Annotated in this window: 43 protein-coding genes and 2 pseudogenes (1 of these 45 running past the window's edge); 20 read left to right on the forward strand and 25 right to left on the reverse strand. The window is 62.4% G+C overall.

The features are described from left to right. Positions 1-41 precede the first annotated feature (41 nt). Positions 42-1,193, reverse strand: coding sequence for an MFS transporter (locus ACYZUM_RS06190; protein WP_108182222.1), 1,152 nt, complete (start codon positions 1,191-1,193; stop codon positions 42-44). A 239-nt stretch (positions 1,194-1,432) separates the two neighbouring features. Between ACYZUM_RS06190 and ACYZUM_RS06195 the strand changes: the two genes are divergently transcribed. Beyond that, positions 1,433-2,413, forward strand: a complete 981-nt coding sequence (locus tag ACYZUM_RS06195; protein ID WP_108182223.1) for a diaminopimelate epimerase — start codon at positions 1,433-1,435, stop codon at positions 2,411-2,413. 166 nt (positions 2,414-2,579) lie between these two features. Here ACYZUM_RS06195 and codA read toward each other — a convergent pair whose 3' ends face one another. The 5 genes from codA to ACYZUM_RS06220 form a co-directional block, all read right to left on the reverse strand. Next, positions 2,580-3,827 (reverse strand): cytosine deaminase, encoded by a 1,248-nt coding sequence (gene codA / locus ACYZUM_RS06200; RefSeq protein WP_108182224.1) that lies wholly within the window; start codon positions 3,825-3,827, stop codon positions 2,580-2,582. A gap of 18 nt (positions 3,828-3,845) precedes the next feature. Beyond that, positions 3,846-5,117 (reverse strand): cytosine permease, encoded by a 1,272-nt coding sequence (gene codB / locus ACYZUM_RS06205; protein WP_108182225.1) that lies wholly within the window; start codon positions 5,115-5,117, stop codon positions 3,846-3,848. A gap of 242 nt (positions 5,118-5,359) precedes the next feature. Continuing rightward, entirely contained in the window at positions 5,360-6,172 is an 813-nt protein-coding gene (locus ACYZUM_RS06210) for an alpha/beta fold hydrolase (protein WP_108182226.1), read from the reverse strand. 199 nt (positions 6,173-6,371) lie between these two features. Further along, positions 6,372-6,728 carry a 6-carboxytetrahydropterin synthase QueD gene (gene queD, locus ACYZUM_RS06215; RefSeq protein ID WP_003223505.1) on the reverse strand — a complete coding sequence of 119 codons (357 nt, stop codon included), beginning with the start codon at positions 6,726-6,728 and terminating at the stop codon, positions 6,372-6,374. A gap of 95 nt (positions 6,729-6,823) precedes the next feature. After that, on the reverse strand, positions 6,824-7,903 hold the full coding sequence (locus tag ACYZUM_RS06220; protein WP_108182227.1) for a patatin-like phospholipase family protein: 1,080 nt from the start codon (positions 7,901-7,903) through the stop codon (positions 6,824-6,826). A gap of 217 nt (positions 7,904-8,120) precedes the next feature. On the opposite strand from ACYZUM_RS06220, the gene ACYZUM_RS06225 reads away from it, so the two are divergent. From ACYZUM_RS06225 to ACYZUM_RS06240, 4 genes are read left to right on the forward strand one after another with little or no spacing between them, the layout of a single operon-like run. After that, positions 8,121-8,429 (forward strand): PepSY domain-containing protein, encoded by a 309-nt coding sequence (locus ACYZUM_RS06225; protein ID WP_108182228.1) that lies wholly within the window; start codon positions 8,121-8,123, stop codon positions 8,427-8,429. Further along, positions 8,429-8,740 (forward strand): PepSY domain-containing protein, encoded by a 312-nt coding sequence (locus ACYZUM_RS06230; protein WP_007915591.1) that lies wholly within the window; start codon positions 8,429-8,431, stop codon positions 8,738-8,740. Before ACYZUM_RS06225 ends, ACYZUM_RS06230 begins: the two co-directional genes overlap by 1 nt. 3 nt (positions 8,741-8,743) lie before the next feature. Then, on the forward strand, positions 8,744-9,412 hold the full coding sequence (locus ACYZUM_RS06235) for a response regulator transcription factor (protein WP_108182229.1): 669 nt from the start codon (positions 8,744-8,746) through the stop codon (positions 9,410-9,412). Further along, positions 9,409-10,722 carry a sensor histidine kinase gene (locus ACYZUM_RS06240; protein ID WP_108182230.1) on the forward strand — a complete coding sequence of 438 codons (1,314 nt, stop codon included), beginning with the start codon at positions 9,409-9,411 and terminating at the stop codon, positions 10,720-10,722. The genes ACYZUM_RS06235 and ACYZUM_RS06240 overlap by 4 nt, the downstream gene beginning before the upstream one ends. Positions 10,723-10,848: 126 nt before the next feature. On the opposite strand, the gene ACYZUM_RS06245 is transcribed toward ACYZUM_RS06240, so the two are convergent. Beyond that, positions 10,849-11,604 carry a methyl-accepting chemotaxis protein gene (locus ACYZUM_RS06245; RefSeq protein WP_371262551.1) on the reverse strand — a complete coding sequence of 252 codons (756 nt, stop codon included), beginning with the start codon at positions 11,602-11,604 and terminating at the stop codon, positions 10,849-10,851. A 102-nt stretch (positions 11,605-11,706) separates the two neighbouring features. After that, positions 11,707-13,098: pseudogene (locus ACYZUM_RS06250) on the reverse strand (methyl-accepting chemotaxis protein); the annotation flags it as partial. Between the two features lie 354 nt (positions 13,099-13,452). Between ACYZUM_RS06250 and ACYZUM_RS06255 the strand changes: the two are divergent. The 3 genes and pseudogenes from ACYZUM_RS06255 to ACYZUM_RS06265 all read left to right on the forward strand — a co-directional run bounded on the left by ACYZUM_RS06255 (position 13,453) and on the right by ACYZUM_RS06265 (position 16,613). Beyond that, positions 13,453-14,769 (forward strand): Na+/H+ antiporter family protein, encoded by a 1,317-nt coding sequence (locus ACYZUM_RS06255; protein WP_041070854.1) that lies wholly within the window; start codon positions 13,453-13,455, stop codon positions 14,767-14,769. Between the two features lie 161 nt (positions 14,770-14,930). Beyond that, positions 14,931-15,755 (forward strand): annotated as a pseudogene (locus ACYZUM_RS06260) (cache domain-containing protein); the annotation flags it as partial. A 102-nt stretch (positions 15,756-15,857) separates the two neighbouring features. Further along, positions 15,858-16,613, forward strand: coding sequence for a methyl-accepting chemotaxis protein (locus tag ACYZUM_RS06265; RefSeq protein ID WP_371260415.1), 756 nt, complete (start codon positions 15,858-15,860; stop codon positions 16,611-16,613). A gap of 119 nt (positions 16,614-16,732) precedes the next feature. On the opposite strand, the gene ACYZUM_RS06270 is transcribed toward ACYZUM_RS06265, so the two are convergent. Continuing rightward, positions 16,733-17,668, reverse strand: a complete 936-nt coding sequence (locus ACYZUM_RS06270) for a LysR family transcriptional regulator (protein WP_108182233.1) — start codon at positions 17,666-17,668, stop codon at positions 16,733-16,735. 114 nt (positions 17,669-17,782) lie between these two features. Between ACYZUM_RS06270 and ACYZUM_RS06275 the strand changes: the two genes are divergently transcribed. From ACYZUM_RS06275 to ACYZUM_RS06285, 3 genes are all read left to right on the forward strand, one after another. Next, a complete protein-coding gene (locus tag ACYZUM_RS06275; protein WP_108182234.1) occupies positions 17,783-18,268 on the forward strand; it encodes a DMT family transporter in 486 nt (161 codons plus the stop codon). A 4-nt stretch (positions 18,269-18,272) separates the two neighbouring features. Beyond that, positions 18,273-18,728 (forward strand): DMT family transporter, encoded by a 456-nt coding sequence (locus tag ACYZUM_RS06280; protein ID WP_041070865.1) that lies wholly within the window; start codon positions 18,273-18,275, stop codon positions 18,726-18,728. Positions 18,729-19,927: 1,199 nt separating this feature from the next. Further along, positions 19,928-20,095 (forward strand): metallothionein, encoded by a 168-nt coding sequence (locus ACYZUM_RS06285; RefSeq protein ID WP_080963240.1) that lies wholly within the window; start codon positions 19,928-19,930, stop codon positions 20,093-20,095. Positions 20,096-20,118: 23 nt separating this feature from the next. On the opposite strand, the gene ACYZUM_RS06290 is transcribed toward ACYZUM_RS06285, so the two are convergent. Together ACYZUM_RS06290 and ACYZUM_RS06295 are read right to left on the reverse strand one after the other, a co-directional pair. Next, complete coding sequence (locus tag ACYZUM_RS06290; protein WP_041074175.1) at positions 20,119-20,391, reverse strand: hypothetical protein; 273 nt, start codon at positions 20,389-20,391, stop codon at positions 20,119-20,121. A gap of 40 nt (positions 20,392-20,431) precedes the next feature. Continuing rightward, positions 20,432-20,659, reverse strand: a complete 228-nt coding sequence (locus ACYZUM_RS06295) for a DUF6555 family protein (protein ID WP_003223528.1) — start codon at positions 20,657-20,659, stop codon at positions 20,432-20,434. A 145-nt stretch (positions 20,660-20,804) separates the two neighbouring features. Here ACYZUM_RS06295 and ACYZUM_RS06300 point away from each other — a divergent pair, with 145 nt between their 5' ends. The 3 genes from ACYZUM_RS06300 (at position 20,805) to ACYZUM_RS06310 (ending at position 22,930) form a co-directional block, all read left to right on the forward strand. Then, a complete protein-coding gene (locus ACYZUM_RS06300) occupies positions 20,805-21,572 on the forward strand; it encodes an AraC family transcriptional regulator (protein WP_198760098.1) in 768 nt (255 codons plus the stop codon). Positions 21,573-21,768: 196 nt separating this feature from the next. Continuing rightward, complete coding sequence (locus ACYZUM_RS06305) at positions 21,769-21,942, forward strand: DUF1427 family protein (RefSeq protein WP_073471384.1); 174 nt, start codon at positions 21,769-21,771, stop codon at positions 21,940-21,942. A gap of 31 nt (positions 21,943-21,973) precedes the next feature. After that, positions 21,974-22,930, forward strand: coding sequence for a quinone oxidoreductase family protein (locus tag ACYZUM_RS06310; protein ID WP_108182236.1), 957 nt, complete (start codon positions 21,974-21,976; stop codon positions 22,928-22,930). A gap of 127 nt (positions 22,931-23,057) precedes the next feature. Here ACYZUM_RS06310 and ACYZUM_RS06315 read toward each other — a convergent pair whose 3' ends face one another. After that, positions 23,058-24,080 carry a purine-nucleoside phosphorylase gene (locus ACYZUM_RS06315; RefSeq protein WP_108182237.1) on the reverse strand — a complete coding sequence of 341 codons (1,023 nt, stop codon included), beginning with the start codon at positions 24,078-24,080 and terminating at the stop codon, positions 23,058-23,060. Positions 24,081-24,095: 15 nt separating this feature from the next. Then, positions 24,096-25,055: a nucleoside-specific channel-forming protein Tsx gene (locus ACYZUM_RS06320; RefSeq protein WP_108182238.1), complete on the reverse strand. Its 960-nt coding sequence runs from the start codon at positions 25,053-25,055 to the stop codon at positions 24,096-24,098. A gap of 385 nt (positions 25,056-25,440) precedes the next feature. On the opposite strand from ACYZUM_RS06320, the gene ACYZUM_RS06325 reads away from it, so the two are divergent. The 3 genes from ACYZUM_RS06325 (at position 25,441) to mnmH (ending at position 38,380) form a co-directional block, all read left to right on the forward strand. Next, complete coding sequence (locus ACYZUM_RS06325; RefSeq protein WP_262949103.1) at positions 25,441-35,961, forward strand: autotransporter-associated beta strand repeat-containing protein; 10,521 nt, start codon at positions 25,441-25,443, stop codon at positions 35,959-35,961. A gap of 281 nt (positions 35,962-36,242) precedes the next feature. After that, on the forward strand, positions 36,243-37,277 hold the full coding sequence (gene selD, locus ACYZUM_RS06330; protein WP_108182240.1) for a selenide, water dikinase SelD: 1,035 nt from the start codon (positions 36,243-36,245) through the stop codon (positions 37,275-37,277). Further along, complete coding sequence (mnmH, locus tag ACYZUM_RS06335; protein ID WP_108182241.1) at positions 37,277-38,380, forward strand: tRNA 2-selenouridine(34) synthase MnmH; 1,104 nt, start codon at positions 37,277-37,279, stop codon at positions 38,378-38,380. The genes selD and mnmH overlap by 1 nt, the downstream gene beginning before the upstream one ends. 133 nt (positions 38,381-38,513) lie before the next feature. Here mnmH and ACYZUM_RS06340 read toward each other — a convergent pair whose 3' ends face one another. Beyond that, positions 38,514-39,188 carry a histidine phosphatase family protein gene (locus ACYZUM_RS06340; RefSeq protein WP_108182242.1) on the reverse strand — a complete coding sequence of 225 codons (675 nt, stop codon included), beginning with the start codon at positions 39,186-39,188 and terminating at the stop codon, positions 38,514-38,516. Positions 39,189-39,413: 225 nt separating this feature from the next. Here ACYZUM_RS06340 and ACYZUM_RS06345 point away from each other — a divergent pair, with 225 nt between their 5' ends. Continuing rightward, positions 39,414-40,112, forward strand: coding sequence for a glutathione S-transferase family protein (locus ACYZUM_RS06345; protein WP_047291489.1), 699 nt, complete (start codon positions 39,414-39,416; stop codon positions 40,110-40,112). Positions 40,113-40,341: 229 nt separating this feature from the next. After that, positions 40,342-41,316 carry a porphobilinogen synthase gene (gene hemB, locus ACYZUM_RS06350; protein WP_041074196.1) on the forward strand — a complete coding sequence of 325 codons (975 nt, stop codon included), beginning with the start codon at positions 40,342-40,344 and terminating at the stop codon, positions 41,314-41,316. 124 nt (positions 41,317-41,440) lie between these two features. Here the strand turns inward: hemB and ACYZUM_RS06355 are convergent, their stop codons facing one another. After that, positions 41,441-42,976 carry an FAD-dependent oxidoreductase gene (locus tag ACYZUM_RS06355; RefSeq protein ID WP_108182243.1) on the reverse strand — a complete coding sequence of 512 codons (1,536 nt, stop codon included), beginning with the start codon at positions 42,974-42,976 and terminating at the stop codon, positions 41,441-41,443. Between the two features lie 213 nt (positions 42,977-43,189). Further along, positions 43,190-45,394, reverse strand: a complete 2,205-nt coding sequence (locus ACYZUM_RS06360; RefSeq protein ID WP_108182244.1) for a TonB-dependent receptor — start codon at positions 45,392-45,394, stop codon at positions 43,190-43,192. Positions 45,395-45,689: 295 nt separating this feature from the next. On the opposite strand from ACYZUM_RS06360, the gene ACYZUM_RS06365 reads away from it, so the two are divergent. Further along, on the forward strand, positions 45,690-46,772 hold the full coding sequence (locus ACYZUM_RS06365; RefSeq protein WP_108182245.1) for a DUF1615 domain-containing protein: 1,083 nt from the start codon (positions 45,690-45,692) through the stop codon (positions 46,770-46,772). Positions 46,773-46,779: 7 nt separating this feature from the next. On the opposite strand, the gene ACYZUM_RS06370 is transcribed toward ACYZUM_RS06365, so the two are convergent. From ACYZUM_RS06370 to ACYZUM_RS06410, 9 genes are all read right to left on the reverse strand, one after another. Continuing rightward, positions 46,780-47,481, reverse strand: a complete 702-nt coding sequence (locus ACYZUM_RS06370; RefSeq protein ID WP_108182246.1) for an anti-sigma factor — start codon at positions 47,479-47,481, stop codon at positions 46,780-46,782. Further along, a complete protein-coding gene (locus ACYZUM_RS06375; RefSeq protein WP_108182247.1) occupies positions 47,478-48,014 on the reverse strand; it encodes a sigma-70 family RNA polymerase sigma factor in 537 nt (178 codons plus the stop codon). Before ACYZUM_RS06375 ends, ACYZUM_RS06370 begins: the two co-directional genes overlap by 4 nt. A gap of 226 nt (positions 48,015-48,240) precedes the next feature. Next, positions 48,241-48,762 (reverse strand): DUF3455 domain-containing protein, encoded by a 522-nt coding sequence (locus ACYZUM_RS06380; RefSeq protein WP_108182248.1) that lies wholly within the window; start codon positions 48,760-48,762, stop codon positions 48,241-48,243. Positions 48,763-48,958: 196 nt separating this feature from the next. Next, on the reverse strand, positions 48,959-50,563 hold the full coding sequence (locus ACYZUM_RS06385; protein WP_108182249.1) for an ABC transporter ATP-binding protein: 1,605 nt from the start codon (positions 50,561-50,563) through the stop codon (positions 48,959-48,961). A gap of 1 nt (position 50,564) precedes the next feature. After that, entirely contained in the window at positions 50,565-51,587 is a 1,023-nt protein-coding gene (locus ACYZUM_RS06390; protein ID WP_108182250.1) for an ABC transporter permease, read from the reverse strand. After that, the gene (locus tag ACYZUM_RS06395) at positions 51,587-52,651 is read right to left on the reverse strand and encodes a microcin C ABC transporter permease YejB (protein WP_108182251.1); all 1,065 of its coding nucleotides are present in this window, start codon (positions 52,649-52,651) and stop codon (positions 51,587-51,589) included. The genes ACYZUM_RS06390 and ACYZUM_RS06395 overlap by 1 nt, the downstream gene beginning before the upstream one ends. A gap of 1 nt (position 52,652) precedes the next feature. Beyond that, positions 52,653-54,518, reverse strand: a complete 1,866-nt coding sequence (locus ACYZUM_RS06400) for an extracellular solute-binding protein (RefSeq protein WP_108182252.1) — start codon at positions 54,516-54,518, stop codon at positions 52,653-52,655. A gap of 229 nt (positions 54,519-54,747) precedes the next feature. Continuing rightward, a complete protein-coding gene (locus ACYZUM_RS06405) occupies positions 54,748-57,459 on the reverse strand; it encodes a TonB-dependent receptor (protein WP_440829033.1) in 2,712 nt (903 codons plus the stop codon). A gap of 207 nt (positions 57,460-57,666) precedes the next feature. After that, a protein-coding gene (locus ACYZUM_RS06410) for an ExbD/TolR family protein (RefSeq protein ID WP_003223575.1) crosses the window boundary here: on the reverse strand, positions 57,667-57,671 show its 3' portion. Its footprint extends 397 nt past the window's final position; only the last 5 of its 402 coding nucleotides appear in the window; its start codon lies beyond the right edge, outside the window; the stop codon is at positions 57,667-57,669.

The raw sequence follows: 57,671 nt of genomic DNA on the forward strand, positions 1-57,671 counted from the left end.
TTCTTGTCTACTGTCAAAGCTGACAGGTATCGCACCCGTGTTCAGACTTTCAAGGTCTTGCCGCCGATAGCCACCGCCACCAGTAACACCGCCATCAAGCCAAAGGCAAAACTCAAACTGCTGGCATGTGCCACAAAGCCAATCACCGCCGGACCGGCCAGAATTCCTGCATAACCGAGCGTGGTGATTGCCGGTACCGCGATGCTCTCCGGCATCACCGTCTGCTTGCCCACCGCCGTGTACAGCACCGGCACGATGTTCGAACAACCCGCACCCACCAGTGCGTAACCGACCAATGCCGCTTCCCAGCTCGGCGCGAATGTCGCCAGAAACAGACCTGCAGCTGCCAACAGACCGCCAAACAGAATGATCCGCGTTGCACCGACAATCCGCACGATCCGGTCACCCATCAAACGTCCGGCCGTCATGGTCAATGCAAACGCCGCATAACCCAATCCCGCGTACGCCGTGTTGATCCCGCGCTCCTGCGCAAGAAACACCGCACTCCAGTCCAGCGCCGCGCCTTCGGTGAGGAACACGATGAAGCACATGCCGCCGATGAACAGCACAATGCCGTGGGGTATGGCGAAGGCGGGTCCCGAGCTTTCACTGCCGTACGGCAACATGTGCGGTACACACTTGAACAGCGCGCCGGCCAACACCGCCACCACTACCAGCATCGCTGCCAGCGGCGTCAGGCCGAGGCCGAGCAGGGCGCTGACACCGGCCGCGCCGACAATCCCGCCGAGGCTGAACAGGCCATGAAACCCCGACATCATATGCTTGCCGCTGGCCCTTTCGACGATCACCGCTTGCAGGTTGACGGTCGAATCCACCGTGCCCAGACCGGCACCGAACATGAACAGCGTGGCGATCAGCGCCGGAATCGACGATACCGTCGCCAGCAACGGCAGCGCCGCGCAGATCAGCAGGGTGCCGCCGGTGGCGACTTTGCGGCAGCCGAATCGCGTGGCGAGAATCCCCGCCAGCGGCATTGCGAGAATCGAGCCGACGCCGAGGCACAACAGCAGCAGGCCCAACGTGCCTTCGTCGAGCCCGGCGCGAGCCTTGGCGTATGGCACCAATGGCGCCCACGCGGCAATGCCCAGGCCGGCGATGAAGAAAGCGATGCGCGTCGACATCTGCTGCAGGCGTCCGGGGACGAAGGTGTCTTGGGGGGTGAGGCTGGTCATATCGATCCTTGGCAAAAAACGTCGCGTCCCCCGAATGACAGTCATCGCGCGGCGAGGTTCGATCGCAGGTCTCGGGGCGGGGCAGCCGACATCCTAACCTGTAGGCATGAGATTGCTCTCGATAACGGTGGATCAGGCAATGAAAAGGATGCCTGAAAGCCCGCTATCGCGAGCAGGCTCACGCCTACCGGGGATCGCGGTTTAAAGTGCGTGCTTCCACAAGACGAGCAGGGACGGTGATGACGCAGTTCTACGATGCGCGAGGCAATATTTACGGGGTGATTTCGCCCCAGGTACTTCGTGAGGCAGGGATCGATCTGCCGATCAGTGCCGCGCAGTGTGCTGTGTCGAGAGCGACCTGGAGCCGCGCAGCCATTGCGCTGTGCTGCGACTGGCCCGAGGGCCAGCGGCCGGCGGGGAGCAAATCGCACCGCAGCGACGGACTGCTGATCGGTCCGTTTCAGTCTGCACCGCCGTTCGACGTGCTGATCGTCAACACCGACGGCACCTTGGCCGAGCGCAGTGGCAATGGCTTGACGATTTTTTCCCAGTCGTTGCTGGAGCAAGGGCTGATGCCGGCGCAAGGGGCGTCGCTGCGAGTGCATCACGACAAGGGTGATGCCGTGGAAACCTCGGTGAAACCGGCCGTAGTCGAAGGCGTGAATGGTTTCTGGCTGGACCTTGGTCAACCGGGCTTCGGGCCTTCAGCGGTGGGTGCGCAGCAGGTTGAACAGCGCGGGTTCAATGGTCATGAGGTGAGCCACGTAGCGCCATTGGCACAACTCGATTCCGCGTGGCAGCACAGTCAATTCGTGCGCATCGGCAATCCGCATTGCGTAACGTTGTTGACCGACATCGCCGAGTTGCCGAGCAACTCACAAATGCGCCAGTCGCCATGGGCCGAAGGCCTGACCCGAATCGCCTACGCGATGCCGACGGGCGCCGGCCAGCCATGCCCGGCGGGCGTCAATCTGCAATGGGCCGCGCTTGAGTCAGCGCAGCGCATCATCGCCCGAGTGTTCGAACGTGGTGAAGGACCGACGGCGTCTTCCGGTACCAGCGCCAGTGCAGTGGCCTGTGCCGCATGGGCGGTGGATTGGGTGGCGAGTGGGGAGGTTCACGTCGTCATGCCGGGCGGGACGGCGCCGGTGTTGCTTGAAGAAGAGCAGGGCGGATTGATGCGGGTCAGGTTGTTTGGTACGGCTCGCTTGATCGGTTGAAGCGGCAATCGCCTTCGCTGGCAAGCCAGCTCCCACAGGGAAATGCATACCCATGCAGGATCGCGAGCATTCTGTAGGAGCTGCCGCAGGCTGCGATCTTTTGATCTTGTTTTTAGAATCAAAAACAAAGATCGCAGCCTGCGGCAGCTCCTACAGGAAATGGCGGTCAGTCAAGAGGGCTGCTGAACTCCACCACCGGCATCTGCCGCTTCATCAGCACCTTGCCGCCGCGAATCGAATACAGCGGCAGACCCTGGCTGCGGATCACTTCGTAATCGCTGTCCGCCGACAGAATCAACAGGTTGGCCGGACGCCCCTGTTCCAGGCCGTAACGCTCGCCCAGGTGCATGGCCTTGGCGCTGTTGTCGGTGACCAGATCCAGCGCGTTCTGCAGGTTGCGATAGCCGAGCATATGGCAAATGTGCAACCCGGCCTCAAGCACGCGCAGGATGTTGCCGTTGCCCAGCGGATACCACGGATCAACGATTGAATCCTGGCCAAAACACACGTTCATCCCGGCCTCCAGCAGCTCGTTGACCCGGGTCACGCCTCGACGTTTCGGGAAGTTGTCGAAGCGTCCCTGCAAGTGAATGCTTTCGGTCGGGCACGAGACGAAACTGATCCCGGAATGACCGAGCAAACGGAACAATTTCGCGCAGTAAGCGTTGTCGTAAGAGCCCATCGCCGTGGTGTGGCTGGCCGTGACCCGCGCGCCCATGTCGCGGCTGCGGGCCTCTTCGGCGAGTACCTCAAGAAAGCGCGAATGCGGGTCATCGGTTTCGTCGCAATGCACATCGACCAGGCAACCGGTGCGTTCGGCCAGGTCCATCAGAAACTTCACCGAACTGACGCCCTGATCGCGGGTGTATTCGAAATGCGGAATGCCGCCCACCACATCGGCGCCCATGCGAATCGCTTCTTCCATCAGCTCGCGACCGTTGCGGAACGACTCGATGCCTTCCTGTGGGAACGCGACGATTTGCAGGTCGATCAGATGGCGGGTTTCTTCGCGGACTTCGAGCATCGCCTTCAGCGCGGTGAGCTGCGGGTCGGTGACGTCGACGTGGGTGCGCACGTGCTGAATGCCGTGAGCGGCCAAGGCTTGAATGGTCTTCTTGGCGCGGGTTTTGGTGTCTTCTTCGGTGATGGTGACCTTGCGCTCGCCCCAGCACTCGATGCCCTCGAACAGCGTGCCACTCATGTTCCAGCGCGGTTCGCCAGCTGTCAGCGTGGCGTCGAGGTGGATGTGCGGCTCGACGAAAGGCGGCACCACCAGATTGCCGCCGGCGTCGAGGTCGCCGGGGTTGAGGGTCGGGGCTTCGGTCTGGCGGCCGATGCTGCGGATCAGGCCGTCTTCCAGGTGCAGTTCGTGCAAACCTTCCTGGTTGCGCAGCCGGGCGTTGATGATGTGCATCAGGCGAATCCTTCTTTCTTATAGGTCTGGTAGTGGCGCACTGGCGCGACGGGCGCCGAGCAGGCCGGTGACGATGACATACGTTAGCGCGGCGGCGGCAATCCCTACCAGCGGCGCGACCCACGGCGAATGGAACGCGGCGAGCGTACCGACCGCGTAAGCCCCCAGCCCCGGCCAGTTGAACGCCGGCAGCCGTGTGTCGGCCAGACGCGGATAGCGCCCACGCCAGCGGAAGAAAAAGTCGGCCATGATCACCCCGCCAATCGGTGGAATCACCGTGCCCAGCAGGATCAGGTACGGCACCAGCATGTCGTACATGCCCAGCAGCGCGAGCAGGGTGCCGATCACCGCGCCGGCCAGGGTCACGGTCTTGCGCCGCCCGGTGCGCAGCAGGTTGCAACCGGCGACGGCGAAGTTATAGATGGTGTTGTCCTGGGTGCTCCAGATATTCAGTAACAGCATGGCCATTGCGGCCATGGCGAAGCCTTGCAGCAACAACACTTCAACCACGTCGGGCTGCTGATAGACGATTGCGCCGTAGGCACCGATCAGCACCATCAGGCCATTGCCGATGAAAAAACCGATCAGGCTCGCCAGCACGGCAACCCGTGCCGAGCGTGAGAAACGTGTCCAGTTGGTGGCCTGCGTCGCGCCGCTGACGAAGGTGCCGAACACCAGCGTGATCGCGGTCGACCAGTCCAGAGAACCGCTCGGCACCACCGCCAGCAACCCATCGAGGCCACCGACTTTCACGGTCGCAACCCACATCGACAGCATCAGCAGCAACATCATTGCCGGCACCGCGATGTACGACAGGATCTCCAGGCCGCGATAACCAACATACGCCGTGGCGCAGAACACCAGGCCGAACAGCACCATCAGGCCCAGCACCGTGCCTTGCTCCAGCGCGAAGTATTTGCCAATCACCACGGCGGCGGTTGCAGTGCCCCAGGCGTACCAGCCGATCTGGGTAAATCCCAGGATCAGGTCACTGAGTTTGCTGCCAACCTCACCAAAACAGAAACGCCCCATCAGCACCGAATTAAGCCCGCTCTTGAAGGCGATATAACCCAGACCTGCCGCGTACAGCCCGAGCAGCAGGTTACCGACGATGATCACCGCCATCATCTCGCCAAAACTGAAGGCCACGCCGAGCTTGCCGCCGGCAAACATGGTTGCGGTGAAAAATGTGAATCCCAGTAACACCATGGCGGTCGAGGCCAGGCCTTTTCGCGCATGCATCGGGACTTCGCTGAGGGGGTAGTCGTTGCCGGGATCGTTTTGCGTCATGGGGCGTTCCTTGCTGAATAGGGGGGACGCGAAGCAGGTTGCAGTGGTCGTGCCAAATCCGGTTGGCGCGGGTTATGTATAGACGAGACACATGGATTGGCGCGAAAGCGGTGCAACCGAATGCACCCGAGCCCAAAGTGGGAGCGAGCCTGCTCGCGAAGGCGGCGAGTCAGGCGACATCTGCAATGGCTGATATTCCGCTTTCGCGAGCAGGCTCGCTCCCACCAGGAATGGGTGTTGGGTCAGAGGAATCTGAGCAATGCAGCGACGATCGCTTCCGGGGCGTCCTCCTGAACGAGGTGGCCGGCGTTGGGGATCGGGTGAAATTGTGATCCCGGGATCATCTGGTGTAACGCCCGACCCCGTTCGATGGGAATCCACTGATCGACTTCACCCCAGAGAATCTGCACCGGGCAGCGGATGCTTGGGTACAGCGGTTCGGCCTCGCGGGTGTAGCGTTCGTCCATCTGCGCGATCTGCCGATAGAACGCCGCTTGCCCCGGATCGCCGAGCCACGGTTGCACGTAGGGCGCCAGTTCAGCGTCGGGGATGTCGCGGTGAATCGCCCCGCGAATGTAGGTCGGGACGATCGCGCGCTGGATGTAGTCCGGCAGGCCGCTGAACGCCGTTTCATGCTGGCGCACATGCTGCACGAACGGCGATCCCCATGGCGTCAGCGCCACCGGATCGATCAGCGTCAGGCTGCGGTAGTCCCTGCCATTGAGCAAGTGTGTGCGCAGTGCGGTGGCGCCGCCGAAATCGTGGGCGACCACGTCTGGGCGCTGGATGTTCCAGTGATCGAGCAAATGCGCGAGAAGTTGATTCTGCACGCCGAGGGAAACGTCGGCGTCCGGTTGTGCGGAGCGTCCGTAGCCCAGCAGGTCGAAATAATGCACCCGGTGACTGGCAAAGAAATGCGGCGCGATGCGGTGCCACACATACGATGAGAACGGCGTGCCATGCACGAACACCAGCGGCGGGCCGTCACCGCGCACGGTGTAGCGTATGGGATGCCCATCGAAATCGAAGACCTGATCCAGCAGCCAGTCCGTCATCGGCCTGTCCTCTTGGCGGGGTTGAGCCAAAAAGCATAGGCATAAAAAGCAGCCGTGAAGGCTGTTCTCTATTTTCCTGACAAAACACCATTCCCTGTGTAGGAGCTGCCGCAGGCTGCGATCTTTTGATTTTGAATTTAAAAAACAAGATCAAAAGATCGCAGCCTGCGGCAGCTCCTACAAGGGGATTTGTGTTGGATCATTCGCCGCGATAGATGCAACCGCTGGTGCAGGTCTCGTGAATGCGGATCGCGCTGAGTTCCGGCAGCAGGGGCTTCATTTCATTCCAGATGAATTTGGCCAGCACTTCGCTGGTCGGGTTTTCCAGGCCAGGAATGTCGTTCAGGTAGTTGTGGTCCAGGCGCTCGTACAGCGGCTTGAAGATCGCCTTGATCTCGGAGAAATCGCGGATCCAGCCCGTGTGCGGATCGAGGTCGCCGCTCAGGTGAATCGCCACCTTGAACGAGTGGCCGTGCAGGCGTCCGCACTTGTGGCCGTCCGGGACGTGCGGCAGGCGGTGGGCGGATTCGAATGTAAACTCTTTGAAGATTTCCACAGTGATTTCGGCTCTGTTCAGGTGGCGTTCGCCGCAGCGATTCGGGCAGGCGGCGAGTTTACCAGCTTGTGTTTGGCGATGCGGGAAAACACTGACTAAAGGGTCAGCAAGCGCTCGGCGAGGCGACCGCTGGCGGTCAATTCGAGAAACTCGTCGCCCAGGCGGCGGCTTTCGTCCATCGCCGCGTGCCAGTATTTCTGCCGACTCGGCGCATCGCCCATGAAGCGCTTGAAGTCGTTACGGTCGGGCAGTTTGCCGTAGGGCAGGCGCGCCAGATAGTCCTTCGATGGGGCCACTAACAGCACGTCCTGCAAACGCTCGACCGAGGCGCGGCGCCACGGCAGGGTCTTGTCGAACCAACCCGGGATCACCCGGTCGGTGAAGTGCGGATAAAGCACGATGCCGTCGCCGCTGTAGGGCAGGTCCAGGTGATAGTCGAGCAGACCGCCATCGCGGAAGGTGCCGGCGCCGGCACCCGGCAGGTCGCGCACGCCTTCCATGACCATCGGGATCGAACCGGACGCCAGCAGCGCCTGGCGCAGGTTGCCGGCATTGAGGGCGACGAAGCGCGACGGAAAGTCATTCAACGCATTCACCGGTGGGGCGAGGCGCGGGTCGTGAACGATCAGGCGTTCGAAGTGCCGCGACAGCCGTGCGCGACCGCGCAGGTTATCGGCGATCACCGAGCCCAGCGCCAGGCCGAGGCGTCCGCGGTGATCATCGGCCAGGCGCCCGTGGCTTTTCACGACCATGATGTTCAGGCGGTAGTCGGCGTTGTTGAGGATGCTGGCGTCGCGGCCGTCGAGCAGGTCATTGAGCATGCGCTGCGAGCTCGCGCTGATCTCGGCCATGGTCACGCCTTTGTTGAAATTCTGCTCGGCGTACAACTGGCCGAGGCGGCGAATGCCTTCGGCAGCGTCCGGCAGGCAAGCGCTGGCGAAGCGCCAGGAACCGACCGAGGCACCGATCAGCGAGCGCTCACGCGGCGCGCTCGGCAGCCATTCGCCGAACAACGCCAGATCCAGCCCCTGAATCCCCAACGCCTTCGGCCCTCCGGCCGCACCGGGCAGGGTGCCGACGTCGGCGGCGTTCAGGCCTTGGGCACGAATGCGCGCCATGGCCCGAGGGCCGGCCTTGAGGGTGAGGGCGGGGAACTTGATGTGGATGGCAGTCATACCGGTCTCGATCGTTAGCAAGCGAACAATTATAAGCACATGTTACCGATCTCTGTAGGAGCTGCCGCAGGCTGCGATCTTTTGATTTTTAAAGGCAAGATCAAAAGATCGCAGCCTGCGGCAGCTCCTACAGGGGCAATGATGGCAATTCAGTTTCAGTTAAGTTCGCACCGCTAAGGTGCCCACCGTAGCTGCACATAAAAATACGGAGACATCCATGAAAACCCTGACTGCCCTGTCCATTGCCGCGATCATCGGCCTGACCGCCAACCTCGCCCATGCCCGCGATCTTGGCCCCGACGAAGCCCTGCGCCTGCGCGACGCTGGTACTATCGTCTCCTTCGAGAAGCTCAACGCCACGGCGCTGACCAGACATCCGGGGTCGACCATCACCGATACCGAGCTGGAAGAGCAGTACGGCAAGTACGTCTACCAGGTCGAAATGCGTGATCCACAAGGGCTGGAGTGGGATCTGGAATTAGACGCGGTGACTGGGCAGGTTCTCAAGGATCATCAGGATACGTAATGAAGGTTAATGTTCGCGCCACCCGCCGCACGGCGTTGGCGCTGGTTATGTGTTGCTCGACGGCCATGGCCCGCGATCTCGGTCCGGATGAAGCGCTTGATCTGCGCAAGCAGGGCGTGATCCTGCCGCTTGAGCAAGTGCTGCAGCAGGCGATGGACCGTTACCCCGGCGCAAAACTGCTGGAAGTCGAGCTGGAAGAAAAACACGACGTCTACATTTATGAAGTCGAGTTGCTGACCGTCGAAGGTGTCGCCCGGGAGTTGCACCTGAAGGCCGATACCGGCGAACTCGTGAAAGACAAGGAAGATTGACCGATGCGTTTGCTTCTGGTGGAAGACCATGTGCCGCTGGCCGACGAACTGACCGCCGGCCTGCAGCGCCAAGGCTACGCGGTGGACTGGCTGGCGGACGGGCGCGATGCGGTGTATCAGGGCAGCAGCGAGCCGTATGACCTGATCATTCTCGACCTTGGTCTGCCCGGCGTTCCCGGGCTGGAGGTGCTGGCGCAATGGCGTGCCGGTGGCCTGTCGACGCCGGTGTTGATCCTTACCGCCCGCGATTCCTGGGCCGAGCGCATCGAAGGCCTGAAGGCCGGCGCCGATGATTACCTGACCAAACCGTTTCACCCTGAAGAGCTGCACCTGCGCGTGCAGTCGTTGCTGCGCCGCTCCAAGGGCCAGGCCAACCAGCCGACGCTCAAGGCCGCCGGCCTGCATCTGGACGAAGGTCGCCAGTGCGTGATTCGTGACGGCAGCGAGATTCAGCTGACCGCCGCCGAATTCCGCCTGCTGCGTTATTTCATGCTGCACCCGGAACAGATCCTGTCGAAAACCCACCTCGCCGAGCACCTCTACGACGGCGAGACCGAGCGTGACTCCAACGTCCTCGAAGTTCACGTCAACCACCTGCGGCGCAAGCTGGGTAAAGCGGTGATCGAAACCCGTCGCGGCCAGGGTTACCTGTTCGGCGGGCAGGCTTCGTGAGGTCGATCCAGCGCCGCTTGAGCCTGGGGTTGATCAGCGTGATGGTGATCGTCGGCGTGGTGCTGGCGCAAACCAGCCTGTGGTTGTTCGAAGTCGGTTTGCAGCGTTATCTCGAGGCCGGTCTGCGCAACGACAGCGAAAGCCTGCTGGTGGCGCTGGTGCGTGGCCCGCAAGGTTTGCAACTGGATGAGCGGCACCTGTCGCCGGCCTATCAGCGACCGTTTTCCGGGCATTATTTCCGCATCGATTTTGCCGACAGCCACTGGCGCTCGCGTTCGCTGTGGGATCAGGACTTGCCGCTGCTTGACCATCCCGGCCTGCACAGCAACCTGCAACTGGGCCCGGACGGTCAGCAGTTGCTGGTGTTGCGTTCGGATTATCGGCGTTTGGGGCAGTCAATCTCCATCAGCGTCGCCCAGGATTACACCCCGGTGCGCGAGAGTTTCCAGCGCATGCGCCAGATCGGCCTCGGGCTGGGCCTGGCCGGCTTGCTGCTGATTCTGATCCTGCAACGGTTGACGGTGCGTCGCGCGCTCAAGCCGCTGGAACGCGCCCGCGAGCAGATCGCCCAGTTGCAGCAGGGCCAGCGCTCGCAACTGGACGATCAGGTGCCGGTCGAGCTCGAGCCGTTGGTGGCGCAGATCAACCATTTGCTGGCTCACACCGAAGACAGTCTGAAGCGCTCGCGCAATGCATTGGGCAATCTGGGACATGCGCTGAAGACCCCGCTGGCGGTGCTGCTGAGTCTGGCCTCGAACGAAAAACTCGACGCCCATCCGGAGCTGCGCAAGATCCTCAAGGAGCAACTGGAGCAAGTGCAACAGCGGCTCAATCGTGAACTCAATCGCGCGCGTTTATCCGGTGATGCACTGCCCGGTGCGCTGTTTGATTGTGATGCGGAACTGCCGGGGCTGCTGGCGACGTTGAACATGATCCACGGCGAGCATCTGGCGTTGAGCTACGTCGCGCCGCCGGGGCTGCAATTGCCGTGGGATCGCGAGGACTTGCTGGAGCTGCTCGGCAACCTGTTGGACAACGCCTGCAAATGGGCGGATGCCGAGGTGCGTCTGAGTGTGATCGAAAGAACTGATGGCTACGCCCTGAGCGTTGAAGATGACGGGCCGGGGATTCCCGAAGAGCAGCGTAGTCAGGTATTCAGCCGTGGCACGCGGCTCGACGAGCAGACTGACGGGCATGGTCTGGGGCTGGGGATTGTGCGCGATATTGTCGAGACGTGGGGCGGATTGCTGGTGCTGGGCGAGAGTGAGTGGGGCGGTTTGAAGGTGGTGATCGAGTTGCCCAAACGCTGATCACCCAAACACCACCAATCCCGTGTAGGAGCTGCCGCAGGCTGCGATCTTTTGATCTTGGCTTTTAAAAAATCAAAGTCAAAAGATCGCAGCCTGCGGCAGCTCCTACAGGCGAGGGTGATACAGTCAGACCCGGAACTGATCCATCAGACTCTGCTGTTGATTCGCCAGGCTGTTCAGTGACTGGCTTACCCGCGCCGACTCATTGGCCTGCCCGGACAACGATTCGGTGACGTCGCGAATGGTCGCCACGTTGTTGTTGATCTCCTCGGCCACCGCGCTCTGTTCTTCCGCCGCGCTGGCGATCTGCAGGTTCATGTCGCTGATCACCGTCACCGCATCGCCGATCTGGCGCAGTGCGGTCACCGCTTGCCCGACCTGTTCGACACTGCCCTGAGCCTGGCGATGGCTGTTGCCCATCGAACCGACCACGTCCTGGGTACCGGTCTGCAATTGCTCGATGACCTGACGGGTTTCTTCCACCGACTCTTGGGTGCGGCGGGCGAGGTTGCGCACTTCGTCGGCGACCACGGCAAAACCGCGCCCGGCTTCACCGGCACGCGCCGCTTCGATTGCCGCGTTGAGCGCCAGCAGGTTGGTCTGTTCGGCGATGGCGCGGATGGTTTCCAACACCGTACCGATCTTCTCGCTATTGGCCGCCAGCCCTTCGACCTGAACCATCGCCGCGCTCATGTCGGCGGCGAGGGTGTCGATGCTCGCGGTGGTGCGGTCGATCACGGTCAGGCCCTGACGGGTGGCGCGGTCGGCGTCTTTGGCCGCTTCTGCGGCTTGCGCAGCACTGCGCGCAACATCCTGCGCGGTGGCGCTCATTTCGTGGGACGCGGTGGCGACCTGATCGACCTGGCGGTATTGCTGCTCCATGCCGGCGCTGGTCTGAGTCGCGATGGCCGAGGACTGGTCGGCGGTGTTGCGCGCGTCCTGCACCGAGCGTTTCACTTCGGCGATGATCGGTTGCAACTTGTCGAGGAACTTGTTGAACCAGCCGGCCAATTGGCCGAGTTCATCTTTCTTGTCGTAGGCCAGACGGCGGGTCAGATCGCCTTCGCCACTGGCGATGTCCTCGAGCATATTGGCCACGCCGAGGATCGGTTTGGTCACGCTGCGCGCCATCAGCCACACCAACAGCAGGCCGATCAGTGCCGCAAGCACGCCAAGGCTCAGTTCGATCAGGGTGCCGGATTGGTTGCTCGCATCCAGTTGCTGCTTGAGTGCTTCGGCGCGGCTGACCAGCACCTTTTCCGGCACATCGAGCAACACGCCCCACGCCGGGCCGCCGGGGATCGGCTGGAACGGCGACAGCACTTTCAACTGGCCGTTGCTGTGCAGGCTGCTGACGCTGTTGCTGCTGGCGCCGAGTTGACGCAGCAGTTCGGCGCCGCTGACGGTGTCCACGGCATCCAGACGTTTGCTCAGCTTGCTGGCGTCCGGGCTGTAACCGGCGAGCAGGCCGGTGGGGCTGATGATGCTCACGGCGGTCTGGCCGTCGTAGAGTTTTTTGCTCGCGGCCTGGCTGATCGCCTGCAGGCTGTTGAGATTGATGTCCACCGACAGCGAGGCGATGACTTTGCCGTTGACCATCAGCGGAAAGACGATGCTGGTCATCAGCACGTTCTGGCCGTCGATCACATAAAAGTACGGTTCGATCACGCAGGGTTTGAGCGTGGTGCGCGGGCAGGTGAACCAGGCATTGGCCGCCTGACCGCTGGGGCCGGTGCTGGTGTCGGCCATGTCGCTTTCCGGCAGGGCCATCGAGGTGACTTTGCCCGGAGTCGGCTGCGACCAGTACAGGGCGAAGCGACCCTTGTCATTGCTGCCCAGCTCGGCCTGACCGGCGAACAGTTCATCCTTGCCATCCAAGGCGTTGGCTTCGAACACCAGCGACAGACCGAGCAGCTCCGGGTTGGCCTGCAGCGCGGACTTGACCTGACGGGTCATGTCTTCGCGCAGGTCAAAAGCATCGAGGAAGCGCTTCTCGGCCTGTTCACGCAAAAACAGCACCTGCCGCGAGAAGCCGTGGCCATATTGATAGGCATCCATGAACTGCTGGCGAATCCCGGCAGCCTGCACTTCGCCCTGCGATTCAATGCGCGCCTGGGCCGACTCGGTCAGCATCTCCATGCTCGACGCCTTCACCAGCTCGGAACTGTGCTCCATGCGGTACAGCGAAAGACCCACCAGCAGGGTCACGATGCCCGCCAGGCACAGGCCGGCGAGCAGGGTGATTTTCCATTGAATGGAAAGTTGTCTGAGCGACATGGAGACGTCCTTATTCGATAAATATCTGAGACTTTGCACTGTAACGGCCGCGTTGCGGCTTTCTTTATTGTTCAAGCGCAATATGACCGATTGCCGCATGCTGGCGATCAGACACCTGTGGTGAGGGGATTTATCCCCGATGGGGGGCGAAGCCGCCCTCACAATCGTTCAGAGAAATTGCATAGTCAGGTTTGGCGACTGCTGCGCAGCCGATCGGGGATAAATCCCCTCGCCACAGGGTTCTCCATTGCCCGTTACATTGATCTCCTTACCGCAGGGTTCTCCATTGCCAGTTACATTTCAGTTCAGCCGCTCGCTTTGACACCATCGCCACTCTGCGGCACAGTGCGCGCCCTTCTAATAAGACCCTCTTTGCCAATCCGCCGGTTAACCGTTGGCGGACTCATCCTGTCTGGCGGTGATATTTCATCGCAGTGTTTTTGAGGTAGTGAAATGAATGCAGTGATTGCTGCGGTCGGCATCATGCTGATCCTCAGCCTGTCCCGTGTGCACGTGGTGATCGCCCTGATCGTCGGTGCGCTGGTCGGTGGCCTGACCGGTGGTTTGGGCATCGACGCCACGCTCAAGGCGTTCAACAGCGGTCTGGGCGGCGGCGCAACCGTGGCCTTGTCCTACGCGTTGCTGGGCGCGTTCGCCGTGGCGATTGCCAAGTCCGGCCTGGCCCATGCGCTGGCCGACAAGGCGCTGGCGATGGTCGATCGGCAACACGCGACCGGGGGCGGCAGCGTCAAATGGCTGCTGATCGGCCTGCTCTGGGTGGTGGCGATTGCCTCGCAGAACATTCTGCCGATCCACATTGCGTTCATTCCGCTGCTGGTGCCGCCACTGTTATATGTGTTGACCAAGCTGCAACTCGATCGCCGGTTGATCGCCTGCGTCATGACCTTTGGCCTGATCACTCCGTACATGTTCCTGCCGGTGGGCTTCGGCAACATCTTCCTCAATGAAATCCTGCTGGCCAACGTCGCGCGCAGCGGCGTCGACATCAGTGGCATCAACGTCACCCACGCCATGGGCATTCCGGCGCTGGGCATGCTGTTCGGCCTGGCCATGGCGTTCATCAGCTACCGCAAGAAGCGCGTCTATGATCTGCAGAAAATCGAACAGGTCGAGCAAGTGGCCGTGCAGTACAACCCGCTGAGCCTGATGATCGCCGGTGTGGCGATTGCGGCGGCGTTCATTGTGCAACTGCTGTTGGACTCGATGATTATCGGGGCGCTGGTCGGTTTCCTGATCTTCTCGGTGTCCGGCATCGTCAAGTGGCGTGAGACCGATGACCTGTTCACCGAAGGCATGAAGATGATGGCGATGATCGGTTTCATCATGATTGCCGCGTCCGGGTTCGCCGAAGTGATGAAGGCCACCGGGCAGGTGCAGACCCTGGTCGAATCGTCGGCCTCGTGGATCAATCACAGCAAGGGCATCGGCGCGCTGTTGATGTTGCTGGTGGGGCTGCTGGTGACCATGGGCATCGGTTCGTCGTTCTCCACCGTGCCGATTCTGGCGGCGATTTTCGTGCCGCTGTGCGTGCAACTGGGTTTCAGTCCGCTGGCGATTGTCTGCATCGTCGGCACCGCCGGAGCCCTGGGTGACGCCGGTTCGCCCGCCTCGGACTCGACGCTGGGCCCGACCTCCGGCCTGAACATCGACGGCCAGCATCACCACATCTGGGACACCGTGGTCCCGACCTTCCTGCATTACAACCTGCCGCTGCTGGCGTTCGGTTGGGTGGCGGCGATGGTCCTCTGATTAAAAGCTGAAGATCAAAAGATCGCAGCCTTCGGCAGCTCCTACAGAGATGGGTGTAGGAGCTGCCGAAGGCTGCGATCTTTTTTTGGGTTCAACTTTTGCTCGCGCGTGCCGTTAACGCCTTTAACCACGCCAATAAAACCAAAAGAGTGAGCCCCCCAATGCGCTTGAGTCTCAAGGCCAAAGTCCTGTCCCTTGCCGTCCTGCCGGTGCTGCTCTTTGCGCTGGTCATCAGCCTGACTACGCTGTTCATCCTCCAGCAGCAGGCGCACACCGAGGTCGAGCAGACCCGCGAACGCCTGCTCGCCGACGCCAAGGCCACGCTGCAAAGTTACGTCGCCGTGGCGATGACCACGATCAAACCGCTGTACGACGCGGCCGTCCCCGGTGATAACGCGGCGCGGGCGCAGGCGATCAAGCTGTTGTCGGGCATCCGCTACGGCAAGGACGGCTACTTCTTCGGCTACGACTCCGAGACCGTGCGCCTGTTCAAGGCCAACGACCCGGAAGGCGTGGGCAAAACCTTCAAGGACAACCGCGACCCCAACGGGGTTTACGTCAATCGCGGCCTGGTGAGCGTAGCGAAGGACGGCACCCACTATCTGCAATACAGCTCGCCCCTGCCGGGCAATGCCAACGTACTGGTGCCGAAACTCGGCTACACCGAATACCTGGCGAAGTGGGACATGGCGGTGGGCACGTCGGTCAACCTCGACGGCATTGAAGCGCAAGTGGCGGTGGTCGAGGCGCAAGTGCAGGAGCGTATGCAAGGCGTGATTCTCAGCATCGTCGGCGTGGCCGTGCTGGTGCTGCTGGTGATCGCCGCAGCGGGCATGCTGTTGGCCAACACCATTTTGCGGCCGCTGAACCTGATGAAAGCCAACCTCGACGACATCGCCGCAGGCGAGGGCGATCTGACCCGCCGGCTGAACATCACCAGCCAGGATGAACTCGGCGAACTGGCCGGCTCGTTCAACCGCTTCGTCGACAAGATCCACGGCCTGGTGCGACAGATCACCGAGATGACCACGCAACTGACCGGCCTTGTGACCCAAGTGTCGGATCAGGCCCAGCGTTCCGATCAGGCGATGGAGCGTCAGCGCCATGAGACCGATCAGGTCGCCACGGCGATCAACGAAATGTCCGCCGCCGCCCAGGAAGTCGCCAAAAGCGCGCAGAACGCCGCGGTGGCCGCGCAGCAGACCGACGAGGAAGGCCAGAGCGCCAAGCGCGTGGTGGCCGGCAGCATCAAACAGATTCATGCGCTGGTGGATGACATTCGCAGCAGCGGCGTATCGCTCGACAGCCTGCAGCAGGACGTGTCGTCGATTGTCGGCGTGCTCGGAGTGATCCGCTCGATTGCCGAACAGACCAACCTGCTGGCGCTGAACGCGGCGATTGAAGCGGCGCGGGCCGGGGAGGCCGGGCGTGGCTTTGCGGTGGTGGCGGACGAAGTGCGGGCGCTGGCCAGCCGCACGCAGATCAGCACCCAGGAAATTCAGGGCATGATTGATCGTTTGCAGGCGGGCACGCAGTCGGCGGTCGAGGCGATGCGCCGCTCCAGCGAGGCGGGCGATGGCACCTCGGCGCAAGCCAATCAGGCCGGCGCGTCGCTGGATGCGATGGCCGAGCTGATTGCGACCATCAATTCGATGAACGCGCAGATCGCCAGTGCGGCGGAAGAGCAGACGGCGGTGGCCGAAGAGATCAACCGCAGCGTGCATCAGATCGCCGTGGCGGTGGACAGCGTGGCGGATGAGACCCAGTTGGGCGCGCAGACTTCGCGCAGTCTGGCGGAGCTGGGGCAGCGGTTGGGCAAGCTGGTGGGCCAGTTCCGAATTTAACGTTTACACAAACCTATGTAGGAGCTGCCGAAGGCTGCGATCTTTTGATCTTGCTTTAAAAGATCAAAGTCAAAAGATCGCAGCCTTCGGCAGCTCCTACACGGGGGGCGGTGTAAGGTTCAGGGTCTGTCCCAGTAGGGGACTTCGCCGAAACATTCGATGAAGAAGTCGATCACCGTACGCACCTTCACCGACAGTCGCCGGCTACCCGGCCACAGCACCGCAATCTGCTGCGGCTCCAGACTGTTGGACACCTGATACTCGCGCAACACCGGCACCAGCGTGCCTTCACGCACCGCTTCACCAATCAGCCACGACGGAAACATCACCAGTCCCAGGCCTTGTTCGGCGGCCTGGGTGAGGGTGTCGGCGTGGTTGCCAGTGATCGGGCCTTTGACCGAGTAAGGCGTCCAGTCGCCCTGACCTTGACGAAAGAACCAGCGCTGCTGACCGGTTGCGCCTTTGTAGGCAAGACACTGGTGCTGCGCGAGATCTTCCGGGTGTTGCGGGATGCCGTGGCGCTGCAGATAGGTCGGGCTGGCGGCGACCTGAAAACTGTGCGGTGCCAGAATCCGCGCCTGCATGCTCGAGTCGTGCAGCGGGCCGATGCGAAACAGCAGGTCGGCGCCTTCCTGCAACGGGTCGACGTAATGGTCGGTCTGCTGGATGTCGAGTTGCAGCTTCGGATAGCGCGCGCACAATTTTCCCAGCCACGGCGTCAGGTGACGCTGGCCGAACACCACCGGCGCATTGATGCGCACCAGCCCGGTGGGCTCGCTTTGCTGCTCCTGCAGCGCCTGTTCGGCTTCTTCCAGTTGCACCAGCACCAGCCGCGCATGGTGGCCGAGCATGCGCCCGGCCTCGGTCGGCGTCACGGCACGGGTGTGGCGGTAGAGCAATTGCTGGTTCAGCGCCTGCTCCATCAACTGGATCTGCCGCGAGATCGAAGAGGGCGCCACGCCCTCGCGACGGGCGACTTCAGAGAAACTGCCGTGGTCGAGTACCGCCACAAACAGCCTCAACGTCTTGAATCCCAGTTCGGTTAGCCCGTGCATGAATCTGTCCTGTTGTGCGAGTTGCGCAAAAGTGTTGTCTGGATGCTCCCATTTATCGCACAGCGGCGCCAGCCGATAATCCGCACCATCGTTTACTTGCATGGGAATTTGAATATGCAAACGCTGGATGAAGTAAGTGGGGCGGCACCGGCTACCCGGTCGGGGCTGCGCTTGTTGTTATTGCCGTTGGTCATTCTGGCCGGCATGGGCCTGTCGGTGGAGGCCGGATTGCTTGGGCCATTGGGTGAGCAAGTCGGGCATCTGTGGGCGACCTTGAGCATCTTCGGCGTGGGTTCGGCGATTCTGTTTTTGCTGCTGTTGTTCGCCGGCCCCCAGAAAGGCCCAGCGCTGACCGAGCTGCCGCGCTGGCAGTTGATCGGCGGATTTCTGGGGCCAATGTACGTGGTGGTGTTGACCCTGGCGACGCCGCATATCGGGATTGCGATGACGATGATCGCGATTCTCTCGGGGCAGGTCGGCAAGAGTGTACTGATCGACCACTTCGGCTGGTTCGGCGCGACGCGCAAGAAGGTCAATGCCGAGCGCTGGCTGGCGTTGGTGTTGATTGTGGTGGCATTGATTCTGATTGCGCGAGGTTGAAGAGATGAGTCTGGTTATTTTGTTGGCAGTGGTGGTGTTGGCTGGCGCGGTGTTGAGTGTGCAGGCGGCGATCAATGGACGCCTGGGTGAAACGGTCGGGGTGTTGCGCAGTAGTCTGCTGACGTTTGTCGTGGGGGCTGTGACCACCGGATTGTTGATTCTGTTCTTTGAGCCGGCGCAGGCGGTCAGCCTCTTGGACGTGCCGAAGTGGCAGCTCACCGGGGCGCTGTTTGGTGTGGTTTACATGATGGTCATGGTCGGTGCTGTGCCTGTCGTGGGTACGGCGGTGGCGACTGTTGCGGTGATCGTCGGGCAACTGGGGATGGGGATGTTGATCGATAATTTTGGCTGGCTGGGGAATCCGGCGATCGAGCTTTCGTCTTCTCGGGTGTTGGCGATGGTGTGTCTTGGGTTGGCTTTGGTTTTTATGTATCGGAGTAGTGTTCGGGGTTCAGATTGAGTTTTGGGTGTATATCCGTTTTTTTGGTGAAGGCTGGTTAGGGTTCCGCCCTTACGGCGGGTCACTTTTTCCAGACGCCGAAAAAGTAACCAAAAAGGCTTTACCCTGACGTTCGGCCCTCGCTTAGGCTCGGGTTCCTTCGCTGCGGGATTCATCCGGGGGCAGCGCCTACGGTTTGCTTCGCTGCACCTCCTCTCGCTGTGTTTGGCTGCGCCAAACGGTCGCTGCGCTCCCACCCCCGGATAAATCCCTCCACTCAGCCTGCCGACGGGCCTTGAGATCAAAAGCTTTACTCGAGCTAACGCTCATCGTGTTGAGTGGGGCGGCTTCGCCGCATGGGGTGTGCGCGAATAAAATTGTGGGAGCCAGCTTGCTCGCGATGGCGGCCTGACAGCCGACCAATCTCTAACGATGACACCCGATCCCACTGTGGGAGCTGGCTTGCCAGCGATGGCGGCCTGCCAGCCGACCAATCTCTAACGATGACACTCGATCTCACTGTGGGAGCTGGCTTGCCAGCGATGGCGGCCTGATAGCCAACCAAATTTCTAACTGAAAACACCCGATCCCACTGTGGGAGCTGGCTTGCCAGCGAAGGCGGCCTGATAGCCGACCAATTTCTAACTGAAAACACTCAATCCCATGTAGGAACTGCCGAAGGCTGTGATCTTTTGATCTGGCTCTGGCTCTGGCTCTGGCTCTGGCTCTGGCTCTGGCTCTTGATGTGGCTTTTGATCTTCAGCCCCTTCGGCAGGCCGAGCGGAGGTGTTCATCCGGGGGGAGGCGCGCAGCGCCATGCGGCGAAGCCGCATACATCGAGAGGAGGTGCAGCGAAGCAAACCGTAGGCGATGCCCCCGGATGGGCACCGTAGCGAGGGAACACTGAGCCTAAGCGAAGTGCCGTACGCCGGGGCAAAGCCTTTTGGGTTACCTTTTCGCTGGGCCGGCACTCCGGCGTTTGGAAAAGGTGACTCGCTGTAAGAGCGAAACCGCCAGCGGCAGCACCCGAAGAAACGGATATTCACCCAATATCGCCAGCACAAATGGATATTCATCCAATATCGCCAGCACGAACGGATATACACCCAATCCCGCAAAAAACACCAGATCAAAAGATCGCAGCCTTCGGCAGCTCCTACACTGCTATTTACGGCTTATCCCACAAGCCCAGACAACCACCCAAAAAGGAGTCTGCCCCCATGCCCGATAGAAAATGTGACTGCCCAAACTGCAAATGCACCATCAAGGAAGGCGAACACGCCTACGCCGTGCACGGCAAACACTATTGCTGCGAGGCTTGCGCGCATCACCACAAGGGCGGTGAAGAGTGCTCAAGCAAAGGCTGCCATTGCGCCCACCCCAAATAACCGCGCGCAAAAAAAAGTGGAGCCTAATCAGGCTCCACTTGCAGTTTCAGGCTTTCATCATCCAGCCGTTCGGTATGGCGAACCGTGCCTTGCAGACGCCGGCCTTCGACCCTGACCACCACGGTTTTCGCCTGGTCGAGGTCCTCCGGTAACGGCGCCGGCACGCGCAAGGCGAAGCGATAGGGGTCGTCTTCGACAGCTTCAAGACCCACCTGACAGTCCACGCTTCTGGTGATACGTCCGAAAAAGGTGTCCAGGCCATAATCCAGATGCGCCGGGCTGAAGATGCTGGTCATTGTGTACGCCCCCAAAGAGTCCCCACTGCCTGGCGAGAGTCTAGCTCGCCGGTCGCCATGTGACGTTTTCCACGCCGAATTTCTCCGCCATCGGTTTGCTGGTCTTTTGCACTTTTTCCCGGCCGAAACGCGGGATGCGACCCACGCCGGCATCACAGCTTGCCCAGTGCCACGCCTCGGCGTTGTCCATTTTGTCCGAGCGGATAATGAACGACTTGGGCGTGCCGTGAAGGGTGTAATCGATGACAAACAGTTTTGCGTTGTTCATAAAGCCCGTATTCCTCCCTGTGGTATTAGAAGGATCGCGGCGCGTCGCGAAAATTCATTCGGATTGTCCGACGGTATCTATCGTTGGCGGCGCTGTGACCGACTGGTTACCATGCGCCTTCCGCCAACCCCAATGAATACTCGCCATGGCCCTCGCCGCACCCCCCGATCTGACGGATACCGATGTGCCGGTGCAACCGCTGGCGCGTACCTATCCGCGTGGTTTGTTCATCGAGCCGCACGAGCATGTCTGGGGGCAGTTGCTGTATGCGATGAGCGGGGTGATGTGGGTCGAGACCCCGCACGAGGCGCTGGTGGTGCCGCCGCAGCGGGCGGTGTGGTTGCCGCCTGGAGTGCCCCACGGGATTCGCGTGGTGTCGGACTTGCAGATGCGAAATATCTACCTGCGCCCGGTGCTGGCGGCGACGCTGGATGCGACGGTACAGGTGATCGAGGTCGGTGGGCTGCTGCGTGAGTTGATCGTCGGTTTGGTGGAGCAGGGTGACAGCGGCGAGCCGGCTTATTACGACGCCCTGGTCGGGCTGGCGTTGCTGGAACTCAAGCGTGCCCGGCGCTCGCCATTGAAGATCCCGATGCCCGACGATTCCGATCGGCGTCTGATGAACCTGTGTCAGGCGGTGATGGCGGCGCCGTCGCTGGACATTCCATTCGAGCAGCACGCGGAAAACGCCGGAGCCAGTGTGCGCACGCTGGCGCGGCTGTTCAAGGACAGCCTCGGCATGGGCTTCGCTGAATGGCGGCGGCAGGTGCAACTGGCGACGGCGGTGGCCGAGTTGATTCAGGGCGTGCCGGTGAATGCGATCGCTCGGGAGCTGGGGTATTCGCCGAGCAGTTTCAGTGACATGTTCCGGCGTGAACTGGGGGTGGCGCCTTCGCAATTCTCCACCACCTGAACGCGACCCTGTAGGAGCTGCCGCAGGCTGCGATCTTTTGATCTTGTTTTCAAAATCAAAGTCAAAAGATCGCAGCCTGCGGCAGCTCCTACAGGGGAATGTCGGTCTTTTGGCCGAAATTCAGAAGTCCTTGGCCGACACCTCTGCCGATCCTTCCCTAGACTTTGCCCATTCCTTTCACGCGGCGGAGTTTTCCATGAACTACCTGATTTCGCTGGCCATCGGTCTGGGCGTCGGCCTGCTCTATGGCGCGCTGGATTTCCGCTCCCCGGCGCCACCGGCCATCGCGCTGGTGGGGCTGCTGGGCATGCTCGCGGGTGAGCAGCTGTGGCCGCTGGGCCGGCAACTGGTCGCCGGTTGGTTGTCCTGAATGTCCTTTTTTTCCTTTGGTGGATGTCCTCATGAAAGCACTGCAATTCGATAAAACCGGCGACCTGTCCTCCCTGCGTTTCGTCGACGTACCGACCCCGGTGCCCGGCGCTGATGACGTGCTGGTCGAAATCAAGGCCGCCGGTCTGAACCCCAGCGATGTGAAGAACGTACTCGGGCGGTTTCCCTACACCACATTGCCACGGATTCCCGGGCGCGATTTTGCCGGTGTCGTGGTCGAAGGCCCGCAGGCGTTGCTCGGTCAGGAAGTCTGGGGCACCGGGCGCGAACTGGGCTTTTTTGCCGATGGTTCGCACGCGCAATTCGTCAAATTGCCGGCCAATGGCGTGGCGCATAAACCGTCGCACTTGAGCTTCGCTCAGGCGGCCAGCCTCGGCGTGCCTTACACCACCGCTTGGGATGCGTTGGAGCGCAGCCTGGTGAGCGCTGAAACCCGTTTGCTGGTGATCGGCGGTGGTGCGGTGGCGACAGCGGCGTTGGCATTGGCCAAGGTGCGCGGCGCGCAGATCCTCGCGGCTGCGCGGCGGCCGGAGCAGGTCAAGGCGTTGCAGGCACAGGGCTATGCGACGATTCAGCTGGATAAGCCCGAAGACCTCGGCGCGCAGGTCAACGCGGTGTACGGCGGCGGCGCTGACGTGGTCTTCGATACCACCGGTTTCTGGCTGCCCGCCTCGGTGGCGGCACTGGCCGCGTTCGGCCGCATCGCGATCATCGCCGCGCCGGTCGACGGCCACGTGCAATTGCCAGCGCTGGCGTTGTACCGCAAGGGCGGCTCGGTGGTCGGGATCAACTCGCTGCTGTACGGCGTGCAAGCCTGTGCGGCGATGCTCGAACAGTTCGGACGGTTCTTCGATGAGGGGCTGTTGCCGTTGCCGTTGGGGTTGGTGGAGGTGCCGCTGGCGCAGGGAGTGCAGAGCTATGCAGAGGTGAATCATGGGAGTGGGGACAAGGTCATCCTCATCCCCTGATCTTCCAGACACCGCATAACCTGTGGGAGCTGGCTTGCCAGCGATAGCGGTAGAACAGTCGATGAAGATGTTGACTGAACTGGCGCCATCGCTGACAAGCCAGCTCCCACAGGATTCTTTGTCGGGCTCAGGATTGCGGGACGCCGTTTTCCCACGCCGACCAGTTTTTCAGAATGTCCTGCACCAGCGGATTACCCGCGCGATAGAGGTTTTCCAGCGCCGGCACGAACCCGCCCTGATCGGCGTACTTCAGCAGATTGTCCACCTCGCTACCGCCCGGCGCCGGGCGGTCGAAGTCGGAACCGGCGCGCACCACCGCCAGACGCTGCACATCCACCAGACCTTCGCGACTGGCGCGCAACAAGGCTTCATAAGTGGAGTTGTCTTCCTGTTGCGTGGTGCAGTACTCGCCCTTGTTGTCGGTCAACAATTGGGTCCAGACCTCGGCGCGTTCGCTCAGGCGCGTACCGGAGAACCAGGTGTTGCCAGCCAGCGTGTCGCAGCGCGTAACCACTGGCGGCTGATTGGCCGGGGCCGAGGGGTATTTCAGGCGCCAGGCCGCCGATTCCTTGCTTTCACTCAGCTCGACCTTGTGGCTCAGGGCGAAGGCTTTGGCCTGCAGCTTCGGGTTGAGTTCGAAGACTTCGGTCTTGTAGTCCAGCGGCGGTTTTTCGTTGGGGCCCTTGGTGTTGATGCCCAGGTAGCCGGTCGGCCAGCTCGCCGGCGCATCGCGCGAATCCAGCTCCCATTGCGTACCGAACTCCACCAGGTAATGCGCCCACGCGGCGGTGCCGAGGGTCCCGTGTTTCGGGCTGATGCCGGCGATCCCGGCGATCAGGAACCAGCTTTTGCGCAGGTCGAATTTCGGCGACAAGGCCAGTGCCAGGGTTGAAGCAGCGGCGTTGGTCTGACCCATGCCGGTGGTCAGCAGGCACACCTGTTGTGCGTTGCAGCGCACGGTCGGGTACTCGGCGGACAGGCCCGGCACGCGGATTTCCTGCTTGAGATCGAGGCGCTCGATCCAGTGCTGCGCCTCGGGGGCGAACATGGTGATCAACACCACTTTCGGCTGGATCGGCGCTTCAGCCGCCCAAGTGGTGGAAGAGAGCAGGGCCGCAGCGGCCAGGGTCAGACGCGTCATTGCTTGCATGAAAATCTCCTGAATTCAGAACTGGTAGCCGATGCCGGCGTAGTAACCCCAACCGTTGGAGCGCGCGCGGAAATTGCCGTCGCCGAAGTTCAGCTCGCTGCCATCCTCCCAGTTGCCGCCGTTGTGGAAATAACGGCCGACCAGGGTGAAGCGCAAATGGGTGAACGAGTACAGCAAGACGTTGGTCGCCACCGTGGCGTTGGCGGTGCGCGCCGGGTTGTCCTTGTGGATGTCGGAGCCGAAGTCGAAGTTGGTGAAACCGATGTAGGTCAGCGACGCGCCGTTGCTGAACTTGTCGATAGGCACGATGTACTTGAGCTGCGCGCGGTAGCCGTCCCACGAATACTCATTGCTCGCACCGTAGTTTTCCCACTGGTAGCGCCCGTACAGGTTGGCCGACAGGTTGACCCGCGAATGGGTGTCGATGTCGGTGCCGAAGCCGCTGTACAGGGTGTTGGCGCGGTTCTCTTTACGGCTGCCGTGATCGTAGATCCAGTCGAACGCCACGTACCATTCCTTGAACGGGCCGATGGCCAGGCTGCGGCCGGCGAGGTAGTCGATGGAGATGCGCGGCTCGTGCTCCATGAACACCGGTGAGCCATGGTCCCACACGCCTTTGTCGTGGCTGTTGCCGATGTTGAAGATCTTCGGAATGTCGACGTAGCCGTACAGCTCGAACGGCCCCTTGCGCCCGAAGTACTCGTATTCCAGATAAATGTCGTCGGCCGGTTGCGGGCCGAAGCTGATGTCCTTGCTGCCGATCAACGTCAGGTCCTGGTTGTACCAGTCCGACAGATAAGCGCCTTTTTTCGCCGGGGCAGCTTCCGGGCTGAGGGCTTCGCCCTGGGCCGATTCGTCGGGCAGCGCCGGTTGCGCCAATGCGCTGTGGCTGAGAACTCCGGTAACGCCGGTCAGTAGCAGGGAAACAGCAAACGTGCGCGCAAACGGGGCGCGAAGAAGGGAAGCAGCGTGCATTCAAAGTCCTTTTTTGCGGATCAAGGCCCGGGTTCTGCGGGTCTGTACGGTTTTGTTACGAAAAAGCCGATATAGGCAGGTCGCAAACGTTTGCACAACACGTACCAAGTCGCACCGTTCGCCCCTGTAGGCGCAGCGTGCCGCAGCTCCTACAGGGGGATATCGTTTAGGCAAAGTCCTGTGTTTAGGGGCCGAAACCCGCGGTTTAGACGGCCCTAGTATTAAAGTATTAACACCATTTAATCAGTGCCCCATCGCGGGGCGTCTACTAGCTTGTCACCCATAACGCGGTTTTGTGATGACCGTCGCAGTCTTGATTCGCGTGTGGAATAAGCCCGACTTGCACGCCTTCAAGGAAGAATTTGGCCACGACAAGGAGTAGCCCGTGGAAGCAAGGTTTGGTGTCGCCCTCGTTTCGCGTTTTTCCCCTCTTTCCCTTGCCGTGCACCTGAGCGTTGCCGGACTTTTGTTCGGTGGGGTCAGCGAGCAGGCGCTCGCGACATGCTCGGCGGCAGGTTCGACGATTACCTGTTCGGGCGTCCCGACGCTGCCGCTGTTTCTCAATGACTACAGCAGCGCCACCAGCGGCTTGACGGTCAACGTCAACTCCGGGGCGCAGATGAACGCGACGCTGGGTGGCAAGGTCATCAACCTGACCGGGGCCAATATCAACCTGAACAACTCCGGTACCCTCGACCCGGCCTTGCTGGGCCTGGTCTCGATCCTCAGTGGTGGTGCGTTCATCGGTACCGGCGCGACCAGCACGGTGAGCATCGTCAACAACGCCACCGGGATCATTCGCGGTACCGGCATGCTGCTCGGCCTCAACCTGACCAGCATCGACGGGCTGGGGATTGGCGTGAACAACTCGGTGTCGGGCACCACGACCATCACCAACGACGGCACCATCACCTCCACCGGACTGTCGGTCGGCGGCATCACCCTGGCCGATACCCCGGTGGTCGGGGTGTATGGTGGTTCGCAAGTCAACATGACCAACAGTGCCAGTGGCACGATCAACGGCCGGATTGCGTTCGAGACGTCAGTGGCGGGCAACACCTTCACCAACGCCGGCAACATCACCGGCGGTGTGTCGATGGGGGCGGGCAGCACCAACACCTTCTACGCGATCACCGGTTCCAGCGTTAACGTCGGCGACGGTGTGCAAGTCTCCGTCGGCCTCGGGGGCTTGATCGGCATCAACCTGACCTTCGCCCCGACCGGGACGATCGATGGCGGCGCGGCCGGCACTAACACGCTGATCCTGCAAAACCCGATCGGCCTCGGCGGCGGCACCACCGGGACCGGCACGGCGTCCAGCGCGACCTACGTCAACTTCAACAACCTGACCCTCAACAGCGGCACCTGGACCTTGCAGGGGCCGTTGGTCAGCGGTGCGACCACGCTCAATGGCGGTGTCGCGCAGTTCAACGACAACGCGGCGTTCGGCAGCGGCGTGCTGACGTCCAACGGCGGGATCCTGCAGGCCAGCAATGCCGGTTTGACGCTGGCCAACCAGATCAATCTGGGCGCCGGCGGCCTGACCCTGCAGGGCATCAATGGTACGACCCTCAACGGTGTGATCTCCGGCAGCGGCGGCCTGACCAAGATCGGCAGCGGTCAGCTCAACCTCAACGGCATCAACACTTACACCGGCAGCACCGTGCTCAATGGCGGTGTAGTGCTGGTGGGCAACAACCAGTCGTTCAGTACCGGTGGCATCACGGTTGGCGGCTCTTCGAGCATCTCGGCAACGACGCCCATTTCGCTGGCGAACGCGATCACGCTCAACAGCACCCTGACCGCAACCGGCACCGGTGCGCTGACCCTGGGCGGGGTGATCAGCGGCGCCGCCAACCTGACCAAAACCGGCAGCGGCAGCCTGACCCTCAACGGCAGCAACACCTACACCGGGATCACCAGTCTCGGCGCCGGGACCTTGCGCGTCGGCAACAACAATGCCTTGGGCACCGGGGTACTCAACACCAGCAACGGCACCAGCCTCGACAGCACCGGCAACGTGACCCTGGCCAACAACGTCGGCATCACCGGTGCGCTGAACGTGCTCGGCAGCAATGCGCTGACCCTGGGCGGTATTGTGTCCGGCACCGGTGCGATCACCAAGAGCGGCAGCGCCAGCCTGACCCTGACCGGCAACAACACCAACAGCGGCACCACTGCGCTCAACGGCGGCAGCTTGCTCGTCGGCAGCAACACCGCCCTCGGCACGGGCGCCTTGAACGCGGCGGCGGGCACCACGCTGGATGCGACCACCGCGGTGACCCTGGCCAACGCTGTCGCGCTGGCGGCGGATCTGACCCTCGGCGGCACCCAGGCGCTGGGCCTGAGCGGCGTCATCAGCGGTGCCGGCAACCTGATCAAGAATGGCACCGCGAACCTGACCCTCAGCGGCAACAACACCTTCTCCGGCGGCACGGCGCTCAATGCCGGTACGCTGATCGTCGGCAGCAACACCGCGCTGGGCACTGGCGCATTGACCACGGCGGCGGGCACTACCCTCGACGCCAGCACCACCGTCGCGCTGAGCAACGCGGTCGCCCTTGGCGGTAACCTGAACATTGCCGGCAACGCCAACCTGACCCTCGGTGGTGTGGTCAGCGGCAGCGGCGGGCTGACCAAGAACGGCGCGGCCAACCTGATTCTCAACGGCGCCAATACTTTCCTCGGTGCTGTTGCGTTGAACGCAGGCACCATCACGGCGGGTGCCAACGCTGCGCTCGGCAGCGGCGATATCACCGTCGGCGGCGCTGCGACCCTCGACAGCAATACAGCGGTGACGCTGAACAACAACGTCATTCTCAACAACAATCTGGGGATCGGCGGCAGCAACGGGCTGACCCTCGGTGGCGTGATCAGTGGCGCCAGCCAGTTGACCAAGAACGGCACCGCCAACCTGACCCTCAACGGCGCCAACACCTTCACCGGTGGCACCGCGCTCAACGCCGGCAGCCTGACCGTCGGCAACGGCGCGGCACTCGGCACCGGTACGCTGACCGTGGGCGGCGCGGGCGCAACGCTCAACAGCAGCGCCAACGTGACGCTGAACAACGCGATTGCCCTGAACGCCAACCTGACTGCCGGCGGCGCCAACCCGCTGACCCTCGGCGGCGTGATCAGTGGTGGCAGCAACCTGATCAAGACCGGTTCTTCGACCCTGATCCTCACCGGCAACAACACCTACACCGGCGCTACGTCGCTGAACGCCGGGACACTGATCGTCGGCTCCAACACCGCCCTCGGCACCGGCGTGCTCAACGCCGGCAACAACACCACGCTGGATGCCAGCACCGCGACGAGCCTGGCCAACAACGTCAACCTCGGTGGCAACGTGACCGTCGGCGGCAGCAACGCGCTGACCCTCGCGGGCGTGGTTTCCGGCGTCGGTGGGTTGACCAAAAGTGGCCCCGCCGACCTGATTCTCAACGGCGCCAACACCTACTTCGGCAACACCGCACTCAACGTCGGCAAGCTGATTGTCGGCAGCAACACCGCGCTGGGCAGCGGCGCATTGAACGCGGCGGCGGGCACCACGCTGGACACTAATACCGCCGTCACTTTGGGCAATCAGGTCAACCTCGCCGGGGCGCTCAATGTGGGCGGCAGTGCGGATCTGAGCCTTACCGGAACCGTCGCTGGCGCCGGTAGTCTGGTGAAAGACGGCGCGGCCAACCTGAGCCTCAACGGCACCAACACCTACGTCGGCGGCACCACACTGAATGCCGGCACGGTGACCGTCGGCAATAGCTCGGCCCTCGGCACCGGTGCCTTGACCGTCGGTGGCGCAGCAACCCTCGACAGCAGCTCGCCGCTGGCCAGCCTGGCCAACGCGGTCGTGCTCAATGCGGCGCTGAGCGTCGGCGGCACCCAGGACCTGACCCTCGGCGGCGTTACCAGCGGCACCGGCCAGTTGATCAAGAACGGCGCGGCCAACCTGACCGTCAACGGCACCAACACCTTCAGCGGCGGCACCACCCTCAATGCGGGTACGCTGACACTGGGCTCGGCCGCTGCATTGGGCAGTGGTGGCCTGACCGTCGGTGGCGCTTCGACGCTGGATACCAGCACCGGCATGAACGTCGGCAACAACATCACCCTCAACGCCGGCCTGACCCTGGCCGGCAGCAACACCCTGAACCTGAGCGGCGTGATCGATGGCGCCGGCAGCCTGACCAAGGACGGCTTTGGCGATCTGACGCTCAGCGGCAACAACACCTTCACCGGTGCGCTGAACATCGCCTCCGGCAGCGTCACCACCGTGAGCAGCGGGGCGCTCGGCAACACCTCCGGCGCCAACATCAGCGCCGGTGCGAATCTCTATCTCAACAGCAGCGCCAGCCTCAGCGGGCTGAGCGGCAGCGGCAGCGTGCAGGTCGCCGGCGGCAACACGCTGACCGTGGGCGGCGTGAGCAGCACCAGCATCTTCGACGGCGACCTCGGTGGCAGCGGTACCCTGACCAAAGTCGGTACCGGGACGCTGAACCTCACCGGCAGTAACGGCATCACCGGCAACACCGAGGTCAACGGCGGCACGCTGAACCTTACCGGTTCGCTGGCCAGTACCCAGCTCAACGTCAACAACGGTGCGACCCTCACGGGGACCGGTTCGGCGCTTGGCGTCATCACTGTCAACAGCGGCGGTCATCTGGCGTTGTCCTCGGGCAACACCTTGTCCACCTCGTCGCTGATCCTCACGGCCAACAGCAATGTCGACGCAAGCCTCGCTACGCCATCGACCAGCTCGCTGATGAACATCGGCGGCAACCTGACCCTCGACGGTAACCTCAACGTCACCGATGCCGGCGGCTTCGGCGTCGGTGTCTATCGCTTGTTCAACTACATCGGCGCACTGACCGACAACGGCCTGACCGTGGCCGGTGTACCGGTGGGTTACGGCCTTGGCGACATCCTTGTGCAGACCCTTGGCAATCAGGTGAATCTGGTGGTGTCGGCGCCTAACACCAATCTGCGCTTCTGGGACGGCAGCCAGACCATCCCGAACGGTAATGTGGACGGCGGCAGCGGCACATGGACTGCCGGCGGCACCAACTGGACCAACTCCAACGGTACGCTGAACCAGACCTGGGCCGGCGACTTTGCGGTGTTTCAGGGCACGGCCGGTACGGTGTCGGTCAACGGCACGCAACTGTTCACCGGAATGCAATTCCTCACCGATGGCTACAACGTGGTCAACGGCACGTCGGGTCTGCTGACTGCCGTCAATGGCAGCGGTGGAACCACCGCGATGCGGGTCGATCCGGGCGTGACCGCCACGGTCGGCGTGAACATCGACGGCAGCGGCATCCTCAACAAACTCGACGCCGGCACCCTGGTGCTCAACGGCGCCAACAGCTACACCGGCGGCACACAACTGGATGGCGGCACCCTGGTGGTCGGCAGCAACACCGCGCTGGGCAGCGGAGCGTTGATCGCCAACGCCGGCACGCAACTCGACAGCAATACCGCCGTGACCCTGGCCAACGCGGCCACGCTGAACGGCAACCTGACGATCCTCGGCAGCAATGCGCTGACCCTCAACGGTGTCATTTCCGGCACTGGCGGCTTGATCAAGAACGGTTCGGCCAGCCTGACCCTCGGTGGCAACAACGCTTTCCTCGGGCCGGTGGCGCTGAATGCGGGAGGTTTGATTCTGGCGTCGAACAGCGCGCTGGGCTCGGCGACCCTGAACGCGGCGAACGGCACCACCCTGGATGCCGGCGGCGCCTTCACGGCGGGTAACGCGATCAACCTGGCGGGCAACCTCGGCATCGTCGGCAGCAACGATCTGACGCTGAGCGGCGCGATCAACGGCGCTGGCAGCCTGACCAAGGACGGCGCGGCCAACCTGATCCTGAGCGGGGCCAACAACTTTCTGGGTGGCGTCACCCTCAACGCCGGCACCCTGACCGCCGGCAGCAACGGCGCCCTCGGTCTGGGCAACCTGACCGTGGCCGGTGCCTCGGCGCTGGACAGCAACACCTCGGTGTCGTTGGGCAACAACGTGGTGCTCAACGCCAATCTGACCAACACCGGCAACAGCGACGTAGCGCTCAGCGGCGTGGTCAGCGGTACCGGCGGTCTGATCAAGAACGGCGCGTCCAACCTGACCCTCAACGGCATTAACACCTACAGCGGCGGCACCACACTGAACGCCGGCACCGTGACCCTGGGTACCTCGGCGGGCCTGGGCTCCGGCGCGGTGACCGTGGCGGGTGCGTCGACCCTCGACACCACCGCGCCGCTGGTGCTGGCGAACAACATCAACGTCAATGCCAACCTGAGCGTGGCCGGCAACAACAACCTGACCCTCGGTGGTGTGATCGCCGGGGCGGGCACCCTGACCAAAAATGGTCTGGCCGACCTGACACTGTCGGGCAACAACACCTTCAGCGGCACCTTCGATGTGCAGTCCGGCAGCTTGACCACGCTGGGCAATTCGGCGCTGGGCAGTAACGCCGGAGTCAATCTCGGCGCTGCGGCGACGCTGAATCTCGGCGGCTCCGGCAGCCTCGCCAGCCTGACCGGCAGTGGCACCGCACTGATCGGCGGCGGCAACACCTTGAGCATCGGCGGCAACAACGCCAGCAGCCTTTTTGCCGGTGTACTCACCGGTACTGGCGACTTGAGCAAACTCGGTACCGGCACGCTGACCCTGGCCGGTCTCAACAGCCTGACCGGCAACACCACCGTCAACGCCGGCACCTTGAACGTCAGCGGTTCTCTGGACAGCGCCAGTGTGCTGGTCAACAGCGGCGGCACCCTGACTGGCGGCGGCTCACTGGGCGGTGCCGTGACCGTGGCCGATGGCGGTCACCTGGCCGGCGCCACCGGCAGCACCCTGTCGGTGAACTCACTGGTGTTCAACGCCAATTCCAACTTCGATGTCGGCCTCGGTGTGCCGGTTTCCGGTGGCGGCAATGCGCTGGTCAACGTCGGTGGCAACCTGACCCTCGACGGCACCCTCAACGTCAGTGACATCGGCGGTTTTGGCAGCGGCGTGTACCGGTTGATCAACTACACCGGCGGCCTGACCGACAACGGCATGCTGATCGGCACGGTGCCGGGCAGCGTCGCCCCGGGGGATCTGACCCTGCAAACCGCGCTGGCCAACCAGATCAATTTGCTGGTCACCGCACCGGGCGTCACCGTGCAGTTCTGGGACGGCAACCAACTCGTCGCCAACGGTTCGGTCGATGGCGGCAGCGGCACCTGGGGCACCGGCACCACCAACTGGACCGACGTCAACGGCACCACCAATCAGGCCTGGACCAATAATTTCGCAGTGTTCCAGGGCACAGCCGGCACGGTCACCGTCAACGGCGCGCAAACCATCACCGGCCTGCAATTCGTCACTGATGGCTACAGCCTGCAGAACGGCACGGCGGGTTCGCTGAACCTGGTCAACGGTTCGCTGGGTAACGCCACGGTGCGAGTCGATCCGAACGCCACCGCGACCGTTGGCGTAGCGCTCAACGGCAGCGGCACCCTCGGCAAATACGACAGCGGTACGCTGGTGCTCAATGCCGCCAACGGCTACACCGGTGGCACCGCACTTAACGGCGGCAAGATTGTCGTCGGTAATAACGCGGCGCTGGGCACTGGCGTCTTGACTGCCGCAGACGGCACCGCACTGGACAGCAACGCGGCCGTCACGCTGGGCAACGATGTGGTGGTGAACGGTGGCCTGAGCGTCGCTGGCAGCAACGCCTTGACCCTCGACGGTGTGGTCAGCGGTGCAGGCAGCCTGATCAAGTCCGGCGCTTCGAGCCTGACCCTCAACGGCAGCAACACCTACAGCGGCGGCACGCAACTCGCTGGCGGTACGCTGGTGCTGGGCAACAACAGCGCCATCAGCAGCGGTGCATTGAGCGTGACCGGCAACGGCAGCCTCGACAGCACCTCGGCGCTGCAACTGGCCAATGCCGTCAACCTTGGTGGGCAACTGACCCTGGCCGGCAACCAGAACACCACGTTGCTCGGCGCCATCACCGGCACTGGCAGTCTGGTGAAAAACGGCAGCGGTGACCTCGTGCTCAGTGGTGCCAATACCTACAGCGGCGGCACCACGCTGAACGCTGGCACGACCACTGGCGACACCAGCAGCCTGCAAGGCGCCATCGTCAACAACGCGGCGCTGACTTTCGCGCAAAACGCCGACGGCAGCTACACCGGCAACCTCACCGGCAGCGGCACGCTGAACAAAACCGGTACTGGTCAGTTGCTCCTGACGGGCAACAACACCTTCACTGGCAACACCTCGGTGCAGGCCGGCGACCTGATCGTCAACGGCGTGCTCAACAGCGCCAACGTCAACGTCGCCAGCGGTGCGCAAATCGGCGGCAGCGGGCAACTGGGTGGCAACGTGCAACTGGCCAGCGGTGCAACGCTGAGCGGTGGCGGTTCGGCCACGCCGTTGTCGGTCGGTGCGCTGGCGCTGTCCTCGGGGACCAACCTGGACTTCAGCCTCGGCTCGGCGGCCAGTTCGACCACGGTGGTCAACGTTGCCGGCAACCTGACCCTCGACGGTACGCTGAATATCAGCAACACCGGTGGCTTCGGCACCGGGGTCTATCAACTGTTCCGCTACGGTGGCAGCCTGACCGACAACGGTCTGGTCTACGGCAGCCTGCCGGTGTCGGCGGCCAACCTGACCCTGCAAACCGCGATCGCCAATCAGGTCAACCTGCTGGTGCAGGGCACGCCAGGTGAAGTGCAGTTCTGGAACGGCGGCACCACCAATCCTGACGGCAGCATCGGCGGCGGCAGTGGCGTGTGGGGCCCGGGCACCAACTGGACCGATCCGAGCGGCACGCAGGCGCTGGCGGCCAATGGTCAGTTCGCGGTGTTTGGCGGTCAGCCAGGTGTGGTCACCGTGCAGGGCAATCAGAATTTCACCGGCCTGCAATTCCTCGTCGGTGGCTACAGCCTGGTGCCGGATGCCGGTGACACGCTGACCCCGGTCAATGGCCCTGGCGGCACGCCCGCACCGATCCGCGTGAATGCCGGTGCCAGCGCCCAAATCGATGTGCCGCTGATCGGCACCGGCGGGATCGAAAAGCTCGATTCCGGCACGCTGGTGCTGACCGGTGCCAATACTTACAGCGGCGGCACCACCGTCAGTGGCGGTACGCTGATCGGTAATACCACCAGCCTGCAAGGCAACATCACCGACAATGCCACGCTGGTGTTCCAGCAGAATACCAATGGCCAGTTCAACGGAATTCTCAGCGGACTCGGGGCGATGGCCAAACGCGGCAGCGGCACGTTGCTGCTGACCGGCAATCAGCCGTTCAGTGGCACCGTCTCGGTCGATCAAGGCCTGCTGCAAGTTGGCAGCCGTGCGGCCCGGGCTTCTCTGGGGGCACAAGTCACGGTCGCCAACGGCGCAGGCCTGAGCGGTAACGGCAGCGTCGGTTCGGTGGTCAACCACGGTGTGGTGGCTTCCGGTGGTGCTGACGGCACCTTGAGCGTGGCCGGCAACCTGACCAACAGCAGTGATGGTGTGCTGGCGCTGACGGTCAGCTCGCCAACCGCGACACCGTTGGTGGTGGGTGGTACGGCAGCCTTGGGTGGCGGTCTGGTGGTCAACAGTCTCGCGCCGTTCACCGGTAATACCACTTACTCGCTGATCACCGCCGGTGGCGGCGTGACTGGCACCTTCAGTGCCGCCGATCTGCCGCAGTACGCGTTCCTCAGCAGCTCGCTGGTCTACGGTGCAGATTCGGTCACCCTGGCCGTCAGCCGCAACGGCAACTCGTTCGCCGACGTCGCCGCCACGGGCAACCAGCGCGGCACCGCCACGGCACTGTCCAATAACGGTGCGGCCGGCGCGGCGTTGCAGAACCAGATCGTCAACCTCAGCGTGGCCGGTGCGCGCAATGCGTTCGACAGCCTCTCCGGCGAGATCCACGCCAGCACCGCCAGCGCCATGCTTGAGGACTCGCGCTTCATCCGCGAGGCGGTCAATGACCGCATGCGCCAGCCATCGTGCAGCGCTGCGGATGATCCGCGTCGTACCCTGGCACCGAGCGACACGCAACTGAGCAGTAACGGTTGCCACGGTGAAATGGTCGGCTGGATCCGGGCCATCGGTGCCTGGGGCGACATGGGTGGCGACAGCAACACAGCCAAAGTCGATCGCAACCTCGGCGGTTTCATGCTCGGCACCGACAAGGCGCTGGATGACAACTGGCGTGCCGGGATGGCTGCCGGCTACACCCGCAGCAATCTCAACGCGCATGATCGCAACTCGGACGCCAAGGTCGACAGCTACCACTTGGCCGGCTATCTGAACTCGCAATTCGATGCACTGGCGGTGCGCCTCGGCGCGGCTTACAGCTGGCACAGCATCGAGACCAAACGCGACGTCAGCGTCGGCAGCTACAACGATCGCCTGAAGGCCGATTACGACGCACGCAGTGCGCAGGTGTTCGGTGAAGTGGGTTACGCGATCAACGCGGCAGGCGTTGCCATCGAACCGTTCGCCGGGCTGGCCTATGTCAATTACGACAGCGACACCGGCAAGGAAAAAGGGGGAGTGGGGCGCCTGAAGGCCGACGCCGATCAGGACATCACCTACTCGACCCTCGGCGTGCGCGTCGGCAAGTTGGTGACCCTGGCCAACGGCAGCCAGCTGACACCACGCGCGGCCATCGGCTGGCGGCACGCCTACGGCGACACCAAACCTGACGCCGACCTGACCTTCATCGACGGCGGCGCCTCGTTCAGCACCCAGGGCGTACCGATTGCCAAGGACAGCGCACTGCTCGAAGCCGGCATCGACTTCCAGGTCACCCCGACCGGCAAGCTGGGCATCGGCTACTCGGGCCAGGTGTCGAGCGACAACAACGACAGCGCGTTCAACATCAGCTTCAGTCAAAGCTTCTGAATCATGGTCGAAGTACTTTAGCCGCCCGAAAGGGCGGTTTTTTTTGGGAGGCAGAATAGAGCGGCTTTATAGGTCCGGCGATGAAGTGGCGGTGACCGCTCGATAGCTTTCGCGAGCAGGCTCGCTCCCACATTGGCTCTCTGTCACTCACCTACTCTGTGTCCACTGGAGATCCCGTGTGGGAGCGAGCCTGCTCGCGAAGAGGCCCGGACAGTCAGCGCAAAAATCTGCCGGCTCGCGCTCTGCTAGAATCCGCCCCATCAACTGCCAGAGACTCTCCCATGAGCGAGCCGATTCGCCTGACCCAATACAGCCACGGTGCCGGTTGTGGCTGCAAGATTTCCCCGCAGGTGCTGGAAGTGATTCTGGCCGGCAGCGGAGCGCAGAACCTTGACCCGAAACTGTGGGTCGGCAATGCCTCGCGTGATGACGCGGCGGTGTATGAGATCGATGCCGAACGCGGTGTGGTGTCGACCACGGACTTCTTCATGCCGATTGTCGACGACCCGTTCGACTTCGGCCGTATCGCCGCGACCAATGCGATCAGCGACATCTATGCCATGGGCGGCGACCCACTGATGGCGATTGCGATCCTCGGTTGGCCGGTCAATGTGCTGGCGCCGGAGGTGGCGCGGGAAGTGATTCGCGGCGGGCGTGCGGTGTGCGACGCCGCCGGCATTCCGCTGGCCGGCGGGCATTCGATCGATGCGCCGGAGCCGATCTTCGGCCTGGCCGTGACCGGTCTGGTGGAAAAGCGCCACATGAAGCGCAACGACACCGCCACCGCCGGTTGCCTGCTGTACCTGACCAAGCCGCTGGGCATCGGCATCCTTACAACCGCCGAGAAAAAGGGCAAATTGCGCCCCGGCGACATTGGTGTGGCCCGTGACTGGATGTGCACCCTGAACCAACCGGGCAGCCGCTTCGGCAAACTGGCCGGCGTCACCGCAATGACCGACGTCACCGGTTTCGGCCTGCTCGGGCACCTGGTGGAAATGGCCGATGGCAGCCACCTGACCGCTCGCATCAGCTACAACCACGTGCCGCGTCTGGACAGCGTCGAGTACTACCTCGAACAAGGCTGCGTGCCTGGTGGTACCCTGCGTAACTTCGACAGCTATTCGAGCAAGCTCGGTCGTCTGCAGGAGTTGCACAAGCGCGTGCTGTGCGACCCGCAGACCAGTGGTGGTCTGCTGATTGCGGTCACCCCTGAAGGCAACGACGAGTTCCTCGCCGTGGCCACCGAACTGGGCCTGGACCTGGCGCCGATTGGCGAGCTGGTTGAGCGACAGACCCACGCAGTCGAGGTGATCTGATGTACCGCGACTGCACCGATTACCGCGACATTTTCCTCAACGACCGGCCGATGATGGACGCCCGCGCGCCAGTCGAGTTCGCCCACGGCGCATTTCCCGGCGTGGTCAACCTGCCGCTGATGAACGACCGCGAGCGCGAGCAAGTGGGCACTTGCTACAAGCAACACGGACAACAATCCGCCATCGCTCTGGGTGAGCGGCTGGTGTCTGCCGAGGTCCGGGAGCAGCGTATTCAGGGTTGGGTCGAGTTTGCCCAGGCGCACCCCGACGGCTACCTGTATTGCTTTCGCGGCGGCTTGCGTTCGCAGATCGTCCAGCAATGGATCAAGGAGGAGGGCGGGATCGATTACCCGCGTGTCGGCGGCGGCTACAAGGCTATGCGCACGTTCCTGCTGGAAACCATCGATCAAGCCGTGGCCGAGTGCGATCTGGTGTTGCTGGGCGGCATGACCGGCACCGGCAAGACCGAACTGCTGGTGCAGTTGCGCAATGGTCTGGATCTGGAAGGCCACGCCAATCATCGGGGATCGAGTTTCGGCAAGCGCGCCACTGGGCAGCCGACCAATATCGATTTCGAAAACCGTCTGGCCGTTGATGTGTTGAAAAAACGCGCCGGCGGCGTCCAGCAGTTTGTGCTGGAAGACGAGAGCCGGGTAGTCGGCAGTTGTGCCTTGCCACTGCCGTTGTACCGAGGCATGCAAGTGGCGCCGATGGTCTGGCTGGAAGACAGCCTGGAACAGCGGGTCGAGCGGATTCTGCAGGACTATGTGATCAACCTGCACGCCGAGTTCGTCGCCGTGCACGGCGAGCAGGGCTTTGCGCTGTATGCCGAGCGGTTGATTGCTAGCTTGAACAATATCCAGCGCCGGCTGGGCGGCGAGCGCCATCAGCGGATGTTCCTGCAGATGGAAGAGGCCTTGGCCGAGCAGGCGCGCAGCGGATCGGTCGAGCAGTTCCGTGACTGGATCAGCGTGTTGCTGCGTGAATATTACGACCCGATGTATGCGTTCCAGCGTGAGAAAAAGGGCGGGCGGATCGAGTTTGCCGGGGAGCGCGGGGCGGTGCTGGAGTATTTGCGCGAGCGAGTGAACCAGCGGGTTTGAGGGTGGCTTTGCTGGCCCAATCGCTGGCAAGCCAGCTCCCACAGTGTTTTAGGGATGCTGTAAATGTAAGCATCACCCAAACCCTGTGGGAGCTGGCTTGCCAGCGATGAGGAACCGACAAACAGCCAATCCCTCAAGTCGGACAGGTCGCCTTGCCGTTATCCAGCCCCTGCTTGTAGCTGTGACTCTGCAGGCTGGCCTTGCCGTTGTGCCAGGTCAGGGTCAGCACATACAGCGTATCGAAATCGCCCGCCGCCCAGTCGTCGGTGATGGTCTGCTTTTCGCCGACCGCGTTGCCCGCGACCTTGTTGATCAGCTCCGGCAGATAACCGTGGGACCACGCGGTGTAGATCGTCGCGTTGTGGTATTTGTCTTCGGTCAGTTCCCGCGCCAGGTCACTGGTATCGTTGGCGGAGAACTCGATGTTCACCGGCAGGCCGAGCTTGATCGCGGCGGGGCTGATAGTCATCAGCGGGCGGATGTAGCTGTAGGAGTTGTCCCGTTCGCCTTCCTCGACATTGCGTGTCGGGTCGGCGGCGAACACGTAATCGGCCTTGCCGAATTTTTCCGGCAGCAGGGTCGACAGCTCGATCGCCCGGTTCAGGCCCTGGCAGTTGAGCTGGCCGAGGCCGCCGGCGGGCTTTTCCGCGTGGCGCAGGAAAACCAGGGTCTGGGTGCCGTCTACCGGCTGGGCGCGAATCTGGCTCGATTCGAGCGACAAGGTCAGCGCACTGACCGCCAACAGGGAGGGCAGGGCCACGCAGGCGCGATGTTTGAAGCGTTTGGCGAAACTCATGAGGTTCGTCATTGAATACAGAATTCTTCAGAAAATTCGGTGGGGGCTGACCAACCCTTGCACCACGGGCTCCCTGCGCCGGGTGTTGTCCATGTCGTGTGTCGCGCTTCCGTTACGAAGGGCATAGCTCAGAGTCCTCTGAGGCCGGTTTGGTTCATGCACATTACCCGCAGGATGTTACGGTTCGTGTAGCTCCTACATTATGATCAGCGCTTTCCATGTGACTGGATGTTTCCCATGACCGATCTGTCCGCGTTCCCGATCACCCAGAAATGGCCGGCGCAGTACCCCGACTGGATTCAGCTCTATTCCCTGCCGACCCCCAACGGCGTCAAGGTCTCGATCATGCTCGAAGAGATCGGCCTGCCGTACGAGCCGCACCGTGTGGGCTTCGACACCCAGGATCAGATGTCACCGGAATTCCTCTCGCTGAACCCCAACAACAAGATCCCGGCGATCCTCGACCCTCATGGCCCCGAGGACCAGCCACTGGCGCTGTTCGAGTCCGGCGCGATCCTGATCTACCTCGCCGACAAGAGCGGCCAGTTGCTGGCCCAGGAAGGCGCGCTGCGTTACGAGACGATTCAGTGGCTGATGTTCCAGATGGGCGGTATCGGCCCGATGTTCGGCCAGCTCGGCTTCTTCAACAAATTCGCCGGCAAGGATTACGAGGACAAGCGTCCGCGTGACCGCTATGTCGAGGAGAGCAGACGCCTGCTCAACGTGCTCGACAAACGTCTGCAAGGTCGCGACTGGATCATGGGCGAGCGCTACACCATCGCCGACATCGCCACGTTCCCGTGGGTGCGCAACCTGATCGGCTTCTATGAGGCGGGCGATCTGGTGGGGATCAGCAATTTCCCGAATGTGACCCGGGTGCTGGAGCGCTTTCTGGCGCGACCGGCGGTTGTTCGCGGGCTGACCATTCCCTCGTAACCCCACACAAATCCCCTGTAGGAGCTGCCGCAGGCTGCGATCTTTTGACCTTCAAAATCAAAAGATCGCAGCCTGCGGCAGCTCCTACAGTGAACGTGTGTTGCCTGACGGATTATTGCGCTCTCGGTAATGCTGTCTTGATTGATCCAGGTTTGTACCTGCACCCAGCGAAGGCATAAGCTTCGCCCCCTACGACTTTCGTCTCATCTTCCGATTTCAGGAAAGCCTCATGTCCAGCCAGTTCCCCGAAGCACGTCCCCGCCGTCTGCGCCGCAATGCGAGCCTGCGCAGCCTGTTCCAGGAAACAGAGTTCAGCCTGAATGATCTGGTGCTGCCGATTTTCGTCGAAGAAGAAATCGATGACTTCGTGCCGATCAAGAGCATGCCCGGGGTGATGCGCATTCCCGAACGCAAGCTGGCCAGCGAAATCGAGCGTTATGCCCGTGCCGGGATCAAGTCGGTGATGACCTTTGGCGTGTCCCATCACCTGGACGCCAATGGCAGCGACACCTGGCGTGAAGACGGCCTAGTCTCGCGCATGTCGCGGATTGCCAAGGACGCGGTGCCGGAAATGATCGTGATGTCCGACACCTGTTTCTGCGAATACACCGATCACGGCCACTGCGGCGTGATGCACAACCACGAAGTCGACAACGACCAGACCCTGATCAACCTCGGCAAGCAAGCGGTGGCGGCGGCGCGTGCCGGTGCTGACGTGATCGCGCCGTCGGCAGCGATGGACGGTCAGGTGCGGGCGATCCGCCAAGCGCTGGACGCCGCCGGGTTCACCCAGATTCCGATCATGGCCTACTCGACCAAGTTCGCCTCGGCGCTGTACGGCCCGTTCCGTGAAGCCGGCGGCAGTGCGCTGAAGGGCGACCGCAAAAGCTATCAGATGAACCCGATGAACCGCCGTGAAGCCCTGCGCGAATCGCTGCTCGACGAGCAGGAAGGCGCCGATGCGCTGATGGTCAAACCGGCCGGTGCGTACCTCGACATCATCCGCGACATCCGTGAAGCCTCGAACCTGCCGCTGTCGGCGTATCAGGTCAGCGGTGAGTACGCGATGATCAAGTTCGGCGCGCAGGCCGGTGCAATCGACGAGGACCGCGTGGTGCGCGAGAGCCTGGGCGCGATCAAGCGCGCGGGTGCGGACCTGATCTTCACTTACTTTGCGATGGATCTGGCGCTGGCCGGGATCTGACGTCCAACGTTTAGCCCCTGTGGGAGCGAGCCTGCTCGCGAAAGCGGTCTTTCAGCAGACATCCATGTTGACTGACACGACGCATTCGCGAGCAGGCTCGCTCCCACATTTGATTTGTGCTGTGTCAGGGGCAGTTGAAGTAGGGCCGGATGCCGTGATCGCGAAAATACCGCTCAATCACCTTCGGATCCGCACTGTTGTCGGCAATCGCCACATAGGTATCCGGGCGCAGCAGATAAAACCCGTTACGCCCCAACCCCGCCGTTTCAAACGCCGGGCGCCAATCGAACACGTGCAGCGGCAAATGATGCTCGTGGCACCAGGCGATCATCTCGTCGCTGGTGTCGCCGTACACGTGCACCTGCCAGCAGGGCTGGCGTAGCGGCTCGTAATTATCGCCCTCACCATCATGCGCCCACGGCAAGCGGTCGCCGCCGTGGACGTGGCCGGCCGTGCCCTGGCTCAGCGGCATGCCGCGATAGTTGAGGGTGACTTGCGAAACGGTGCGAAAAAGGAATTCGCGGCTGGCCTCGAACGTGGCCATTTTCGGGATCAGAAACGGTGCCAGGCGCGTGCGCAGCAGATCGGCGATGCGCCCCTCGGCGGTGACGAAAGTGAACACCTTGTCGGTGGTCGACACCAGCCGCCGGGCGAAGGCGATGCGCTCGGTTTCGTAAGTGTCGAGCAGTTGCGCCGTGGCGCTGCCGTTGAGCACGGCGGCGAGTTTCCAGGCCAGGTTGATTGCATCGCCAATCCCGGTGTTCATGCCCTGGCCGCCGGCAGGGCTGTGCACGTGCGCCGCGTCACCGAGCAGAAACGCCCGACCGCTGCGAAAGTGCTCGGCCACGCGGTGATGCACACGGTAGGTGGAGAACCAGTTGACCTCGTCGATGTGTACGTTCAGGTGTTCGATGGCGCGGCGGCTGACGTCGGCGAATTGCAGGGTTTCGGCGCGATCGGCACGTTCATCGCGCACCGTGCCGATCAATCGCGCACGGCCTTCGCCGGCCAACGGGAAGACGGCGAGAAAATCCGCTTCGTCCAGATCCAGGTGCAAATCGCCGTTAAGCGCCGGGCCGCTGGCCTGCACATCCGCGACGTAAAAAATCTGCTGATAGGTGCCGCCCGGGAAACCGGTGTCGAGGGTTTTGCGCACCACCGAACGCGCGCCATCGCAGCCCGCGAGAAAGCATGCCTGACAGATTTCCTGCTGCCCGTCGGGCAAGCGCAGATGCGCGGTGAGGCCGTCGCCGAGTTCTTCAAAACTTTCGAGTTCGGTGTTGCGCTCAACCACCACGTCATAGTCTTCGAGGCGTTCGAGCAGCAGCCGTTCGTGCTGGTCCTGGGGAAAGATTTCGATGAACGAGTAGGGCGTCAGGCCTTCGCCGATGCGCTGCAGCGACAACTGCGCAACCGGTTTGCCCTTGACCCAGAAATGCGCCGCCGCGACCTTGTGCCCGTTGCGCACCACGGTGTCGGCCAGATCCAGCTGGCGATACAACTCCAGCGTGCGCGCCTGCACCGCCAGCGCCCGCGAAGTGGTGCCGGGCGCGGACGTCTTGTCGATGATGCGCACGCGCACGCCCAGTTTGCTCAGCCACAGAGCCAGCACCAGACCGGTCGGGCCGGCGCCGATGATCAGTACGTCGCTGCGGTGCATGAGCCTGTCCTCCGTTGGCTGTGCAGCAAGTATGGATCAGATGGAAAGGCTAGCCAGTGCCGGACTCTTCGCGAGCAGGCTCGCTCCCACAGTCGAACGCATTCCGATGTGGGAGCGAGCCTGCTCGCGAAGGGGGCTTACCACCCGCCACAAAAAACAAAAAAGGCCCCGCAACGGTAAAGCTGCGGGGCCTTTGTTACGGCGGGATGACGCTTAGAAATCGATGGTGCCCGACAACTTCGCCACCCGTGGCTCTCCCTGGGTCAGATAGCCGCCCTGCGCCGATTCCCAATACTTCTTGTTCGCCAGGTTTTCGACGCCCAGACGCAGGGTCACGTCTTTCTGCGCGACCTTGAAGGCGTAACGCGCACCGGCATCGAAGCGATTCCAGGTCGGCAGGCTAAGGTTGTTGGCCGCGTCGGCGTACTGGCCGCCGGTGCGCAGCATCCGCGCATTCAGCGCCACGCCTTGCAGGCCCGGTACATCCCAGTCGGCGCCGGCGTTGAACTGGAAGCTCGGCACGCCAATGGCGCGGTTGCCGTCGTTGGCGCCGTTCTGGGTGTTGCGCAGTTCGGTGTCCATCAGGGTCAGGCCGCTGATCAGACGCAGGCCGTTGATCGGCTCGCCGAACACGTTCATCTCTACGCCTTTATTGATCTGCTCGCCTTCACGCACGTAGGTGCAGGTGGTGGCGCTGTTGATTTCACAGTAGCCATCGCTCGGCTGCTCGATGCGGTACACGCCCAGGCTCGCGCCGTAAGTGCCCATGTCGACCTTGACCCCGGCCTCGGTCTGCTTGGAGCGTGCCGGTGCGTAGACTTCGTTGCCGTTGGTCACGCGCAAACCGCCGGTGCTGGTCGGCGAAGTCGGGCCTTGCGCCAGGCCTTCGATGTGGTTGGCGTAGAACGACACGTGCTCCCACGGTTTGAAGACAATGCCGTAGACCGGCGTGGTGATCGATTCGTCGTAGCTCGACTTGCGACTGCCGCTGCCGTAATTGGCGTAGTTGTAGCCTTGCACCACCAGTTGCTGACGACGCAGGCCTGCGGTGATCAGCAGGCGGTCATCGAAGAAACCGAGGGTGTCGGAGAGTGCGAGGCTGCGGTTGAAGGTCTTGCCGACGATGCCCGGATCGCTGAGGTCGCCGCCGGAAAAATTACCGACCGGCGACGGGGTTTCCACCGGGTGGTAGATATTGTTGGCGTACTGGGTCAGGTCGAAATCATAGGCGCTGCGCTGTTCGGCCCACAGACCGCTAAGGCCGAAATTGAACTTGTGGCTGACCGCGCCGGTGTTGAATTTGCCGTTGAGGCCGGCCATCAGGCTGGTGTTGTCCTCGTCGTGGGGGATGAACGAGCCGGTGGTGTACGAGGCGCCATTGTTGCCCACCAGCGTGGTCGAGTTGTAGCGGCCGACTTCGCGGGTGTGCTTGGCGCCGCCGGCGACGTACGCGGTCCAGTTGTCGTTCAGGTCGTATTCGGCACGGAGCATGCCGAAGGTGTCTTCGATGTCGGTGTAGCCCCACTTCGGCGCGTAGTTGGTGTCGGCCGACGGCGCGTCCGGAATGTGCGTGGCGGTGCCGAGGTTGACCGAGTTGCGGCCACCGTTGACGCGTTCCTTCTGGTAGGCGAAGTCGCCGGAAATACGCAGCGCGTCACCGCGATAATCGAGGCCGATGGCGAACAGTTTCGAACGCTGGTTTTCGTGATCGATGCCGGTGTCGCCTTCGCGCTGGGACAGGTTGACCCGCGCGCCAAAGCGGTTGTCTTCGCCGAAACGCTGGCCAATATCGAGGTGCTGACCGATCCGGCCTTCGCTGTTGATGTCGGTGGTGTAGCGGCGCAGCGGCTCGTCGCCGGCACGCTTAGGCTGCAGGTTGACGCCACCGCCGATGCCGGAGCCGGTCGGGGTCACGCCGTTGATGAAGGCGTTCGGGCCTTTGAACACTTCCACGCGTTCCAGGGCGTCGCTGGAAATGATCTGCCGGGGCAGCACGCCGTACAGACCGTTATAGGAAATGTCGTCACCGTTGAGCGGCAGGCCGCGAATCATGAACACCTGCGCCTGGTTGGAGAAGCCCGAAGCCTGACGTACCGAGGCATCGTTGAGCAGGACATCGGCAACGTTTTCCGCTTGCTGATCCTGAATCAGCTGTTCGGTGTACGACGCAGCGCTGAACGGCACGTCCATCATGTCCTGATTGCCGAGCACGCCGAGTTGACCACCACGGGCGACCTGACCACCGGCGTAGACCGGGGGCAGGGCGTTGGGCGTCGGTGCCTGGGCGTTGACGTTGACATTGTCGAGCACCAGCGCCTTGCCGTTTTCATCGGCAGCGTGGGCGGTGACCGTCAGGGAGCACAGCAGGGCGAGAAGCGTCGGGCGGAACGGGACAGCGAGGCGAACTGAAGCGGGCATGTATTCGTACCTGGAGGCGCAGGGCCGGTAAGAAAAAATAGGGCGGCGCGGGGAACTCCTTGCGCAAATACGACTCCAGGTGCAAATGATAGGAGTTCGCAGTAACGTTTTGCAATCAGTTTGTCATCACCCCTGAAAACACCCATGCACCTGTAGGAGCTGCCGCAGGCTGCGATCTTTTGACTTGGTTTCTAAAAGACAAGATCAAAAGATCGTCCGATCGCGGCCCGAGCCTGCGGCAGCGCCTACACGGATTGTGTATGGTGTCCGGGCTTAATGGACTGGATGGAGCAACATGCGATTACTCATTACCCTCGCTGCGCTGCTGGCGCTCGCCGGTTGCGCCGGCCAGCGCAGTCAGGAGCCGGCGCCGCGTGCGCCGGCTGAAGTGAAGGCCGAAATCGTGCGTCTGATGCCGGCCAAGGTGCCCGACCGCGAGGGCTGGGCCACCGACATCTACGCCGCGTTCGCCGCTCAGCACATCAGCCCGACCACGCAGAATCTCTGTTCAGTGCTGGCCGTGGCCGAGCAGGAATCGACCTATCAGGTCGACCCGACGGTGCCGGGGCTGGGCAAGATTGCCCGCGACGAAATCGACCGTCGTGCCGCCAAAGTGCATATCCCCGGCCTGTTGGTCAGCGGCGCGCTGCAAGTGCGCTCCACCAACGGCAAGACCTACAGCGAACGCTTGAACGCGGCGCGCACTGAAAAAGAACTCAGCGCCATTTTTGACGACTTCATCGGCAGGGTGCCGATGGGCCGCACCTTGTTCGGCGGCTTCAACCCGGTACACACCGCCGGACCGATGCAGGTCAGCATCGAATTCGCCGAGCAGCACGCCAAGGACTATCCATACCCGGTAGACGGCACGATCCGCCACGAAGTGTTCACCCGCCGAGGCGGCATGTACTTCGGCATCGCGCATTTGCTTGGCTACCCGGTGAGTTACCGCGAGCCGCTGTACCGCTTCGCCGACTTCAATGCCGGCTGGTACGCCAGCCGCAATGCCGCGTTCCAGAACGCCGTCAGCCGAGCTTCGGGCATTCCGCTGGCGCTGGATGGCGACTTGATTCGCTACGACTCGATCATGCCCGGCAGCACCGAACTGGCGGTGCGCACCCTCGGCAAAGCGCTGGGCCTGCGCAACCCGACGATTCGCGATCAACTGGAAAAGGGCAAAACCCTGGAGTTTGAAGACACCAGGCTTTATCAACGGGTGTTCGAACTGGCCGAGAAGGCTGAAGGCAAGACCTTGCCGCGCGCGGTATTGCCAGGGATCGTCCTGCAGAGCCCGAAAATCACCCGCAAACTGACCACGGCGTGGTTCGCCAAACGCGTGGATGAGCGCTACAAACGCTGCATGGCCAAGGCCGGTTGACGCGGGTTCAAAGCACTTTGACGGCGCGGCCGATCGCCTGAATCGGCCCGGTCGGTTTACCGATCGGCGAGCCATTGGCGCCTTCCAGCGTCAGCTCGAACAGCTGATTCGGTTGCAGCGGCGGCAATTTATCCAGCGGCACCGACAGCGTCTGCCCCGGTTTGACCAGCCCCAGCGACACCGGCCCTTGCCAGCCGTCAGCCTTGGTCCAGAACTCCAGCGCCTTGTCCGCCGGCACTTCGACCACGCCCAGCGGGATCAGCTGAATTTCCCGGGCGTTGCTGGCCTGAATCACCCAGCCCGGTGCCTTGTCCTGCGGCGCGACCAGCACCACCAGATAACTGGGTTTCGGCGTGGTCTGGGTCAGCAGAATCGAGCCCAGGATCAGCGTCGCGGCCAGTCCGAACGCGCTCAGCCCACGCCACAGCGGCAGCAGATTCCACCATGAGGTGGGCGCCGGAGCCGGTGTTTTTCGTGAGAGTTGCTCGACACTGCGCTCGATACGCGGCCACAAGTGCGGCGATGGCTGCTGCGTCCCGGCGAGATCGGTCAGGTCGAGCAAACGTCGCTCCCAGGCGTCCACCGCCGCTTGTAGCTCGGGCTCGTGGGGCAGGCGCCGTTGCACCGCTTCGCGCTCTGGCGCCGACAGGGTGCCGAGCACGTATTCACTGGCCAGTTCATCGCGTTCCTGCGCCGATTCAGTGGTCATCCCATGCACTCCCGCAAAGCGTTGAGGCTGCGTTTGATCCAGGCTTTGACCGTGCCCAGCGGCGTGTCCAACCGTTGGGAAATCTGCGCGTGGCTGTAGCCATCGACATAGGCGTGGAGGATGCAGCTTCGGCGTTGTGGGTCGAGTTGTTCCAGGCAGCGATGGATGCGCCCTGAATGCGCCTGGGCATCGAAGCCGTCATCTTCGTTCGCGGGCATTTCATGATCTTCGCTGAACGGCGTCTCCCGAGCCTGATTGCGCAGCAGATTCAGCGCCAGATGCCGGGTCACGCTGAACATCCAGCCGCGCGCTGAACCGCGCGCCGGATCAAATTGCGCCGCACAGTTCCAGATCTTGATGAACGCCTCATGCACGATGTCTTCGGCCAGCGCCGTGTCACGTACCAGTCGCTTGGCCACGCCGAGCAGGCGCGGGCCTTCCTGCACGTACAAATCGCGCAGGGCCGAGTGCTCGCCGCGGGCGCAGGCCGCGAGACGGGCGTCGTAATCGAACAGCGGTTCAGGCAAAGACATGGGGTGCAATCTAGCTCACATTCTTCAAACATCCAGCCAACAGTCTTCTACTGTGGGAGCGAGCCTTTGTGGTGAGGGGATTCATCCCCGACCGGCTGCACAGCAGCCGTAACCGTTGGTTGCGGTGAATTCCTGACCCCGCTGTTGCCGGATATTGGGGCGCTTCGCGCCCCATCGGGGATGAATCCCCTCGCCACCAGTTCGCTCCCATAGGAGCATCAAGGAACTAGTTCGCCGCCCAGAAAATGTAGTCGGCCTGATACTTCACCACTTCCTGTTTGCCCTTGTTCGCCGCCGTGCATTCGCTGCCCGGGGCCACGCCGCCCTTGAGCGCGACACGCTGGATATAACTCACGCCACTCATCGCGCCTTTGCCTTCGGCGGGGTTGGCCTTGACCAGTTGATAGGGCAGGTTGCCCGGGCTCGACGGGGCGACGGCCAGTTGCGTGCCGGTGACTTTCGAACCGTCCTTGGCCTGCCAGGTGGCGGGCGGGCCGAAGTAGGTGCCGACCTGCTGGCCGCTGCGATCATTGAGCACCGCTTTCGGGCCGACGAAGGTCCATTCGGTCTGCCCGGCCGCGTTGGGCTTGTCGCGGCATTCATAGGTGATCTCGCCGACGCCGGTGGTTTCCATGGCGATCTTGTGGCCTTCCGGGACTTTGATCGCGTCGGGATAGCTGCTCTGGGCGAAGGTTGTCGAGGACAGGGCGAGCAAACCGGTGAGGCCAATCAGTTGAGTGATGTTCATCTGTGTTATCTCCGAAAGGGGTAAACCGCTGACAGCCGAAGAGGGCTGCTACAGGGACTACCCGTGACGGAGGCGTTTGGATGGAGTGGCCGAAAAATATTCTCCAGGCCCCACCAATCCCCTGTAGGAGCTGCCGCAGGCTGCGATCTTTTGCTCTTGAAAAACAACATCAAAAGATCGCAGCCTGCGGCAGCTCCTACACAAGCTCGGCAGTTTTACGCGGGACGCTCAGGCCGGAGGCTTTCAGCAGTTCCTGGGTGTAGGGGTGCTGCGGCGCAGCAAAGATCTCCCGCGACGCCCCTTGCTCGACCACCTGGCCGTCCTTGATCACCAGCAAGTCATGAGCCAGCGCCTGCACCACCGCCAGGTCATGGCTGATGAACAGATAGGTCAGCCCATGCTTGATCTGCAATTGTCGCAACAGCTCCACCACTTGTTTCTGCACCGTGCGATCCAGCGCCGAGGTCGGTTCGTCGAGCAGGATCAGCGCCGGCTCCAGCACCAATGCGCGGGCGATGGAGATGCGCTGGCGCTGGCCGCCGGAGAATTCGTGGGGGTAGCGATGGCGACTCTTCGGGTCGAGGCCGACTTCCTCCAGTACGCGAATCACCGCCGCCTCGCGCTCGGCCTCGGTGCCAATGCCATGAGTCAGCAGGCCTTCGGCAATGATCTGTTGCACCGACATGCGCGGGCTCAGGCTGCCGAACGGATCCTGGAACACCACCTGAATCTGCCGCCGCAACGGGCGCATCAAACGCTGATTGAGCAGGCTCAGTTGCTTGTTGCCGAAGCGGATCTCGCCTTCGGATTCCACCAGCCGCAGGATCGCCTGGCCCAGCGTGGATTTGCCCGAACCGGATTCGCCGACAATCCCCAACGTTTTGCCGCGTTGCAGGCGGAAGCTGACGCCGTCCACCGCTTTGATGTACGCCTGCGAACGACTGAACAGCGCCTTTGGCAGAGGAAACCAGACCTTCAGATCATCGACTTCCAGCAGATTGTGTTGATACGCACTCGGCACCGGAGCACCGCTGGGTTCCGCTTCGATCAACAAGCGACTGTAAGGATGTTGCGGGGTGCGAAACAGCGCCTCGCAATCGGCCTGTTCGACGATTTCACCGTGGCGCATTACGCACACCCGTTGCGCGATGCGTCGCACCAGATTCAGATCGTGACTGATCAGCAACAGTGACATGCCCAATCGTTGTTGCAGTTCGATCAACAGCTCAAGAATCTTCTGCTGCACGGTCACGTCCAGCGCCGTGGTCGGTTCATCGGCGATCAACAGTTCCGGCTCGTTGGCCAGCGCCATGGCGATCATCACCCGTTGCCGTTGTCCGCCCGACAGCTGATGCGGATAGGCTTTCAAGCGCTGCAAAGGCTGGCGAATACCGACCAGTTCCAGCAGTTCCAGCGTCCGCTCACGTGCCGCGCGCCCCTTCAGGCCTTTATGAATTTCCAGCACTTCACTGACTTGCTTTTCCACCGTGTGCAACGGGTTCAGCGAGGTCATCGGCTCCTGGAAAATCATCGCAATCCGGTTGCCGCGTAAACCGCGCAGGTGTTGCTCGCTGGCCTGCAGCAAGTTCACCCCGTTGTAAGTAATCGAACCGCTGCTGCTGACGCTTTTACCCGGCAGCAAACGCAGGATCGAATGCGCCGTGACCGACTTGCCCGAGCCGGACTCACCGACCAGCGCCAGACATTCACCACGGCGAATGTCGAGGTTCAAACCGTGCACCACGGCCTGCTCGCCAAAGGCCACGCGCAGGTCGCGAATCTCGATCAAATGGTTTTGCATGTCAGCTCCTCGGATCAAACGCGTCTCGGCAAGCCTCACCGATGAACACCAACAAAGACAGAATCAGCGCCAAGGCAAAAAACGCCGTCAGGCCCAGCCACGGCGCTTGCAGATTGCGCTTGGCCTGGCCAATCAGTTCGCCCAGTGAGGCGGTGCCCGCCGGCATGCCGAAGCCAAGAAAATCCAGCGCGGTGAGGGTGGCGATGGCGCCGGTCAGAATGAATGGCAAATAGGTCAGGGTGGAGGTCATTGCGTTGGGCAGAATGTGCCGGCACATCAGCTCACTGTCGGTCAGCCCCAGCGCCCGCGCGGCTTTGACGTATTCCAGATTGCGTCCACGGAGGAACTCGGCGCGCACCACATCCACCAGCGCCAACCAGGAGAACAGCGCCATGATCCCCAGCAGCCACCAGAAACTCGGCGAGACAAACCCGGACAAAATGATCAGCAGATACAGCACCGGCAGCCCCGACCAGATCTCCAGCAGTCGTTGCCCGAGCAAATCCACCCAACCGCCGTAATAACCCTGCAACGCGCCGGCAACGATACCGACCAACGCACTGATGCCGGTGAGGATCAGCGCAAACAGGATCGAAATTCGTGTGCCGAAAATCACCCGCGCCAATACGTCCCGCGCCTGATCGTCGGTGCCCAGCCAGTTGCTCGCCGAGGGCGGGCTTGGCGCCGGTTCGGTGAGGTCGTAGTTGACGGTGTCGTAGCTGAACGGAATCGGCGGAAACAGCATCCAGCCGCCTTGATCCTCGATCAGCGAGTGCACGTAAGCGCTGGCGTAATCCGGCTGGAACGGCAGCTCGCCGCCGAAATCGGTTTCCAGGTAATCGCTGAGGATCGGGAAGTACAACGCGCCGTGGTAGCGGATCACCAAGGGTTTGTCGTTGGCAATCAGTTCGCCAGCGAGGCAGATCAAGCACAGGCCGAGGAACAGCCATAACGACCAGCGCCCACGGCGGTTGGCCTTGAACTGCGCGGCCCGGCGCTGACCCAGAGGAGAGAGTGTGAACATCAGGCAGTCCTCGCCGAGAAGTCGATGCGCGGGTCGAGCAGGGTGTAGCTGAGGTCGCCGATCAGCTTGATCAACAGGCCGAACAGGGTGAACAGGAACAACGCGCCGAACACCACCGGATAGTCCCGCGACACCGCCGCCTCGTAGCTCATGCGCCCGAGGCCATCGAGGTTGAAAAGGGTTTCGATCAGCAAGGAGCCAGCGAAAAACACTTCGATCAGCGCCGACGGCACACCCGCCACCACCAGCAGCATGGCGTTGCGAAACACGTGGCCGTAAAGCACGCGGCGTTCGGTCAGACCCTTGGCCCGTGCGGTAATCACGTACTGGCGGCTGATCTCGTTGAGGAAGCTGTTTTTGGTGAGGATGGTCAGGGTGGCGAAGCCACCGATGACCAGCGCCGTGACCGGCAACACCAGGTGCCAGAGGTAGTCGCCGACCTTGCCCAACGTGCTGAGGTTGTCGAAGTTATCCGACACCAGCCCCTGCACCGGGAACCAGTTGACGTAGCTGCCGCCGGCGAACACCACGATCAGCAGAATCGCAAACAGAAACGCCGGCATCGCGTAGCCGATGATGATCGCGGTGCTGCTCCAGACATCGAATGCGCTGCCGTTGCTGATCGCTTTGCGGATGCCCAACGGGATCGAAATCAGGTAGGTGATCAGCGTCGCCCACAAGCCGAGCGACAACGACACCGGCAGTTTCTGCAGGATCAGATCGGTGACCTTGGCACCGCGAAAGAAACTGCTGCCCAGATCCAGCTGCGCGTAATTTTTCAGCATCAGCCACAGGCGTTCGTGCATCGGTTTGTCGAAACCGTAGTGGTGTTTGATTTCCTCGATCAGCGCCGGGTCGAGGCCACGGCTGCTGCGCCCGGCACCGCCCGTCGCAGCGACTTCGCCACCACCGCCCATGCTGTGCCCGCCGAAACCTTGCAGACGCGCGATGGCTTGTTCCACCGGGCCGCCCGGCGCGGCCTGCACGATGAGGAAATTGACCACCAGGATGCACAGCAGCGTGGGGATGATCAGCAGCAAACGTCGACTCAGATAACGCAGCATGTCACTGGCCCCCCGCAAGCTGGGCGTGCATCTGTTGCGTGGTCAACGGCTTGGCCGAGACCTCCCACCAGGTGTTGAGGCCTTCGTCGTAAGCCGGTTGCACCGGCGGCATGCCGAAGCGGTTCTGATACACCGTCGGCGTGCCTTTGGAGTAGTAGTTGGGAATCATGTAGTAACCCCATTGCAGCACCCGGTCGAGGGCGCGGGCGTAATGCACCATGGCATCGCGGGTGTCGGCCTTGACCAGCCCGTCGATCAGTTGATCGACCGCCGGGTTGGCCAGCACCATCGAGTTCGAACTGCCGACTTGCGTGGCACTTTGCGAGGCGTACAGGCTGTACAGTTCGCGGCCGGGGGAGACGATCGGATCGCCACTGCGCGGGAAACTGGTGACGATCATGTCGTAGTCGCGGGCGTTGAGCCGATTGACGTATTGCGCCGAATCGATCCGGCGTAAATTCAGGGTGATGCCGATCTGCGCGAGGGTGCGTTTGAATGGCAACAGCATGCGGTCGAAGCCGCCCTGACCGTCGAGGAAGGTGAACGCCAGCGGCTCGCCATCGGCGTTGACCAGTCGGCTGTGTTGCGGCGTCCAGCCCGCCTCGGCGAGCAGTTTCAGCGCCTGCAACTGCTTGTCGCGTATGTAGCCGCTGCCGTCGGTTTTCGGCGCCTGATAGACCTCGGTGAACACCTCGTCCGGGATCTGCCCGCGCAACGGTTCGAGGATCTTCAATTCCTCGGCGTCGGGCAGGGCGGTGGCGGCCATTTCACTCTTGGGCCAGAAGCTGTTCTGACGCACGTAGAAGCCGCGCATCATCTGCTTGTTGGTCCATTCGAAATCCCACAGCAGGCTGATCGCCTGACGCACGCGGCGATCCTGAAAAATCGGGTTTTGCAGGTTGAACACGAAGCCTTGCGCCGCCGTGGGTTTTTCCGGGGCGAGAATCGCCTGTTGCAAACGCCCGTCACGCAATGCCGGGCTGTCGTAGCCGACCACGTAACCGGACGAAGAAAACTCGCGGTTGTAATCGAACGCACCGGCCTGCAGCAGTTGGCGAGCGACGTCGGTGTCGCCGTAGAAATTCACCGTGAGCGTGTCGAAGTTGTACATCCCGCGACTGACCGGCAGGTCCTTGCCCCACCAGTCCGGATCGCGCTGGAAACTGATGCTGCGCCCGGCGTCGACCTTGCTCACGCGATACGGACCGCTGCCCAGCGGCGGTTCGAAGCCGCCGCCGTTGGCGAAGTCGCGCGTCTTCCACCAGTGTTCGGGCACCACGCGCAGCGTCGCCAGGTCCAGCGCCAGGGTGCGGTTGAGGTTGTTCTTGAAGGTGAAGCGCACCTGCCGTGGACCTTCGATCAGCACGTCCTGCACGTCGGCGTACTGCTGGCGATAACTGAGGCTGCCCTTGGTCATCAGCAGGTTGAAGGTGTAGCGCACGTCTTCGGCGGTGATCGGCGTGCCGTCGGCGAAGCGGGCCTTGGGGTTCAGGGTGAAGCGCACCCAGAGCCCCTCGGGATCGCGTTCCATTTGTTGCGCGACCAGTGCGTAAACGGTGTAGGGCTCGTCCAGCGAACGGAACGCCAGCGGCGCATACACCCAGTCGTTGACCTGCACCACGGAAATGCCCTGATCGGCATACGGGGTGATGTAGTTGTACTGGCCGATTTCCATCGACGCCCGGCTGAGCGAACCGCCCTTGGGCGCGTCGGGATCGACGAAATCGAAATGCTGGAAACCCGCCGGATACTTCGGCGCCTCGCCGTACACCGTCAGTGCATAGCTGCCGGCGGCCAGTGCCGGCACGGCAGCGCAGAGTAAAGCTCCGCCGAGCAGCAGGCCTGCCATGTTGCGCATGAATCTCATGAAGTTTTTCCTCTAAGCCCGAAAACTCACTGGCAACGCTGAAAACTGTGGGAGTGCCCTGTGGTGAGGGGATTTATCCCCGACCGGCTGCGAAGCAGTCGCAAACCCATTGCATGCGGTGATTCTGGTCATCCGCAGTTCAGGTTTTGGGGGCGCTTCGCACCCCATCGGGGATGAATCCCCTCACCACAAAAGCTCAGTCACACAAAGGATGTGTCCAGCCCTGGGGTTAGAAGTGGTACGTCATGCGCGCAAACAGCGTGCGGCCCAGCGGGTCGGTGTAGCGCGGGTCATAGCCGCTCTGGAAGTTGTAGGCCTGGTTGGAGAACGGTGGGTTGCGGTCGAACATGTTCTTCATCCCGGCATCGACATCCAGCACCTTGTTGAAGGTGTAGCCGGCCGACAGGTCCCACACCGAATACGACGCCACGCGCGCATGGGTATCGCGGTCGTAGTCGTTGTAACCGGTGGTGAAACGGTTGGTCAGCGACGCCCTTGCGGCGCCGAAGGTCCAGCTGCCGGTGAGGTTGTGTTTCCAGCGCGCGATCACGCCGTCCCCTTCGAAATCGCCGACCTTGTCGGTGAACGGGCCTTTGATGGTGCTCTGGAAGTCATAACTGTCGACGTAGGTGCCTTGCAGCCCCAGGCCGAACTGGCCGTACGGGGTGTTCGGGAAGCGGTAGTCCAGCGACACATCGACACCGTTGGTTTCGACGATGCCGAGGTTGGCGTTGCCGGTGACGATGTAGTTGAGCGTGCCGTCGGCGTTGCGCACGAAGCGATCCGGGTAGCTGCCAGCCTGATCGAACACGGTGGATTCAGGGAACGGCTGGATCTGGTTGGAGATGTGAATCCACCAGAAATCCAGCCCCACCGACAGGTTGCTGACCGGCTGATAGACGAAGCCCAGCGTCACGTTGCGCGCCTTCTCCGGAGCCAGATCTTCATTGCCGCCGATCTGATTGAGGAACTGCTGACCGCAATCGCGCCCGCCGTTGCCACCCGGTTGCACCACGCCGCCGGTACACAGCACCGGATCGTTGTAGTAGCCCTGGGTGTAGGTGATGCTGCGCGGCGAATACAGCTCGTAGAGCGACGGCGCCCGGAATCCTTCGCTGTACGCGCCGCGCACCACCAGCTCTTTGAGCGGCTGATAACGGAACGAGTATTTCGGGTTGGTGGTGCTGCCGAAGTCGCTGTATTTGTCGTGACGCACAGCGGCGGACAGTTCGAGGCTGTCGAGCACCGGCACGTTGATTTCCGCATAGGCGGCTTTCACACTGCGGTCACCCTCGACGCTACCGGCCGGGTCGATGCCGAGGCTCTGGATGTCACCGGCAAACTGCTCGAAATCCTGATGGAATTTCTCTTTGCGGTACTCGCCACCCAGCGCCAGACCGGCCGGCCCGGCACCGAACCAGTCACCGATTTCGCGGCTGACCCGCCCGTCAAAACCGGCCACGCGGCCGACAGCGGTGGTGTAGGCGCCGTGGTACATCGCGGCGTCGATATATTGCTGACCGGCGGCGGATTGCGGGCCGAACGGGTTGAGCAGACCACTGGCCAGACCGTTGATCATCGCCTGATCGCTGACATAGCCGCTGGTGACGCTGGAGACGATTTTGTTCTGGTTGTACGAGGCGCCGACGTTGTAATCCCAGCCGCCGACCAGACCGTCGAAGCTCAGCAGAAAGCGCTGGCTGGTGTTCTGGTCTTTCGATTCCCGTGGGCCGGCGGCGGTTTCGCGCCAGTTCACATCGACCGGTTGCGTCGGGTCGAGGGCGAAGCCCGTCGGGCCAGGCGTGATGCCGTTGCCGGGGTAGTACGGCGACGAGGAATCCAGGCTCAGGCCGGTGAGCGGGGCCGGGCCGACCGCCGTGGCGTTGTTGTTGCGTGACCAGAAGTATTCGAGGTTGACGTTGTGATCGTCGCCGAGTTTGCCGGTGGTCTTGCCGAAGAACGAGGTCTTTTCGGTTTGCGGAATCAGGTCGATGTATTCGCGGGTGCTGAAGCGGCACAGGCCATCGCGCGCGACCAGGTTCGGCCCGTTGCAATTGCTGTTGGCCAACGGGTTGGTGGCGTTGCCGTTCTGGCTGTAGTTGCCGGGGAACGCGGTGCCGGAGGTCTGATCGAGGCCACGACCAGGATCGTAGTCGCGGGCGAAGGAGCGGTCGTTGGCGTCGAGGTTCTGCTGCTTGTTGTAGTTGAACACGCCGAGCACGTTGAAGCGGTCTTCCTCCAGATCGCCATAGCCCCAACTGGCGCTCATGTCTTTGGTGGCACCGCCGCCGCTGTGGGTCGGGGTTTCGCCACCGAGGGTGAGCTGGCCGTCGGTCAGGGATTTTTTGGTGATGAAGTTGATTACGCCGCCGATGGCGTCGGTGCCGTACAGGGCTGATGCGCCGTCGCGCAGAACTTCCACGCGCTCGATGGCGGCAAACGGGATCATGTTCAGATCCACCGCGCCACCGGCCGAGTTGGTGCCGGACAAGGCATTGTTGGCCAGGCGTCGACCGTTGAGCAGCACCAGGGTCTTGTTTGCGCCGATGCCGCGCATGTCGGCAAACGAAGCGCCACCGGTGGCGGCGCCGACCGAGCCTGCGCTGTTGTTGATCGACTGGCTGCCGGTGATCCGCTGCACCAGTTCGGCGGTGGTGGTCACGCCCTGTTTGCGCAGCTCATCGGCTTTCAGAATGGTGATCGGCACGGCCGTTTCCGCATCGACCCGGCGAATCGCCGAGCCGGTCACTTCCACCCGTTGCAGTTGCGTGGTCGGTGCCACCACTGCGGCTGCAGCGGGGACGGCGGCGTTGTCGTCCTCGGCGGCTTGCACGGTCCCGGCGCCCATCCCCATGGCCACCAGGTACAACGGAACAAAACGGTGACGAGAAATCGTTGCCACCAAAGGTTTGAGCGTGAAGCGTGGAGTGTTCATCAGCATGGTTGTTTCCGACTTGATCAGACGTTATCGAATTGGCCTTGTGAGCCCCTCATTGCTCCGCTTTCGGTGATACCGCATGCGGAAAGCCACTTTCTTCAAGCAAGCCGATCCCCTCCGAAGACGTCTGGCGTTTTTCGGTCGGCTGATTGCGACGGGAAGCGGTTCGCGGTGTCGGGCGCGTTTCTCAACGCGCGCCCGACACCGCACTCAGT

This window comes from Pseudomonas sp. m6p (assembly GCF_055760375.1).

Coding starts and splice junctions, on each gene's coding strand:
- ACYZUM_RS06190 (WP_108182222.1), bottom strand. CDS start 1,193: ATGACCAGCCTCACCCCCCAAGACACCTTCGTCCCCGGACGCCTGCAG.
- ACYZUM_RS06195 (WP_108182223.1), top strand. CDS start 1,433: ATGACGCAGTTCTACGATGCGCGAGGCAATATTTACGGGGTGATTTCG.
- codA (WP_108182224.1), bottom strand. CDS start 3,827: ATGCACATCATCAACGCCCGGCTGCGCAACCAGGAAGGTTTGCACGAA.
- codB (WP_108182225.1), bottom strand. CDS start 5,117: ATGACGCAAAACGATCCCGGCAACGACTACCCCCTCAGCGAAGTCCCG.
- ACYZUM_RS06210 (WP_108182226.1), bottom strand. CDS start 6,172: ATGACGGACTGGCTGCTGGATCAGGTCTTCGATTTCGATGGGCATCCC.
- ACYZUM_RS06220 (WP_108182227.1), bottom strand. CDS start 7,903: ATGACTGCCATCCACATCAAGTTCCCCGCCCTCACCCTCAAGGCCGGC.
- ACYZUM_RS06225 (WP_108182228.1), top strand. CDS start 8,121: ATGAAAACCCTGACTGCCCTGTCCATTGCCGCGATCATCGGCCTGACC.
- ACYZUM_RS06230 (WP_007915591.1), top strand. CDS start 8,429: ATGAAGGTTAATGTTCGCGCCACCCGCCGCACGGCGTTGGCGCTGGTT.
- ACYZUM_RS06235 (WP_108182229.1), top strand. CDS start 8,744: ATGCGTTTGCTTCTGGTGGAAGACCATGTGCCGCTGGCCGACGAACTG.
- ACYZUM_RS06245 (WP_371262551.1), bottom strand. CDS start 11,604: ATGGAGCAGCAATACCGCCAGGTCGATCAGGTCGCCACCGCGTCCCAC.
- ACYZUM_RS06255 (WP_041070854.1), top strand. CDS start 13,453: ATGAATGCAGTGATTGCTGCGGTCGGCATCATGCTGATCCTCAGCCTG.
- ACYZUM_RS06265 (WP_371260415.1), top strand. CDS start 15,858: ATGGAGCGTCAGCGCCATGAGACCGATCAGGTCGCCACGGCGATCAAC.
- ACYZUM_RS06270 (WP_108182233.1), bottom strand. CDS start 17,668: ATGCACGGGCTAACCGAACTGGGATTCAAGACGTTGAGGCTGTTTGTG.
- ACYZUM_RS06275 (WP_108182234.1), top strand. CDS start 17,783: ATGCAAACGCTGGATGAAGTAAGTGGGGCGGCACCGGCTACCCGGTCG.
- ACYZUM_RS06280 (WP_041070865.1), top strand. CDS start 18,273: ATGAGTCTGGTTATTTTGTTGGCAGTGGTGGTGTTGGCTGGCGCGGTG.
- ACYZUM_RS06285 (WP_080963240.1), top strand. CDS start 19,928: ATGCCCGATAGAAAATGTGACTGCCCAAACTGCAAATGCACCATCAAG.
- ACYZUM_RS06290 (WP_041074175.1), bottom strand. CDS start 20,391: ATGACCAGCATCTTCAGCCCGGCGCATCTGGATTATGGCCTGGACACC.
- ACYZUM_RS06295 (WP_003223528.1), bottom strand. CDS start 20,659: ATGAACAACGCAAAACTGTTTGTCATCGATTACACCCTTCACGGCACG.
- ACYZUM_RS06300 (WP_198760098.1), top strand. CDS start 20,805: ATGGCCCTCGCCGCACCCCCCGATCTGACGGATACCGATGTGCCGGTG.
- ACYZUM_RS06305 (WP_073471384.1), top strand. CDS start 21,769: ATGAACTACCTGATTTCGCTGGCCATCGGTCTGGGCGTCGGCCTGCTC.
- ACYZUM_RS06310 (WP_108182236.1), top strand. CDS start 21,974: ATGAAAGCACTGCAATTCGATAAAACCGGCGACCTGTCCTCCCTGCGT.
- ACYZUM_RS06315 (WP_108182237.1), bottom strand. CDS start 24,080: ATGCAAGCAATGACGCGTCTGACCCTGGCCGCTGCGGCCCTGCTCTCT.
- ACYZUM_RS06320 (WP_108182238.1), bottom strand. CDS start 25,055: ATGCACGCTGCTTCCCTTCTTCGCGCCCCGTTTGCGCGCACGTTTGCT.
- selD (WP_108182240.1), top strand. CDS start 36,243: ATGAGCGAGCCGATTCGCCTGACCCAATACAGCCACGGTGCCGGTTGT.
- mnmH (WP_108182241.1), top strand. CDS start 37,277: ATGTACCGCGACTGCACCGATTACCGCGACATTTTCCTCAACGACCGG.
- ACYZUM_RS06340 (WP_108182242.1), bottom strand. CDS start 39,188: ATGACGAACCTCATGAGTTTCGCCAAACGCTTCAAACATCGCGCCTGC.
- ACYZUM_RS06345 (WP_047291489.1), top strand. CDS start 39,414: ATGACCGATCTGTCCGCGTTCCCGATCACCCAGAAATGGCCGGCGCAG.
- hemB (WP_041074196.1), top strand. CDS start 40,342: ATGTCCAGCCAGTTCCCCGAAGCACGTCCCCGCCGTCTGCGCCGCAAT.
- ACYZUM_RS06355 (WP_108182243.1), bottom strand. CDS start 42,976: ATGCACCGCAGCGACGTACTGATCATCGGCGCCGGCCCGACCGGTCTG.
- ACYZUM_RS06360 (WP_108182244.1), bottom strand. CDS start 45,394: ATGCCCGCTTCAGTTCGCCTCGCTGTCCCGTTCCGCCCGACGCTTCTC.
- ACYZUM_RS06365 (WP_108182245.1), top strand. CDS start 45,690: ATGCGATTACTCATTACCCTCGCTGCGCTGCTGGCGCTCGCCGGTTGC.
- ACYZUM_RS06370 (WP_108182246.1), bottom strand. CDS start 47,481: ATGACCACTGAATCGGCGCAGGAACGCGATGAACTGGCCAGTGAATAC.
- ACYZUM_RS06375 (WP_108182247.1), bottom strand. CDS start 48,014: ATGTCTTTGCCTGAACCGCTGTTCGATTACGACGCCCGTCTCGCGGCC.
- ACYZUM_RS06380 (WP_108182248.1), bottom strand. CDS start 48,762: ATGAACATCACTCAACTGATTGGCCTCACCGGTTTGCTCGCCCTGTCC.
- ACYZUM_RS06385 (WP_108182249.1), bottom strand. CDS start 50,563: ATGCAAAACCATTTGATCGAGATTCGCGACCTGCGCGTGGCCTTTGGC.
- ACYZUM_RS06390 (WP_108182250.1), bottom strand. CDS start 51,587: ATGTTCACACTCTCTCCTCTGGGTCAGCGCCGGGCCGCGCAGTTCAAG.
- ACYZUM_RS06395 (WP_108182251.1), bottom strand. CDS start 52,651: ATGCTGCGTTATCTGAGTCGACGTTTGCTGCTGATCATCCCCACGCTG.
- ACYZUM_RS06400 (WP_108182252.1), bottom strand. CDS start 54,518: ATGAGATTCATGCGCAACATGGCAGGCCTGCTGCTCGGCGGAGCTTTA.
- ACYZUM_RS06405 (WP_440829033.1), bottom strand. CDS start 57,459: ATGCTGATGAACACTCCACGCTTCACGCTCAAACCTTTGGTGGCAACG.